At 50.2% G+C, this 57,671-nt stretch carries 41 protein-coding genes (1 of these 41 running past the window's edge); 15 read left to right on the forward strand and 26 right to left on the reverse strand.

What is annotated here, in order from left to right; all coding sequences use genetic code 11:
• The 6 genes from N3Z11_RS12175 to sbnA (N3Z11_RS12200) form a co-directional block, all read right to left on the reverse strand.
• Positions 1-1,400, reverse strand: a 1,400-nt coding sequence (locus tag N3Z11_RS12175) for a condensation domain-containing protein (RefSeq protein WP_260657456.1), incomplete at its 3' end; no start/stop codon positions are given.
• Between the two features lie 10 nt (positions 1,401-1,410).
• On the reverse strand, positions 1,411-3,093 hold the full coding sequence (locus N3Z11_RS12180; protein ID WP_260657457.1) for a cyclic peptide export ABC transporter: 1,683 nt from the start codon (positions 3,091-3,093) through the stop codon (positions 1,411-1,413).
• Positions 3,090-5,564: a penicillin acylase family protein gene (locus tag N3Z11_RS12185; protein ID WP_260657458.1), complete on the reverse strand. Its 2,475-nt coding sequence runs from the start codon at positions 5,562-5,564 to the stop codon at positions 3,090-3,092. The genes N3Z11_RS12180 and N3Z11_RS12185 overlap by 4 nt, the downstream gene beginning before the upstream one ends.
• Positions 5,558-7,783 carry an amino acid adenylation domain-containing protein gene (locus N3Z11_RS12190; RefSeq protein ID WP_260657459.1) on the reverse strand — a complete coding sequence of 742 codons (2,226 nt, stop codon included), beginning with the start codon at positions 7,781-7,783 and terminating at the stop codon, positions 5,558-5,560. The genes N3Z11_RS12185 and N3Z11_RS12190 overlap by 7 nt, the downstream gene beginning before the upstream one ends.
• The gene (gene sbnB / locus N3Z11_RS12195) at positions 7,777-8,793 is read right to left on the reverse strand and encodes a 2,3-diaminopropionate biosynthesis protein SbnB (RefSeq protein WP_260657460.1); all 1,017 of its coding nucleotides are present in this window, start codon (positions 8,791-8,793) and stop codon (positions 7,777-7,779) included. Before sbnB (N3Z11_RS12195) ends, N3Z11_RS12190 begins: the two co-directional genes overlap by 7 nt.
• A gap of 44 nt (positions 8,794-8,837) precedes the next feature.
• Complete coding sequence (gene sbnA / locus N3Z11_RS12200) at positions 8,838-9,836, reverse strand: 2,3-diaminopropionate biosynthesis protein SbnA (protein ID WP_260657461.1); 999 nt, start codon at positions 9,834-9,836, stop codon at positions 8,838-8,840.
• A 941-nt stretch (positions 9,837-10,777) separates the two neighbouring features.
• Between sbnA (N3Z11_RS12200) and N3Z11_RS12205 the strand changes: the two genes are divergently transcribed.
• The 9 genes from N3Z11_RS12205 to N3Z11_RS12245 all read left to right on the forward strand — a co-directional run bounded on the left by N3Z11_RS12205 (position 10,778) and on the right by N3Z11_RS12245 (position 21,631).
• A complete protein-coding gene (locus N3Z11_RS12205) occupies positions 10,778-13,120 on the forward strand; it encodes an efflux RND transporter permease subunit (protein WP_409566868.1) in 2,343 nt (780 codons plus the stop codon).
• A gap of 326 nt (positions 13,121-13,446) precedes the next feature.
• The gene (locus N3Z11_RS12210; protein ID WP_260657463.1) at positions 13,447-15,087 is read left to right on the forward strand and encodes an aldehyde dehydrogenase; all 1,641 of its coding nucleotides are present in this window, start codon (positions 13,447-13,449) and stop codon (positions 15,085-15,087) included.
• Positions 15,084-16,214: an acyl-CoA dehydrogenase family protein gene (locus N3Z11_RS12215; RefSeq protein ID WP_260657464.1), complete on the forward strand. Its 1,131-nt coding sequence runs from the start codon at positions 15,084-15,086 to the stop codon at positions 16,212-16,214. Before N3Z11_RS12210 ends, N3Z11_RS12215 begins: the two co-directional genes overlap by 4 nt.
• A gap of 14 nt (positions 16,215-16,228) precedes the next feature.
• Positions 16,229-17,518 (forward strand): aspartate aminotransferase family protein, encoded by a 1,290-nt coding sequence (locus tag N3Z11_RS12220; RefSeq protein ID WP_260657465.1) that lies wholly within the window; start codon positions 16,229-16,231, stop codon positions 17,516-17,518.
• A gap of 1 nt (position 17,519) precedes the next feature.
• On the forward strand, positions 17,520-18,002 hold the full coding sequence (locus N3Z11_RS12225) for a type II toxin-antitoxin system RatA family toxin (protein ID WP_260657466.1): 483 nt from the start codon (positions 17,520-17,522) through the stop codon (positions 18,000-18,002).
• 76 nt (positions 18,003-18,078) lie between these two features.
• Complete coding sequence (locus N3Z11_RS12230) at positions 18,079-18,978, forward strand: hypothetical protein (protein ID WP_260657467.1); 900 nt, start codon at positions 18,079-18,081, stop codon at positions 18,976-18,978.
• A 41-nt stretch (positions 18,979-19,019) separates the two neighbouring features.
• A complete protein-coding gene (locus N3Z11_RS12235; protein WP_260657468.1) occupies positions 19,020-20,237 on the forward strand; it encodes a hypothetical protein in 1,218 nt (405 codons plus the stop codon).
• A gap of 46 nt (positions 20,238-20,283) precedes the next feature.
• Positions 20,284-21,042 (forward strand): hypothetical protein, encoded by a 759-nt coding sequence (locus N3Z11_RS12240; RefSeq protein ID WP_260657469.1) that lies wholly within the window; start codon positions 20,284-20,286, stop codon positions 21,040-21,042.
• A gap of 55 nt (positions 21,043-21,097) precedes the next feature.
• Entirely contained in the window at positions 21,098-21,631 is a 534-nt protein-coding gene (locus N3Z11_RS12245; RefSeq protein WP_260657470.1) for a phosphatase PAP2 family protein, read from the forward strand.
• 394 nt (positions 21,632-22,025) lie between these two features.
• Here N3Z11_RS12245 and N3Z11_RS12250 read toward each other — a convergent pair whose 3' ends face one another.
• The 11 genes from N3Z11_RS12250 to N3Z11_RS12300 form a co-directional block, all read right to left on the reverse strand.
• Positions 22,026-22,790: a 4'-phosphopantetheinyl transferase gene (locus N3Z11_RS12250; RefSeq protein WP_260657471.1), complete on the reverse strand. Its 765-nt coding sequence runs from the start codon at positions 22,788-22,790 to the stop codon at positions 22,026-22,028.
• 1,086 nt (positions 22,791-23,876) lie between these two features.
• Positions 23,877-24,272 carry a ParB N-terminal domain-containing protein gene (locus N3Z11_RS12255; protein ID WP_260657472.1) on the reverse strand — a complete coding sequence of 132 codons (396 nt, stop codon included), beginning with the start codon at positions 24,270-24,272 and terminating at the stop codon, positions 23,877-23,879.
• Positions 24,262-25,479: a type III PLP-dependent enzyme gene (locus N3Z11_RS12260; protein WP_260657473.1), complete on the reverse strand. Its 1,218-nt coding sequence runs from the start codon at positions 25,477-25,479 to the stop codon at positions 24,262-24,264. Before N3Z11_RS12260 ends, N3Z11_RS12255 begins: the two co-directional genes overlap by 11 nt.
• Entirely contained in the window at positions 25,466-26,248 is a 783-nt protein-coding gene (locus tag N3Z11_RS12265) for an HpcH/HpaI aldolase family protein (RefSeq protein WP_260657474.1), read from the reverse strand. Before N3Z11_RS12265 ends, N3Z11_RS12260 begins: the two co-directional genes overlap by 14 nt.
• Positions 26,248-29,706: an IucA/IucC family siderophore biosynthesis protein gene (locus N3Z11_RS12270; protein WP_260657475.1), complete on the reverse strand. Its 3,459-nt coding sequence runs from the start codon at positions 29,704-29,706 to the stop codon at positions 26,248-26,250. Before N3Z11_RS12270 ends, N3Z11_RS12265 begins: the two co-directional genes overlap by 1 nt.
• On the reverse strand, positions 29,703-30,881 hold the full coding sequence (locus tag N3Z11_RS12275) for an MFS transporter (RefSeq protein ID WP_260657476.1): 1,179 nt from the start codon (positions 30,879-30,881) through the stop codon (positions 29,703-29,705). Before N3Z11_RS12275 ends, N3Z11_RS12270 begins: the two co-directional genes overlap by 4 nt.
• Positions 30,871-32,565, reverse strand: coding sequence for an IucA/IucC family protein (locus N3Z11_RS12280; RefSeq protein ID WP_260657477.1), 1,695 nt, complete (start codon positions 32,563-32,565; stop codon positions 30,871-30,873). The genes N3Z11_RS12275 and N3Z11_RS12280 overlap by 11 nt, the downstream gene beginning before the upstream one ends.
• A gap of 14 nt (positions 32,566-32,579) precedes the next feature.
• A complete protein-coding gene (sbnB, locus tag N3Z11_RS12285) occupies positions 32,580-33,593 on the reverse strand; it encodes a 2,3-diaminopropionate biosynthesis protein SbnB (RefSeq protein ID WP_260657478.1) in 1,014 nt (337 codons plus the stop codon).
• A gap of 34 nt (positions 33,594-33,627) precedes the next feature.
• On the reverse strand, positions 33,628-34,638 hold the full coding sequence (sbnA, locus tag N3Z11_RS12290) for a 2,3-diaminopropionate biosynthesis protein SbnA (protein ID WP_260657479.1): 1,011 nt from the start codon (positions 34,636-34,638) through the stop codon (positions 33,628-33,630).
• Between the two features lie 387 nt (positions 34,639-35,025).
• A complete protein-coding gene (locus tag N3Z11_RS12295; protein ID WP_260657480.1) occupies positions 35,026-35,358 on the reverse strand; it encodes a transporter substrate-binding domain-containing protein in 333 nt (110 codons plus the stop codon).
• Positions 35,342-35,755 carry a hypothetical protein gene (locus tag N3Z11_RS12300; protein ID WP_260657481.1) on the reverse strand — a complete coding sequence of 138 codons (414 nt, stop codon included), beginning with the start codon at positions 35,753-35,755 and terminating at the stop codon, positions 35,342-35,344. The genes N3Z11_RS12295 and N3Z11_RS12300 overlap by 17 nt, the downstream gene beginning before the upstream one ends.
• A gap of 356 nt (positions 35,756-36,111) precedes the next feature.
• Here N3Z11_RS12300 and N3Z11_RS12305 point away from each other — a divergent pair, with 356 nt between their 5' ends.
• On the forward strand, positions 36,112-38,226 hold the full coding sequence (locus tag N3Z11_RS12305) for a TonB-dependent receptor (protein ID WP_260657482.1): 2,115 nt from the start codon (positions 36,112-36,114) through the stop codon (positions 38,224-38,226).
• Complete coding sequence (locus N3Z11_RS12310) at positions 38,226-39,365, forward strand: PepSY-associated TM helix domain-containing protein (RefSeq protein WP_260657483.1); 1,140 nt, start codon at positions 38,226-38,228, stop codon at positions 39,363-39,365. Before N3Z11_RS12305 ends, N3Z11_RS12310 begins: the two co-directional genes overlap by 1 nt.
• A gap of 128 nt (positions 39,366-39,493) precedes the next feature.
• On the opposite strand, the gene N3Z11_RS12315 is transcribed toward N3Z11_RS12310, so the two are convergent.
• The 5 genes from N3Z11_RS12315 to N3Z11_RS12335 form a co-directional block, all read right to left on the reverse strand.
• A complete protein-coding gene (locus N3Z11_RS12315; protein WP_260657484.1) occupies positions 39,494-40,135 on the reverse strand; it encodes a hypothetical protein in 642 nt (213 codons plus the stop codon).
• Between the two features lie 187 nt (positions 40,136-40,322).
• Positions 40,323-41,708: an MFS transporter gene (locus N3Z11_RS12320; protein WP_260657485.1), complete on the reverse strand. Its 1,386-nt coding sequence runs from the start codon at positions 41,706-41,708 to the stop codon at positions 40,323-40,325.
• A 103-nt stretch (positions 41,709-41,811) separates the two neighbouring features.
• A complete protein-coding gene (locus N3Z11_RS12325; protein WP_260657486.1) occupies positions 41,812-42,936 on the reverse strand; it encodes a sensor domain-containing diguanylate cyclase in 1,125 nt (374 codons plus the stop codon).
• Between the two features lie 159 nt (positions 42,937-43,095).
• Positions 43,096-43,515 carry a MerR family DNA-binding protein gene (locus tag N3Z11_RS12330; protein ID WP_260657487.1) on the reverse strand — a complete coding sequence of 140 codons (420 nt, stop codon included), beginning with the start codon at positions 43,513-43,515 and terminating at the stop codon, positions 43,096-43,098.
• The gene (locus tag N3Z11_RS12335) at positions 43,512-45,998 is read right to left on the reverse strand and encodes a heavy metal translocating P-type ATPase (protein ID WP_260657488.1); all 2,487 of its coding nucleotides are present in this window, start codon (positions 45,996-45,998) and stop codon (positions 43,512-43,514) included. The genes N3Z11_RS12330 and N3Z11_RS12335 overlap by 4 nt, the downstream gene beginning before the upstream one ends.
• A gap of 349 nt (positions 45,999-46,347) precedes the next feature.
• Between N3Z11_RS12335 and N3Z11_RS12340 the strand changes: the two genes are divergently transcribed.
• The 4 genes from N3Z11_RS12340 (at position 46,348) to N3Z11_RS12355 (ending at position 52,643) form a co-directional block, all read left to right on the forward strand.
• A complete protein-coding gene (locus N3Z11_RS12340; RefSeq protein ID WP_260657489.1) occupies positions 46,348-46,545 on the forward strand; it encodes a heavy-metal-associated domain-containing protein in 198 nt (65 codons plus the stop codon).
• A gap of 241 nt (positions 46,546-46,786) precedes the next feature.
• Entirely contained in the window at positions 46,787-49,624 is a 2,838-nt protein-coding gene (gene uvrA / locus N3Z11_RS12345) for an excinuclease ABC subunit UvrA (protein ID WP_260657490.1), read from the forward strand.
• Between the two features lie 312 nt (positions 49,625-49,936).
• On the forward strand, positions 49,937-50,245 hold the full coding sequence (locus N3Z11_RS12350) for a hypothetical protein (protein WP_260657491.1): 309 nt from the start codon (positions 49,937-49,939) through the stop codon (positions 50,243-50,245).
• Between the two features lie 292 nt (positions 50,246-50,537).
• A complete protein-coding gene (locus N3Z11_RS12355) occupies positions 50,538-52,643 on the forward strand; it encodes a TonB-dependent receptor family protein (protein WP_260657492.1) in 2,106 nt (701 codons plus the stop codon).
• 96 nt (positions 52,644-52,739) lie between these two features.
• Here N3Z11_RS12355 and N3Z11_RS12360 read toward each other — a convergent pair whose 3' ends face one another.
• The 4 genes from N3Z11_RS12360 to N3Z11_RS12375 all read right to left on the reverse strand — a co-directional run.
• Positions 52,740-54,050: a sensor histidine kinase KdpD gene (locus N3Z11_RS12360; RefSeq protein WP_260657493.1), complete on the reverse strand. Its 1,311-nt coding sequence runs from the start codon at positions 54,048-54,050 to the stop codon at positions 52,740-52,742.
• A complete protein-coding gene (locus N3Z11_RS12365; RefSeq protein ID WP_260657494.1) occupies positions 54,047-54,757 on the reverse strand; it encodes a response regulator transcription factor in 711 nt (236 codons plus the stop codon). Before N3Z11_RS12365 ends, N3Z11_RS12360 begins: the two co-directional genes overlap by 4 nt.
• Positions 54,757-55,170 carry a DUF3019 domain-containing protein gene (locus N3Z11_RS12370; RefSeq protein WP_260657495.1) on the reverse strand — a complete coding sequence of 138 codons (414 nt, stop codon included), beginning with the start codon at positions 55,168-55,170 and terminating at the stop codon, positions 54,757-54,759. The genes N3Z11_RS12365 and N3Z11_RS12370 overlap by 1 nt, the downstream gene beginning before the upstream one ends.
• A 108-nt stretch (positions 55,171-55,278) precedes the next feature.
• Positions 55,279-57,671 carry the 3' portion of a TonB-dependent receptor gene (locus N3Z11_RS12375; RefSeq protein ID WP_260657496.1) on the reverse strand. 223 nt of this gene lie beyond the right edge of the window, so 2,393 of the gene's 2,616 nt are visible here — the last part of the coding sequence; its start codon lies beyond the right edge, outside the window; its stop codon occupies positions 55,279-55,281.

Below are 57,671 nucleotides of genomic sequence, written 5' to 3' on the forward strand. Positions count from 1 at the left end.
GGCTGCTGTCTGGCACACGCAAACACCAGACCCGGCACACTCTGCTGCTGCGGATAAGGCTGTGCTGTCTGGTTCCAGGCCGTCAATAGTGCCATTTCGGCTGCACTGACCAGCTGATAACGGCTCAACAATTGTTGGGGGAACGCCAGCACCTGCTGACATAAAGCCAGCACTCCGGCTATCAGCCTCTGACCTTCTTTTTCAGTAAAATAAGCCAGGTTGATATCAAGCAGAATATCCGCTTGCTGACTTCTCTTTTCAGTCCAGATATTCAGCAGCAGGGGCAACTGTTCGTAGCCATGCGATAAATACACCAGCTCCGCCGCCTGCCCGTTCAGGCTAAACTGACTGTCGAGCTCGAGAAAGTTGAAGGCGGCATCAAACAACTTTGGCTTATGGCCCGCTGTTGTTAAATGCTGCATCAGATGACTCAAAGGATATTTCTGATAACGAAAATTCTGCTTTAGTCCGGCCTGCAGCTGTAACACAAAACTCAAAAAGTCCTGCTGGCTGTCCAGCGCCACCGCAAACGGGCTCATGCTGGTAAAAACTCCCGGCATCAGTTTTTCGCTAAAACGGCTGCGGCCATGCACCGGGAGCCCCAATACCAATCGCGGCAAATCGTGGCTGAAACCAAGATAGGCAGCAAATACCGCCAGGTAAAAAGTCGCTGCCGACAATCCGTATTGGTCACAGAATTGTTGTACTTGCTGCTGCAGGCATAAAGGGAGTTGCTGCTGCAATCTCAGGCTTGGCTGGCTACCGGTCTGGCCCGGCTTTCTGTTAAATACATTATCCGGAGCTGCAGGAAACTGCTCCAGCCAGAACTGCTCGTCCTTCACAAAACGGCTGCTGTTTAAATACAGCTGCTCCAGCCCGACCACCTGCTGCCAGCTCACCATCTCCTGTTCAGGCGCCGGCTCGCCGTTATAAAGCCGCCCTAATTCTCTGGCCCAGTTTGCAAAACCCCAGCCGTCCATGATCAGATGATGAGCCATGCCGACATAATGCACTGAGTCTGCACTGACTTTTACAATATAAGCGCGGAACATTTCCTCATCATGCAGCGGGAATGGTTGCTGTATTTGTTGCTGATACCAAGACTGTAAAGCAGCGTCCGCATCGGGTAATTCACTAAAATCAATCACCTCCAGAGTCAGAGTCCGCTCTGCACTGATGTACTGCCTTGGGCCTTCTGCCGTGTTGATAATCCTGATCCCAAAGACATCCCAGCGCTGAATCAGGGCGGCATGTGCCGCACAAAGCTGTGCTATATCCAGCGCCGGCAACCGGATGTAGCCACCAACGTTGTAAAGAGGCAATGCAGAGTAATACAGCTGGTCAAAATAAATATCCGCCTGAGTACAAGTCAACGGAAAAAGCTGTGGAGAGATAGGCATAACAACCCCTTTATACCAGCCGCTGCATTGGCTGACGCGTAATATGTTTCACAGTACCGGCTTCGACATACATCACCCGGTCGGCAATTGGGAAATACTTTTCGTCATGACTAATCACAACCACGGCTTTATTTTGTTGTCTTAGTTCGGGCAAAAAGTAGGTATAAAAAATGTTTCTGAACTCAGGATCCTGGTCTGCCGCCCACTCATCAAACAGATAAAGCGCTTTGTCTTCCAGTAAGGCCACCAATAGCGCCAGCCTTTTTCTTTGCCCGTCAGACAGTGCAGTGGTGGAGAAACGCCCCGCATCGATCCGGACTTTGTCAGCAAGGCGCAGCTTGATTAATAAAGTCCGCGCCTTTGCTTCTAAGGCAGGATTAAGCTCGATCAGCAGTTGTTCAAACAGATAAAAATCTGAAAAAATCGCAAAGGTCTGACTTCGAAGTGCAGCAATATTCCTGTTATCTGATGGCACACCGTCCAGCAGAATCCCACCGCTGGCTGGCAAATAATGCTGGGTAATAAGCTTGCTGATTGTCGACTTGCCGCTGCCATTGCCGCCGACAATAAAGAGGATTTCCGCCTTGTTGATACTAAAATTCAGCGGCCCCACCTTAAAACCCGGATCACCGCCACTGGCCGGATAATGGTAGGTCATCTCAGTGAACACCAGATGCTGCCATTCACGTACCGGGCCTGTAAGCTGCCAGCACGCTTCCGGTGGCAGGCTATCGAGCAAAGACAGCACTTTGCGGTGTGATACCCGGGCCACAGACAGACTCGGCACCGAGTTCAGAATCATGCCGACTGGCCCTGAAATATACAATAACGCCATAATGGCACCAGCCATGGTTTGCGCATCTATGGCATGGTAATTCGCGAAAATAAACACCACTGCGCCAATAACAAAAAAACTCATTAAATCGCCTAATGCAACGGCGGCGCTCGTCATGGTCAGGCCTAACTTCTCAGAGGCTGCGAGCTGGTATTCATATTTCAGCAGAATGTCCTGCATGAATTTCTGACGCTTGCCAGCATCAAGTTTTAATTCTTTCTGACCATAAATCAGTGCCCGCACGGATTCCTGCACATTGTCATGCACAGCTCTGCTTTGCTCAAACACCCGGCGGCCAGCCGAAACCGGCACCTGATAAATGACCACACCTGCACAGATTGCTGCGATCACCAGATAAAAAATATTGCTGTTAATGCACAACAAAAACACCAGCATCCCAATGACAGTCACTGAGTTAATAAAAACCGCCGGCATAATTCTGGCACCGTTCACAATACGCGGCACATCAATATTGATTGCAGCAATCAGTTTGGCCGGGCCCAGCCGCTCTGCACTTTCAACCGCCGCAGCGCAAATGTGGCGATAGATCACCTCGCGGATATTGCGCGCAAAATCCACACCCAAACGGTAAAGCACAATTTCCGAACTGCTGCGCAACAGCAAAATCAACAAACAACAGCTGATGTAAAGGCCGGCCAGTTTCGGATTTGTCACTTCAAAGGAAAAGAAACGACTGTTTTGTTCTGCCAGTACCGGAAACTGCGGATCTGCAGTTTCAATGCTCAGCATAATCAACGGAATCATCAGGGCATAACAAAGACCTGCCAGACAGCCCATCAGGATCGAGAAAAAAACCCGGTTCGGCGCGTAACGACTGAGTAAAGACACAAAACTCATGGTGCGCTGCCCACCGCTGACAGGGGTAACAGGACAGTGTCCCTTGTCCTTCCCGACACCCCGAATGAAAGATAAGCATTATCCTGCAGCAATTTGTTTTGATCTGAATAATAAAGGCTGGCGATGTGGCCGGACTGCCCTGTTGAATTAATAAAATGATGCTTCACCTCTGTCGGGGACAGCTGAATTATTTGACGGAACCCGGCGCCGAAGTTTTTGCGGTAACCCTGACTGGCATCAAAGGCGCCTGCAGCAACATTCACGGTATGCACATTGCCGGCAGCAGGGAAACGGATCTCAAATAACTGATCTAACGGCTTTATCTGACTAAATGGCGTGTGCTGGTATTCAACCTGGTGTAACTTTCCCCAGGTCCAGTCATGCAAATCCGTCCCGGCAAGTTTTTCCAGTTCCTGCACTGTACTATCCAGCGACCGCAGCAGAGCGTCGGCACAAGTCTCGGCCTTTGCGGTGGTGACATCATCACACCAGACGCTGTTTTCGCGCAACAAGCCGGCAATCTGTGTATCAGTAAGCAAATCAGGCAATACTTTGAGTTGGGCCGCCTCCGCACTTTTATTCCAGTAACCCGCCAGTTCATCCTGAAACATCTGCTGACGGACATTGCGCGCCCAGCCGTAATAAATACTGGCACCCACACTGTCGGTGAAGGCCTGTTGATCCCAGGCCGCCAGCAGCTGAATCACCTTTTTCTGCCGTTCTGTGACACCAGGTACAGCGGCAAATACCGGCAATAACCCATCAACAGATAAGTCCATCACATCCGCCTGAATAGCGGCCATCGAAGCGATGCTCAGTTTAGCGCCGGTCTGCAACAGGGCTTTAATCCGGTTTGCACGGTCCGGCGGCGCAAAATGGTCTGAGATAAAATAAGGATAATCCCCGCTTACATTGGCGTTGTTTGCATTAAACAACATACCTGAGGCCGGATTAAATTCAGCGGGCATTTGGGCAAAAGGAATATATCCCTGCCAGTTCTGCGGATGCTGCTCCGCAGGCAGTGGCACCTGTCCTGTGCCGTGGCGCCTGACGGGGATTTGACCTATACCGCGAAAGCCGATGTTACCTTGAACATCGGCATAAAACAGATTTAGTGCCGGCGCTTTGTAGTCGGAAAAGGCTGCAGTGAAGGATTGCCAGTTGCGGGCAAAGTTCAGCCGGTAGAACGCCTCTATGCTCCGGTCAGCACCTTGCAGTGCCACCCACTGCAAGCTCAACACACCGGAGCTGCCCGGCATCAGGTCGCTGATCACGGGTCCACGTTCAGTGCTTCGAAGCATCACCCGAACCGGCTGCAATTCAGCTTTGACCATATCGGGAAATTCCGCCCTGACCTTAATCACAGTTTCCGCCGTATTAAAGTGTTGCCAGCGACCATGTTGCCAATACAGCCTGCCATCCAGCGGATTTACCTTTTCTACATATAAATCCTGAACATCAGCCATCATGCTGGTGCCCCCCCAGGCAATATGATCATTTTTCCCGAAGATGACAAAAGGCAATCCAACCAAAGACATACCACTGACAGTGAGGTCTGGAAACCGCTGTTCCAGCGCATACCATAAAGAAGGTTGTTGTAAACCCAGATGGGGATCGTTCGCCAAAATCGCGCCGCCTGAATCCGTGTGTTTCCCGGCAACCACCCATGCATTACTGCCAACATAACGCCCGCCAATGCCATGGTCCATTTTCAGCTGATCCAATGTATCGAGTAACAGGCTGGCCTGCGGCTGTACCTCGCTGAGCAGCTGACAGTGCGTTTTACACTCAGGTTTCGGATAAAACAAACGCAACTGATCATCAGACAAGTACTGTCTGGCAAGCACAAACTGCGCTTCATCACGGTAATTTCCTGACAAATTCAGCGCAAACATTTTGCTCCAGGCCACAGAATCAACTGCAGTCCATGGCTCAGGTTGAATATTGAGTAATGAAAATTCAACCGGCAATACCGGTGCTGTTGCCAGCCAGGCGTTGATCCCTGCGGCATAGGCATCCAATGCTTGCTTCACTGCCAGATCCAGCTGTTGGTAACTCAGGGCCGCAGCTTGCTGGATCCCCAGACTTCGGACATAAATATCACGCTGCAGCATAGATTTGCCAAACACTTCACTGAGTTTTCCCTGACTCAGCCGCCGTTGCAGCTCCAGTTGCCAGAGCCGGTCCTGGGCATGGGCGTATCCGGTGGCAAAGTACACATCCGCCATTTGCCCGCCCCGGATATAGACAGTTGCATGTTGATCCCTGCCAATGACGGTGCGGCCTGACAACTGCGGCAGCCTGACTTCACTATGCATCGGCGGGACGGCGTCAAGCACCAGCACCTTGGCCAGATAGCCGCCAGCAATAATCAGCGGCAATAAAATCAGCAGCACAAAACGGCTCAGCAGCGGCTTGCGGCGATCGTCTTGTTGCAGACTAAATCCTGAACCGTCTTCCCGGGTTAACACAGCTGCGCCTTATTTATTTTGCCATTCATGTTCACCGGCATTTTATCCAGCCGGTGAAATCTGGCAGGGATCAAATGGGCAGGTAACATCTGATCAATGTCTGCCCTGATGGCCTGAGCCGACCTGACCTTGTTGTCATCACTGGTGTAATAACACAACAACCTGTTATCACGACAGACCACGGCAACATCTTTAATCCAGTCCAATAAGGACAGCTGTTGCTCAATTTCTGTCAACTCAATGCGGATCCCCATGACTTTCACCTGCTCATCGCGCCGGCCATAATATTCCAGCCCCCCTTCCGGTAGCCAGCGGCCAAAATCACCGGTTCGGTATAGCCGGGTTGGCTGTCCTGAGATCGACACTGTGACAAAGGCGCGCGCTGTCGCTTCAGGTGCATTAATGTAACCACGGCCGACACAAGGCCCGGCGACACAAATTTCCCCGATACTGCCAAAGGGTAACAATGCCAATGATTCATCCAGGATATAAATGGCTGCGTTTGCGATTGGATAACCTATAGGAATACGCTCGGCCTGAAATTCACGATTGATTTTAAAATGCGTGATGTCGTCAGAAGCTTCGGTTGGGCCATAAGCATTAACAAGAGGTATCTGCGGATAATATTTAAACCAGCGGGCGGCCTGACCAACTGTCAGGCGCTCACCTGTAACCACCAGATATCGCAACGCCGAAAAGTAGCGTTGATCACTCAATTCATGGACATCAAACAACAGCTCAAGATACGAAGGAACAACCTCAAGGATAGTGACAGCATTGTCTGCCGCCATTTGCATCAGGCTCAGTAAATCCCAAATCATTTCTTCGCGGAAGATCACAGTTCTGGCCCCGCAATATAATCCGGCCAACACCTGCCAAATCGACACATCAAAGCACTGCGACGCGGTTTGTGCTATCACATCCTTGCTGCTCAGTTCCAGTTCTGTCATTTTTGCCAGCAAGTGATTCATCATACCAAGATGCTCAACCATAGCCCCTTTAGGGACGCCGGTTGTGCCTGATGTAAACTGAATATAAGCCACCTGCAGCGGCGAAAATTGTTGGCACAACTGCTTAGGATCTGCACCGGGTCCAGCAGCCAGTGCTGCGTATGAGACCACTCTAATATCCAGCGTCTCACAGCCTGGCACTGCGGTCAGATCTGCGGTATCACCAGCGGTCACCACAAGTCTGGCAGCAGAATGCAAAATCATCTGCGCGATGCGGGCTGGCGGGAAACGCAGATCAAGTGGCACATAAACAGCGCCTGTGATCATGCAGGTGAGTTGAATCACAACCCACTCAAGATCACGCTCGCAGTAGACGGCAACTCTGTCGCCGGCCATCACTCCTGCGGCCTGCAGTCCGCCGGCCAGCATGAATACCTGTTGGCTGCACTGCGCAAATGTCAGCTGAGTCTGCTCACACTGAAATGCGATGTCGCTGCCCCGGGTTTCGGCTTGCATTAACAGAATCTCAGGCAGAGACGGCATGGTATCCAGCGAAGCAGTATGGAACTGCCAGCCCAGCTCAAGCTGTTGCAAAATACGTGGTGGATGGAATTGTTCCGCAGCAATCAGGGCATGTGGATTTGCCGTCACAACAGCAACCAGATGTTGGAAAGTCTCTGCATAAGATTGCAGTTGCATCTGCGGTAACTGGCCGCGGAACAAACGGAATTCACAGACATAAGCAGCGCTGTCCGGGCTGGCAACACTGACCACATAGGCCGGTGTCTGCATCGCAGCACAGAGCTGCGGCACAAGGCCAGGTAAAGGCTTCCAAACAAAAACCGGCAGCGGCTGGCCATTTTGTCCGCTACTTGCTACCGGGTGTTCAACAGCATCAAGCCATGTGGTGCCGGCCCTTGTGACTTCGCGGATAAAATTCAGCCAGCAGATATCCGCCGGCCAATCCGATTGACTCCAGGCCAGCGGCTGAGCGGCCCCATCCCCCAGATGACAGAGGCTCTGGCTCACTGGCTGGTTGCAGATACGGGACAACATGGCCAGATGAATGCTAAAAAACAACATATCTGCCGGCACTTGTTGCTGCTGACAAAATAAACGAACCTGCTGACTCAGCCCGGCATCAAAGTGACATGAATAGATCTGGTCATCAGCTTGCGCCGGATCTTTCCGGCAGAAACCCGGTAAATTCATTGTTAAATCGGGAAAGCAGATAGGGTTGGCGGATAACACCGGATGAAAAACTACCATCTTGTCTGAACACCAAAAAAGTCGTCGATGACAGTGCCGAGGTTTAACCGGCAGGCTTCGTCATACACATAACGGCCAACAGCCACATCGAGCACACCTAAACCAAAAGGCGAAAAAATAGTGGGCCTATCCGGCTGAAGCTGAAGATTGCCCGACAGCAGATCACCAAAATGCCCATGAATAAAGTCATGATGACCAAGTTGCTGATAAGCCAGATGCAACGAAGTATTGGCTTTCAGACAATGCTGAATATCATCGGTGATGTTATTTGCCTGCGACATTAATTCAGCGGAGAAATCCCGCAGCGAAATGTTCAGAACTACAGGATTATGCTGCAATAATCCGGCATCGCTGATGTAAGGTTGTGCCGCTGTGGTTGTCGTTACTATGACGTCGGCGTTATCCATAGCTGCAGCCAGCGAGGTGACCACCTCAGCCTGTCCTTGCGCCCCTGCGTTCAGCACACTTTGTAAGGCAGTTGCATAACTGTGGTCGAGGTCATACAGCTTCAGCCGCCCCACAGTCCAGCCAAGCGCAAACAAACTGTCGGTCAGATGTTTAGCGATAAATCCACAGCCAATAATTGCAAGACAGTTGATATGCCGTGGTCCGGGTTTTAAATAACCCAGCGCTGCAACAGCACTGATCGTTGTCCTGACCGCACTAATCAGGCCAGCTTCGAGACAAGCAAAAGGAAAACCCGTGGCGCCATCGTTGAGGATCAGTGTTGCGGATGCCCGTTGCAGACCCAACCGGATATTGTCCGGGAAACTGGAAATCCATTTTATACCTGACACAGCCGGCGCCTCTGCCAGATGAGCAGGTAATGCAATAATTCTGTTTTGCGGCTGCTCGGGGAATCTCAGGAAATAACTGTCCGGATTAATAGTTTTACCCTGGTGATGCTGCCGGTAAAGGTCGCAAATAAGCTGCTCCAGGGCAGGATAGCTCTTTGTAATGATCTGTTGAATGTCCTGTCGGCCAAGAATGCGGAAACTGTTGCTAACCATGGATGGGGTAACCCTTTTGTTTATTCAGAATCTGTGCGGAACTATCACACCACAACGTGCCCGGCCGGGCTTTGCGCTGTTTGTTTTTCCTGCTGAGATTGGAGGCTTTTGGCCGTCACCATCCCGGCCCAATCATCGTTGTAGATGGTTTCCAGATAGTTTCCGCCATAATCCGCCGCCAGCATCACCACTTTACTGCCCGCAGCGATCTTCGCCTGATACTGCTGTATGCCCGCCAGCACAGTGCCGGTTGACCCACCAATTAACCAGCCACGTTGTTTTGCCTGCTGCCGGCACATCGCCAGGGTATCAGCCTCTGTGACAGTGACCGAATCAAAGGCCATATCGGGGTCAAGCAAGGCTGGCCGTACACTGCCGCCTATGCCAGGGACATATCTGGGCTTCGCCTGCGGGCCAAACAAAATTGACCCATCCGGATCCACGGCAATAATTTTCACGTCGGGTTTGTGCTGTGCAAAGTATTGTGCACATCCCATAAAGGTTCCGCTGCTCCCCAGACCCAAAAACAGATAATCGATGTCAGGGATGTTTTTATGAATGGAACTGGCAGTTGTCTGAAAGTGGATCTGCGCATTGTGTTTGTTGGAGTATTGATCTGTCCAAATCATTGCCGGATTGTGTGCCAGTAAAGCGGAAACAATCTTCAGCCGTTCTTTCACAAAGCCGCCACTACTGAATTGTTCGACCACAATAATGTCGGCACCATAGGCTCTCATGTGCGCAATATTTTTTGGTGAAGCGTTTGGATCGGTCACACAGGTAAACTTATAACCCCGTTCTGCACATACCATGGCCAGAGCCACCCCAAGATTGCCTGATGAAGATTCTACAATCTCGCCCCCGGGCATCAACCGGCCTTCAGCTTCCAGCGCGTCAATCATGGCCACTGCAGCTTTGAGCTTCACCGAACCAGCCAGATTGAGGTTTTCCAGTTTGACATAACACTGCGACCGCGGCAGAAAGTCGTGCAGCTGCAAAAAGATTTCATCACAATTCACTTCAGCCAGAGTATCGAAAATCATTCACTTACCTTTAACAAAGTTAGTTTCCAGATGGGGCACAGTGCTGAAGCGGCTTGTCATCCAGAGCCTGGTCACATCTATCCGGGTTTTTGGGCAGCATAGCTGACCTGTTTTACTGTGGTCGGGTGTTCTGTTTCAAATAGAGGTCTGAAATTACCGGCAATCCCCGGTCACAAGAAACCGGATAAAATCGTCTTTTCCGGCCAGCAGACCATGATTATGCGGTGGCAGACAACGATGCCGGGTGCTACTTCCTGCAGCCGTTAGCCCTAAGCTAAACCCATATTTTTGCATTTTTCGGATTAAACTGCGGCTAAACATTAACAAAAAATATCGTGATGTCACCAGCTTTTTTTACAACCCAGACTGGTCAGCCCAGTCATCTCAGGGACAGGCAATAGAGCGGCCCGTTAATATCAATACATATTCACTCTCTGGCCGGTTGCTGTTGAGTGGCTTGTCACCCTGCATGTTAACCAGACATCTGTGTCTGAGCTGACATATTCCCAAACCAGCTGCAGAAACTTGTTTTAAGCTGATACAGAAAAACCAATTCAACACTGCAAAGCCGCTTCCGGACCCTGCTTTGTTGCACCACCTGTGATTTGCGGCAATAACATAATCTTCAGGTTATTGGGCGGTCAACAGCAGGCTTCAGCTAAGACATTCAGGCAAAAAAAGATGATCTCACGTATGAGATATTTGCAATGACCCTCTGTTTACTGTGGCGGCACTTTGTGAGCTGTAAGTGGTCTGACCGTTTATAAAAAGTTAAATTTTATTTTTACATTAGTACTTTTTCAGTTATTTTAAAGTTTCGAAAGAAGACCTTCCGCCCGGAACCTGTTTATCTCTCGGATACAAGCTGGCTACTGCAGCAAATTCTTAAGTCAGACTTTAAGTTGAAGTCAAATTATTATAGGTTTTCGCACCTGATGGAAATGACGCGTTTTTATCGGCTTTTGACCCAGCATCGTTGGCTTGTCCTGATTCTGGCTCTCATCCTCGCAGGCTTAGTCAGTGCCGGTGCGGGTAAGCTGTATTTTCGTGGCGATTACCGGACATTTTTTAAGCCTGACAACCCGCAGCTTCTTACCTATGAAGCCATGCAAAAACAGTTTAATAAAAGTGATAATCTGCTGGTCGGCATAGCCCCGCGCGATGGCCAGGTATTCTCAGCAGACACCCTGGCACTGGTGCAGCAAATGACCGGAGAACTCTGGCAAACACCTTATTCGCTGCGGATAGATTCATTAACTAACTTTCAGCATTCTGCAGGACAACAGGATGATTTGGTTGTAGGTCCATTACTTGAATCCGGACAGCAGCTTACCCCTGATGTGATCAACAACATTCGCCAGATCAGCCTGCAGGAACCACTGCTGCTGCAACGACTTATTTCAAAGGATGGCACTGTCACTGCCATCAACATCAGCTTAAAGTTTCCTGACACTATCTCAGACGCCGATATCCGGCAAAGCTACCAGCACGTCAGCGCATTAATCGACAAGTACCAGCAAAAACATCCGCAAGTGGATTTTTACCTGACCGGTGTAGTGGCCCTGAATTATTCTTTTTCTATGGAGGCAGAGCAGGATTCCATCCGATTGATCCCACTGATGTTTATAGCCCTGGTGCTGATGCTGCTCTGGCTGCTCAATTCCGTTTATGCCACACTGGCAACCCTGGTCGTCATTCTGAGCTCTATTACCATGACCTTGGGTGTGGCCGGTTGGACTGGGTACTTTATCAGTGTGACCACGGTCAATGTTCCCATATTTATTATGACTTTAGCTGTGGCTGACAGCGTGCATCTTGTGTTGTCGATGCAAAGAGCGCAACGCCTGGGTATGGCAAAAGAACAAGCTGTCCAGTACGCCGTCAGCCATAATTTTGTTCCGGTAATTCTGACCAGTGTCACAACCGCCATCGGCTTCCTGACCTTCAACTTTTCCGAAGTTCCGATTTTAAGGGATTTGGGCAACCTGACCGCATTTGGTGTGATACTTGTCTGTGCCCTGAGTCTGACCCTGTTGCCCTCTCTTTTGGCCATTTTGCCGGCACCTGTGCAACCCGCCCGTTCAGACAAAAAAGCGATGAATCTGCTCGGCACTTTCTTGCTCAAATGGCACAAGCCCGTGTTCGCTGCCGGATTCATTGTCACAGTAATGTCTGGTTTTTCGTTAAGTTTGAATGTGGTGAATGACGAACCCCTGAAGTATTTTTCGCCTGAAACAACCTTTCGCCAGGCCAATGACTTTATGGAACAACGGCTGTCTCCGGGTATGACCATCGACATCATGTTGGAATCGGGCGAACCGGGTGGCATTAATACCCCTGAATTTCTGCAAAGGGTACAAGAATTAAAGGAATGGCTCAGCCTGCAACCGGAAATTGTGCATGTTGTCAGTGTGACTGACATCTACAAACGACTGAACAAAAACATGAACGGTGACCAGGCTGGCTATGATCAGTTGCCACAACAACGGGAATTAGCGGCGCAATATCTGCTTCTTTACGAAATGTCCCTACCAAAGGGACTTGATATGGGCAATCTGGTTGACATTGATAAAAGTGCCGTCAAATCCAGCGCCACCATCCGCAATCTGGGCAGTAAAGAGCTGATTGAACTGGAAAAACGCATCCAAAACTACCTGGAAACCAGAACAGATTACAACTACAGCCTGTCTGGTGCTGCCTTGATGTTTGCCCACATCAGTGAAAACAACATGAATTCGATGTTGTTGAGTTTACCCCTTGCAATAGCCCTGATTTCACTGTTGCTTGCAATAGTATTCCGCAGCTGGCAAATCGGTTGTCTGAGCCTGCTGGCCAATCTTATTCCCGGCATCATCGGATTTGGCATTTGGGGGATTTACCGTGGCGAAATTAATTTAGGTCTTTCTGTTGTTGCCAGTATGGCGCTGGGTTTAATTGTCGATGACACCATCCATTTTATCTGTAACTACCGGCGTGCGCGTAGTCAGGGCCACAATACCAGTGAAGCGGTGCAACTGACGCTGACGAATATTGGCTTTGCCATCTGGACAACTTCAGTCGTGCTGATCATCGGTTTTGGCATTCTGCTGTTCTCATCATTCCGGCTTAATGCAGACATGGGAATGCTGACGGCACTGATTATTCTGGTAGCTTTATTCACCTGCATGATTCTGTTTCCGGCATTTTTGCTCAGTTTCGATCGACGTACGGCACAGCAACGCTCCCTGACGCCATCGCTACAAAGCCCGGTCATCAGCAGTGCCGATTTGCGTCAGGAACCATAAGAAAAGAGTGTCAGAAAGGCCTGCGGGTGGATCAGGCAAGGGCAGTCCGCAACGGATAACGGATGCCTGAGTCAAAGAGGGTTAGCCATACCTTCACCTGTGCACCAGCGGATGAAGTGGCGTCATCTGGTACACCACAAATGGCAGGCAAGGTCTGCACAATCACAGCATTGAATCAGCGGCTGACCAGATTGTACAGACACAATGTAAAAGTGGTGTATTGCCACAGAATGAGGCTCGCCAATGGCGTTGCGACATGAACATCCCAGTGTTCATCAACAAAGTACTATTTCTTTCATCGGGAAAAGACAGAGATTGGAATATTTATGCGATCATACAACTCTTATATTGCAGGTACAGATCAACAATCAGAATCGTGGGTTTATTCAATCCGCGCTTCGGCAGTGCTTAACGATTTTGTCGCCAGCGTAAAACTGAAGCGTGGTTTAGAAAAAGGCTTGCGCGACGATGGTGCTCAACAACCAGATGTTGTCGCCCGCTGTTCCATCAGCACTCAGGAGCAACTGGATGCGGCGCTGGTGCAAGCCAAAGCAGCAACTGCACAGTGGGCTGCATTCCCATTAGAGAAAAGACTGGAGCTGGCTCGCCGTTTTCACCTCGAAGTGAAAAAAAGACAGCAGGAATTTATTGATGTCTTGATAGCCGAAGGTCACCCCCGCAAATTAGCCGAATGGGAAGTCGCCGGCATTCTGCAATGTTCATCATATGAATCGCTGGAACTGTGGGAACGTCAACTGCATGAAGAACGTAAAATTGGTCCACGCCGATTGCTGCTGGTCCGCAAACCTGATGGTGTTGTAGTCCTGAGTCCACCACAAAATGCCGCCGCCTCTAACTCAGTCGGAGGTCTTGCTGTGTTGGTTGCAGGTAATTGTCTGGTCGTCAAAGCACCGCGCAGCTGTGCTTATGGTGTGATGTATGTCTGGCGTGACATCGTGGCACCAATACTGGAAGATTTGGGGGCACCACCCGGAGTACTGAGCATTGTTTGTGGCAACTCAGGCAATATCCTGCAGCAGTGGCTGGATAGTCCGCTGGTCAATGACATTTTTTATTTTGGTAGCAGCGAGCGTGGTATTCAGCTTGGTATTGATGCAGTGTCACGCGGCAAAAAACCCATCCTGGAGCTTGCAGGCAAAGATGGCTGTGTCGTCTGGAAGGATGCGGACCTTGGCAAAGCCGCAGAAATGCTGACAGAGTGTTTTTTTGGTTCAGGTCAGATTTGTATGGTGCCTAAATATGCCATCCTGCACCCGGATATTGCCGAACCATTAATAGCGCTGTTGCTGCAGAAAGTGGCTGGCATCAGACCAGGCTACCCGGAAGACAGTAATGCTCTGCTCTCCCCGGTACTACGCACCGACGAATATTTCCGCTACCTGCAGGAAGCAACTGAAGCTGGCGCCCGTCTGCTTACAGGTGGTCATCGGGTCGAACTGGATGGTCAGCCATCACAAACCGGTCCTTTTATTGCACCGACGATTTTGCGCATCGACAGCCTGACAAAAGCCCGCAGCATGTCCAGCGTCTCGGAAGAAACTTTCTTCCCGCTTTTGCCTCTGGTGATTCCTGAAGTTGATCATGCTGACTTACTCGATGAAGTCATTCAGTTCATCAACGACAACCAATATGGTTTGCGCAACTCATTCTGGACCAGCAGTGAATCTGTTATCTCGCAGGTCGTCAGTAAAGTAAATAATGGTGGTTTGCTGAAAATTAACGATTCACATATCGGCTTTACGCCCTGGCTGGCAACACACGGCGGAACCGGTCTGACCGGAGGTCCATTTGGTGAGCTGAACTACCCGCTGCTGCGCTCCTCTCATTTACAGGGCATCAGTATTGCGGAGAACGTCCAACCCAGTCAGGCCGTTTTTGAATCAACATCATTTTCAGAAGAGAAGCACAGCAAAGTTGCGCTGGATGATTTTGCGAGGGTGATATGAGACTGCTGGCAAAAGAAAGGGAAACCCTGGAACAATTTTTACCCGGCCTGGATGCCAAACTGGCAGCGATACCGTTGCAGACGTTAGAGAGTCCGGGAAATCCGTCACTTTCGATGTACAAAAGTGCCGGTGGTGCGGGTCTGCTTATTCCCAAAATTCATGGTGGTAAAGGTGCTACGGCGGTACAGGCCGCCTTATTGACCAGAGCACTGGCATCACGCTCGCCTTCACTGGCACTGGCGACCACTATGCATCAGTTTTCTGTGGCCAGCCTGATCGCATTGGCTGAATCGAGTGATGGCCCGGAATGGATGCTACTGGATGGTATCGCCACCGAACAAAGGTTGATGTCATCTGCATTTGCCGAAGGTCATGCCGGCCAGAGTATTCTGGCCCCGACCATGAAAGCTGTCTGGGATGGCCGGAACTGGCGTGTCACAGGTAAAAAACAACCCTGCAGCCTGGCGCGTTCGATGGACCTGCTGACAACCAGCCTGCAGCTTGAACATCCTGAAAAAGGGGTATCGGTGGGTGTTGCGCTGATCCCGGCACAATCACCAGGCATTTCGGTGGAACCCTTCTGGAGCTCCTGGATTCTGGGAGGCGCTGAATCCGATGCGGTGATTCTGCAGGATGTGGAGGTTCATCCCGATTTGGTGTTTGAACTCGATGCCGAGTTACAGTCGCAGGACAACGATTTGCAGACGCTGGGTTATGTCTGGTTTGAAATGTTACTGACAGCCTGTTACCTCGGCGTTGCATCAGCGCTGGTGGAAAAAGTGATGGCAAGCGGCCGCGGCACTGTGCAGGACCGAACATCACTGTGTATTCAACTGGAAAGTTCAAACTTGCTGGTCGATGCGATCGCCCGGAATCTGGATCTCGGGGATTTTGGCAAAGATGCATTATCCCGGGCGCTGATCACAAGATTTGCCGCCGCAGATAACATTCAGGCAATAGTGGCAAAGTCTGTCGAACTGTTAGGGGGCATGGCGTTTATCCGGTCCTCTGATGTGTCCTATCTCGCCTCAGCCACCCACGCTATCGGTTTTCATCCGCCGTCGCGTAATAGTGCGATGCAATCGCTGCTCCACTGGTATGAAGGTCAACAGTGGGTGATGGTTTAAGTCAGGGAAAAATTATGTCAGCGAATCATATGAGAGACATCGAACAACTTAACAGCGCCAGAATAGCTGAATTATATCGGCGTCATTTGTCCAAAGGACGCGCAAAAGTCTCAGATGTGTTCGGCACAGAAACTGAAGTTGCCGCACAAGGGGCCTGGGTTGAAACTCTGGATGGCCAACGTTATCTGAATGCCGGTGGTTATGGCGTGTTATTACTGGGTGCGCGTCACCCTTATGTTGAAGCTGCGGTGATTAAGCAAATTCAGACCAATCCGATTGCTTCAAGAATATTGCTGGAGCCACAAGCAGCACTGGCGGCACAAGCCTTGTGCCGGGTCGTTCCGAAAGGGCTGGCACATGTCCATTTTGCAGGTTCAGGCACAGAGGCAACTGAAGCGGCAATTAAACTGGCCCGTACTCTTGGCAAAACACGGTTAATCACAACACAAAACGGCTACCACGGTAAAACCATTGGCGCTTTGTCGGTGACCGCAAATCCGCTTTATCAGAATCCGTTCCTGCCGCTGCTGGCCAACGTCAGCACTGTCCCTTTTGGTGACAGCAACGCTCTGGAAATGGAACTGAAAACAGGCCCGCAAGCCTGCGTCATTCTCGAACCGATTCAGGGTGAAGGCGGAGTCCGCATCCCACCGGCAGGATATCTGCAACAGGTCAAGGAACTTTGTCAGCGTTATGGCGCTTTATTAGTCTTTGATGAGATTCAAAGCGGCATGGGACGAACAGGTCGCTGGTGGGCGGCCGACCGGGAAGGCGTAACACCGGACATTATGCTGGTTGGCAAAGGCTTATCAGGTGGCATAGTGCCGGTGTCAGCGATGGTTGCCACGCCGGAGGCATTTGCTGCATTTAACAAAGATCCGTTTATTCACACCTCAACCTTCTCAGGAGCGCCCATTGCGATGGCGGCAGCCAGAGCAGCGGTCGAAGCGATAGAGGCAGAAGATCTGGTTTTCCGGTCCGCACAAATTGGCGAAGTGCTTTTAAGCCGCATGAAAGAAATAGTGCAAAAACACTGTGATTATCTGGTTGAAGAAGTGCGTGGAGCAGGACTGCTGATTGGTGTTGAAATGAAAGGTGCCGGTTTTGCCGGTGCGCTGCTGGCCGAAATGATTGAACGTCATGTCCTGGTCAATTATTCGCTGAATGCCGGTAAGGTACTCCGATTCACCCCTCCGGCAATTATGACTGATGAAGAAGTCAGTTTTTTACTTAATGCCTTTGATGGCGCTTGTGCAGCGCTGGCAAACCAATATACGACCGTCGAGTCTGTAGGAGCTTGTTAAAATGCGGCATGTTGAAATTCACTCTTTTATTCCGGGCGCTGATGCAAACCATGTGTTTGATACCTTAGCCGACTTCCGGCACTACGCGGATTTAGTGGATGTTGTGGTCTCAGTCGATGTTGAAAAAGATGACGAAGACAATGTGCGCAGCAGCTGGGTCGTCAAATTTCGCAACGGCTTGCTGCGCTGGACAGAACAGGACTGGTTCCGCCGTCATAAATTACGACTGGATTTTAATCAGATTGAAGGGGACTTTGATGAGTTCTTTGGCGGCTGGGTATTGGTTGCAGAGCCGGATGGTGTCAAAGCATCTCTGATTGTCGATTTTGATTTTGGCGTACCTTCGCTGGCGAATATTGTTGATCCGGTCGCTGAGCGGGTGTTAACCGATGTCACCAAAGAGATACTGCGCGGCCTGTTCGGTGAACAGGTTGTGTTTCTGGACCCGGCTGCCAGCAAGCAGCAGGAACTTACGACGGCTTAATGCCTAAGGTGAGTGCTGCCGGCAATATCCTTTTGCCGACGGCCATGTCAATCATTTGAACTTAATGGGGTTTATGATGAGTAATCAGGAAAGTCTGGCCAGTAATAAAAACAATTTTTCGCAACCTGCAAAGTCCACGGCAGCGCAGTTATATTTGCATCATGCTTCAGATGAGACCGTGCCTCAGGGCCGCCTCGCAACTGACGTAGGTTTGAAGCAATTGAGCCGCGCGTTTCGCATCATGTTTGCCAAACACAGCCTCCCGCGTAAGCTGCTGCCGATCAAACTGGATTTAACCGAGTTTAAAGCCGCTGGTTTTCAATACGATAAATCATCGACACAACAAGTTGCCGACAGGCTGAAGCCATTGCCCTTGTCCAGTGACGGCATGAAGTGGATTTATCATTATGACGGCGAACTTTGTGTGCAGTTTTACGGCGTTCGCTACGTCAATATCAATTATGACGAGTTGGTGAGCAAAGTAGATATCAGCCGGGTGGGTGATTGTTTCAGGGATGTTATCGGCATCAATACCGAAGTATTAAAACGCGACGACCAAGGCCGCCCTGTATTGCAAATTGAACGTATTGCCGCACTGGCACAACCGGACTATTCGGCATTTTTGGGCAAAGATGAACTGGATGTCTACAAGCTGGAGTTTCAGGAATACCACAATGATCATGTGGTCAACTGGATGAGAACTGTCTGTAGCCCAAATGCATCAACAGTCGCCGACGACAGCTACTTATCTTTGTCCCGCATGCCGGATGGCACGACAAAAATTGAATTTGTCGCCCTTCAGCAGTTTCCGCTTCCCCGCATCATGGTCCTGCTTGGTTTCAGCCGCTGGAAATGGTTGCGTGAGTTCTTAACAAGACGGGCATACAAGGCTTTTTGGTATACAACATCAGACAATATTCTCGCCCGCTTCTATGGCAAAGAATTTGAAATTGGCTGTGTAAAAACCAGAAAGTAAATCAGATCACTGGAATAAAGAAGATTAGGACGTTTGGGCACATGACATTTCCGTACGAGTTTCATATTGCTTTAGATGGTAACGGCCTCAATGGCCTGGAAGGCAGGGCGGGAGTCTGTGTGTTCCGCTACGACCCTCAGACGAATGAGCACAATTTTGATATCAAATTTTATGATGGCATGGCTGGCGGGCATGCGCTCAGTATCAGTCCGGATCGGAAAACTGGTTTTCTGGGGAGTACTGCTCAGCACCTGATGTTTTACGACACCGCCACATTGCAGGAGATCAGCAGGATCTCCACCCTGAGATTTGAGTCTACTGATTCGTCAATCAAAGGCAGTACACACGCGGTCTGGTTGAACAACACTGAAGTGATTGTGACCATCGGAGATGGCCTCTGGAAATTTGATCTGAATAATCCGGATCAGCCAGAACGCTTGTGTGATCACGGCTTGAAAGTGCCTCATGCGCTGAAAATGACGGCGTCTGGCCGTTATCTGGTTTATGGCGGCATGGACCACCCGGTGCAGGGAGAAGGTTGTGAAGTGGGTATCTACGATATGGAAACCCGAACCGTCAGAAGATTAGTACTGCCAACCACCTGCTGGCATGTGGTCTGCGACCCGGTAGAAGACCTGTTTTATGCCTTGTCTTTCCGGGTCCTGCCGCAGGATGGCGGCAACTATCATGAATGGGCAATTGCTCAGTTTAAAGAATATGCATATGAGATTGATGCTGTTGCAGGTACTGTGGTCAGGCATTGGGCGACGGGGCAGGATACCCATGCTCATGTCAATTCTGATGTCTGCCTGTCGGATCAGGAGCTCATTTATTGTAACGGAGCAAGTGGCACTATCATGATGATCGACAGAAAAAATCTGTCATCTTACCGGCTGCTGGACGCTAAACCCTGTCTGATTGCCCGTCTGGGAGCAACCCGGCAAAGACTGCGGACTATCCTCGACTCAATGTCCAGAGGCTCGCTTATCACCCATGGGCATCACCACCTGAGAGCCATTCTGGTATCGCGCGGCGCATTTTTAGACTCAGTCTATGGTTGTCAGTTATCAGAAGACCAGACCATGTTGTTTACCGCAAACCGCGGTCTGAATTCGATAACTATTTACAACTATCCGGAAAACACCGTGAAACTGACCGTCAAAATGCCTTCACTGCAAAAGTATGATAAGAGCTTGCACTGGTGGAGTGACCCAAGACTTGGTTTTCACCACAGCGTTTTGCTCAGTCCGAAAAATTAAAAAGTGTGTAAATTCCGGTGTGTTGCTTACAACAAGGTCAATATAAATGCGAGATATCATTCTGAACGTCGTTAAAGCGCCGCAAATCTTTTTTGCAAAACAAACGATTAAGCGCAAACGGCAACCCATGTCCATTGATATTCGTTCATATCAGAGCGAAGACTTCGGCTATATCATTCCGACCTTACGCAACATTGAACAGCAACTATTGGCACTGCCCGCCACCAAATCCGGCATGCGTTGGATACACCATCAGGACACCGTTTATTTTTACGGTGAACGTGAATTTGATGTTCCTTATGACGAATTTATCAGGAAGGTCAGTGTTTGCCATGCCGGAGAGTTCTACCGGGATTCGGTCAGTACTGATACCCATGTTGTCCGGACAGACCAACAGGGCCGGCCATTGCACCAGGTTGTGCGTATTGTCGCATTGCCCCAGCCGAATTACGCCGCCTTTATGGGAAAGGGCAATCTCGACGTCTACAAACTTGAGCAACTGGACTACAGCGAAAATGAACAGCGTGTCTGGATGTATACAGTGCATAGTCCGAACGGATCCGCTGTCTGCGACGATGGCTACTTAGCGTTCCGGCGTGTCGGTGATGGTTCCAAAACAAGCGTCAGTTTCCTCGCGTGTCAGAACTTTCCAATTCCGCCACTGATGGCGCTGCTGCGACTGGATAAATGGACCTGGCTGAAAACAAAACTGACCGAGCATGCCTATAAAGTGTTCTGCAATACCATGTTTAATAATATCCAGGATTGTTATCTGGGCATTAAGTTTCAGGTTGGAAGAGATTAGTCTTTTTTCTGAACACGCTTCAGGAACATGACCCCGATCCAGGAGACACAAGCTTGTGAGCTACGTATATCAAGAAAATGTGCTGGCGAAAACTGTGAAGGCCATCCATCGGCTGGACCTTCATTTGCTCGCGAAAATACAGCAGTTCAAAAGCCATAGCCTCATCACCAGGTATTGCCGGTATATATCTTTCTCAGCCGATGGATATTTTTATGTATTACTTGGCATTTACCTGTTGTATAGCAGTCAATATGAATTGTTTAATCTGGTTTCTCTGGCATTTATAATAGAGAGAATCATTTACTTTACATCAAAAAATTTATTTAAAAGAAACAGGCCAGCGGACTGTATTGATGGATTCTGCAGTAGCATTATTCCACAGGATAAATTTAGTTTCCCTTCCGGCCACACCTCAGCAGCATTTTTGATCGCCGGCACTATTGGTATCTGGTATCCATCATTGATGGCTATTTTATATCTTTGGGCAGTCTGGGTCGGGCTTTCAAGAATCATATTAGGTGTGCATTTTCCATCTGATACTGTTGCCGGAGCCGCGCTGGGCGCTTCAGTAGCAGCTATGGTGTTATGACTTCAAATTTGCACCAAACAAGAACGTAAGATATTGAAAATTAGATGAATACTTAATTTTCACAACAGATGCAAAGATGAACAAAAATTAATCACAAACAATATAGTTAACTATATTACATCTACAAAAACCATATAAATAAAAGCGAGAAAGAATCAAGCTCACAACATAAGAAACCAGCAAATTAATAATTGTTGATTTTCAGGGGAGTAAAAACAACCGCCACACATGCAAAATACACTCAAAAATATTTTTTATATTCAATTAAAGTGCAATCGAAGCATTTATTTTCGAATACTATTTCAGATTATTTCACACCCACAATACTATATGTATTTTCATGTCTGAAATATGTTTTATAACAATTACCATATTTACAATTCATGTATGCTTATCACTCAGATACATTGTTAAGGCCTGACATTGTTACCGGTGCAGCAACATCTGATAAACCGCGATTCAGCCACCTGGCTGTCAGAGCATCACTGCACACCAGCGTGAGCACATCCAGTTGACTACAACTAAACCAGCAGCGAAAAGTCCGTTGTGGTGATCTGGCAGCGACCCATTCGCTGGTTAACTGCAGTTCCAACCAGCCATCCTCTGTACTGCAGGAACCGACGGCGGCAAATTGCGAGCAAGCCTTTAGCTCAGCAGCATCAAAACCAAAATACTCACCAACAAAAGGACAAATGGCTTTAAACAGCGCTTCTTTAGCAGAAAAGAGCAGCGTTGTGGCCTGCGCTGCGGTAAAACCTGCACGCAACAGCATGTCCTGCTCGGCGGGGCTGTGTATCGATGTTGCAATGTCATGGGCCTGTTGTGGACTAAGCCAAAGCTCTGTATCAACGCCAATAAAATTATCAGCGGCCAGTGGCCTGGTCAGTAACACAGTACAGGCGTGACTCTGGTGATGTGTGATAGAGCCTGTCACTCCCAAAGGCCAGGCAGGTGCGCGCATCAGACTCACCCCAAGCTCTGGGGGTAAGGGTTGAAATAATCCACTTTGCTGCAACAGAAGCCGGCTCAGATAACGACCAGCAAGGTACTCAAGCTGTCTTTTTGGCACTGCAGCTGCAATGTCTGAAGGCAACTCTATCATCAGCCCGGCATAATCAGCTTGCCGGAAAGCGGCCGGCAAAAAACGACAGCGGGCCAACAACAGCTGCTGACTGTTGTCGCAGAACAATTGGATCTCGCTGAGGCAGGATACCTGAGCACCGCTTGCTGACAACTCAGACAAAAATCGAAATGGCGGGCATGGCATGACAGACAACTTTAATAAAATTTATCAATGATTTGTATTTACTGCACCAACCTTAATGTAGCTAAAAAGTAAAATCAATTTATAAACTACTGCTTTTTAACACCAGGACAGCTCGCGACAACATCAGTTGCCAAATTTTCAGGATATGACAAAACACTGCAAAACCAAGGCATAACCGCTATTCGCCTTAAACGTTATCCGGATATGTTTATTTGCAGGCATCGCTGAGCCAACCTTTAGATTGGATCTTGCTGTGTTTATAAAAATTGACTGCCTTTAAGGCACAGGAAAATGCAGCTTTTGACGTTTGAGAAGGGCGGATTAGCTTTCTACTCTTTACCAACAAAAAACGCAGGTAAGTATCTGAATTGATTACTTACCTGCGTTAATTTTTAAGCTTATACGTTATAGATTATAAAAGCTGGGGGTCAAAAGGGTAGTACAAACTTTTCCGAAGAATATAACGTTAGAAGCCTCGCCAGTACTGGGTTTCGGCCACTTTTCAGGCCTCACCCATTAAAAAGTATCACCTATCAGGGTTCAACACGGTTTTACGTTATAAATTACCTTAATGCATTGTAGCCGCACAACAAACACAACCTAAATCGATGATTTTAAACAACAACGGTATATGTTATTTTTTTGTTTAAACCAACTAATCCCTACCGTTTTATTATGTACAATAGCTTACGCTCACCAGAGCCACTCAACATAAGATTTTGAATTATATACCCTCATCTCCGGTACCATTTTACGCTCCAATCTCTGCTGAAAGGTCTGTCTAAAATAGACAAGAATTTTATTATGTTGCACTGGTTTACTGCAAAACTTCAGCTATCAGGATGGAAGGGTATAAATCAGTTCATCCCAACACTGTGGCCACCAAATATCCTAGCAGAGAGTGTGCGCTTAATAGCCGGAGCATTTCTTTTGCCTGCTTTTAAAACACAAGCTCAATTTTCTGCATGGCAATTATTGTTAGTATCGCAGCAATTTAAGGGACACGTTGCAATCCGGCAATGGCGTCTTAAATTGATGGCGGGTGCTTTTGGGTGGTAAACGTACGCCAGCATTCGCGAACTCCACCACCATTTGTGGTGTCAGCTCCAGATCAGGGTGAGTACTCCAGAACTCCACTTCCTCATAGGGCAGCAGCAAGCATGGGACTTTTTTCAGGCCCAACTGCATTGCCACTGTATAACGATGATGGCCATCCATAATCGACATACTGCGGCTGTCTACAGTAATGGGCACACGCCATAGCTGCTCGGCCTGAATTTTTTCAAGTAGCCAGACAGCGCGCTCGGGGATGATCTCCTCATTAGGCTTTAGTGTGTTTGGGCAGAGAAAGCTTAAAGTTTTATCAAGCGGCATAGGACACCTCGGTTGTGATGAATTGCTGTGCTTTGATGTACATGCGCTGCGGGTGTGGGTGGCTGAGAAAATCATGGTGAGAGATGTGCCAGCCATAGGCCCCCGCTTTGTTAAACACAATTACATCACCAGCACGCAACTGCGATACTGTGACCTGTTTGGCAAGCACGTCTTTTGGGGTACAGAGTTCCCCACATAAAGTGACTGTTTTGCCATTAATTTCGGGCCGAGGATAAGAATGCGGCCAGCTATCACGGGCAAAAATGGTAAAGGGATGATTATGTTGCCATGACGAAGGCAGACGGAAATGGTGGTTTCCCCCTCTTAAAATGGCGAAATACTCGCCATGGTTACATTTGATATCCGTCACTTCGGTGAGGTACACCCCACACTGTGCGGTTATGTAGCGGCCACATTCGGTCGCAATACGAAGTTGCGGATATTCGTGACAGAGCTGAGTCAGTTGCTGGCAATACCGGGCAAAGTCAAATTGTGGCTCAGCTTGATAAGCCACCCCAATACCACCACCAACATTCACAACACTGAGCTTTAGTGAAAACTGGCTGGCCCACTGGCTTGCTGCGGCCAGATAATGGCGAACCAACCCGGCATGAGTGCCAGCATCCAGATTATTGGACAAACAATGGAAGTGAAAACCGACAATCTCAAGCGCTGGATATTCGGCCAGCCGCGGCAGCAACTGCAGCAATTGCTGCTCGTCAATGCCAAACTGAGTGGCCTGTCCGGCCATTTGTAACGTTGCTTTTGGCAAGGCAAAATGCGGATTAACCCGCAGCAGGCAGCATACTGTCTTACCCAGCTCCATCGCTAAGTTGTTCAGACGGTCCAGTTGCAGCGCACTCTCAAGATGATAAAAAGTAACGTTGAGCTCAAGTGCACGGCGCAACTCACTCAGGGTTTTGCCGGGCCCGCCAAAAGCGACAGGAACGCTGTCGCTGATAGCCCGGACTTTTTCGATTTCGCCTATGGACGCAACCTCAAAACCATAAACATGCGGCAGCAGCGTTTGGAGGATAGCCGCATCGTTGTTGGCTTTAATGGCATAATAACAATCCACTTGTGCTGGCAACTGTTGCTGCAGCTGGCGAATATGCTGTTCAAGGTAATCTAAATCATAAATAAAAGCAGACAATTCATTGTTCTGCCGGTCAATGTAGTCGCGGATCAAAGCATTATTCACTGTCATACTGGAGCTCCGTTAAATGTTGTTGTAAATGCTGCTGATGTGCGCGGCGCATAATGCTGCGGTCGTCGCCGATAACAAAATGCACCACCTCGCGCTTGCGCCAGGCCTTGAGGTCACTGAGCTGTCTGGGAATGGCAATAAAACCACAACCCTGTTTGTGGCAAGCTGCTTGTAAATGCAGCAGTGCAGCTTTGACTTCTGGGTGTTGGGTTTGCCAGGGGAAACCAAAATCCTGAGCAAGATCAGCGGCGCCTTCCAATACAGCATCAATCCCTGTCACCGCCGAAATTGCGTCAGCATTGGCCAGTCCTTCAAGGCTTTCAATCATGGCGATAACGACAGTATGCTGATTAGCCGCCTGATTGCTGCTGGCCAGATCTGTGGTGGCGTAAGCGTTAAAACGGGTGCTGTTCAGGCCTCGACGACCGAGGGGGTGGTAATAACTGGCGGCCACAAGAGCCTGTGCCTGAGCAGCGGTTTTGACGTTAGCTGCAACTATGCCATTGGCACCCGCGTCCAAAAGCGGTGCTATCCAGTCATAACGTTGTGCAGCAATCCTTACCAATACCGCAAGGTTGGCGGCGCGTGCTGCCAACAGCAGATGCTCGAGTTCCCCAGAGCTTAACAGGGTATGTTCGGTGTCCAGAATGACATAATCATAACCAGCCAACGCCAGTTGCTCGAGGGCCACGGCATTGCCAATTGCACTGAAGAGTGCAAATGTCGGCGTCCCGCCGCGTAACTTGTGTTTCAGCGAGCTCTGTTCCATCAGCTGACATCCTGCGCGATACGCTGGTGGCTGGGTTTCAACACTATAAGGGCCTTTTTGGCAATATAGAGTGGGTTATCCACGGCCATAACACGTAAACGCTGCTCGGTTAAGAAGCGTCGGCTGGCCAGCTGCTCTACTGCAATTTGTGGGGCAAAAAAGTCAAACAAACTAAAGCGGGCAGCAAGCTCCGGATGGGCCTGCTGATAGTGCATCACCCGTTTTGCTACCAGCTGCCAGAATAGTTTACCGGCCAGACTAAACTGCTGCTCAAAAAACCAGCCAAGTTCGCCTAAATTGACAAAACACAGTGCATCCTGGGTAAAATCGCGCAGCTCATTGGCATCTGTAGTAACCAAAAACGAGTTTGGATTGACTGCGGCGTGTGTCGCAGGAGCATCGGTTAAATCCGGCAATAAATCCGGCTTTGCCAGCCAGGCCGGGTTGTAACGTACACCGTCATGAAAATCTTTGAGTGCAACCCCCACAGGTAAATCGTCTTCGAGGATCAGTACCATATTCTGGGCGTGCGACTCCATCGCCAAACCGTGGTGCCACAACATGTGCATTACAGGCAGATAAGCAACATCAATTAAATGCTCTAACCATTGGTACAGACCATGTTTGGCAACCCAGGGCGCGATGACGGCTTGACCATCATGGTCAGTTTGCATCAGGGCAGTCACTGGCACGGCGCGTTGTCCTGGCTGAAGATAATGCTCAACACTGTCGCGCCAGATACAGGCTAGAGCACCATATTGTGCAGCTAAACCGCTATCGCCTGGCACACTGAGTCCTGCGACTTCACGTAGCAACATTGGCTTTTTAACCAGTCGCCACGCTTTGTCGTCAGCTACACAGTCGCTCAGCCAACAGCTGATGGCACTGGCGTTGGCCACTGTATGGGGTGCCAGCACGCGGGACGTTGAGGTATTCGTAATACTGAGCGACAGTTTGACCGACAGTGCGGTGTGTTGCTCATGCTGGCTTAAAGTGCGTATTGATTGTTGCGGCAGATATTCGGGACCTTCAAACTGTAATGGATAAATCCCGGGCTGCGGAAAATACAAAAGGCCAATATGTTGCCATTGCCATGGATGCACCGGCAGCAGATAACAATGCTCCAAACTCAGACCAAGACTGCTGAGTTCGACCTGCAAGGCTGCCTGATGGGCCATTGAAAAACTGGCTGCAAGTAACCTCTCAGCGTTAAAAGGCGCCATAACATAAAAGTGCGCGACACTTTTATGCACGGCCAACCACTGTAAACAAAACGGCTTTGCCAGCTCAGGGCCATAACGCTGATTGTCTGCCAAGGTAAAGCCTAAGCGGGATTTAAAGCTTGGGTGGTACAAATGACCATTATTAATTCTGGCTTCCAATGCCGTGTACGACAATTCGCGTAATGGCACTTTTGGTTCGTTTTCAAGAACCTGAGCATGTTTCATCATGGTCTGCCACATTTCATCGCTAAAACGCTGCCAGGCCTCAGGTTTGGCCAGATTCAGCATATTAAGATCAGCAAGCAAAGTGAGCAGTGAAGCTTGTTCATAACGGCTATCACTGACCCGCAACAAGGTAGAGGCATCAATGCGCAGACGATTAAAATGGGCACTGTACTGCGCTTTAAACTGATAACTCAACTTAGCGTGGATAACCACATGAACAACACTGCCGTGCCAGTGCAGCGGCAACACATGCTCGTAACAGAGCGCTTCGAGTAGCTGCAATATGACCCGCTGTTCACTGCGATCGCGCGCAGCTGCTGTGTGCTTTTGCTCCGGAATTTTCCGGCCCGCCAAAGGATTTTTGATACTCACCCACACCGGAGACTCACCACATGCCTGTAAGGTGCTTAACAAATTGCCTTTTGCGGGCAGCGATAGGGCACTTTGCAATTGCTGGCAATAAGGGTGCAACTCAACATCTGAGTTACTTAACGCATCGCGGCATACCTGCCAAAGTGCGTCTTCGCTGACCGGAAAATGACGGGCAATTGCACTTAACACATGAGCCAGATGATTCACGACCACATAATACTGGAAGCGAAACCAGGCCTCAGCGTCGCTGTAACTGGCATGGCTTTCGGGGGCCAGCATAAAACCCGCATTGAGCTGAGGACGTGGAGCAATACTGGCTCCTTCCATGTCACGTACAACTAAAGTTTCAGGCCAGCCGCCGGCAAACAACATCAGGCTGTTTTGCAGATGAGCCTCGAGGCTAACGCCCGTTTTGGTAAACAACGTTAATGCCGGCAGTAAAGACGCATCAACATAGGTACGCCACCAGTCTTTCACAAAATGACTATTGGCAGTTGTGCCGTGGTTTTGAGCAGCCATGGCGATAAATTCTGCCAGTGGCAGCTTGCCGCTGAGTGGGCATTCTTCCACCAGACTTGCCACCACCCGGGTATCACGTGCCTGAACCGGAGTTAGTCCTTTGCGATATAACACTGCAAATGAGGCTTCGAGCCCATCTATGGTTAATGTCTGCGCACCAAGCTCAGGTAAAATTAATAAACCCCGGATGGCGTCACACAATTGATTTGAGGTTAAAAAGTCACTGGCGTCCATGGCTCTGGCAATGTGAGCGGGTGGGTTGTTGCGAATAAAATTGGTGATCCTTACATCCAGACTCAATTTTATAAAAAGCCCGGGATTAGGCATAAACACTGTACGAACCGATGAGGTTGGCCACACGGTTTCACCTAAAGGGCCCAATGACAGGATTTGCTCATGTTGCAGATACGGCTGAAGCTCAGCTTTGGCGAGCAGCATATTGGCTTGCCACGGGTGGCATGGCAGCAGCCTGTAGTGCTTAAACTCCTCAGGCAGCAATGTGTGTGCTGAGTGCAGCGCGTCTGAGTCCTGTGGCAGAGCGAAGCCGGGCAACAGCCGTTCCGACATTAACCCCGGCGCCACAGCAAAATAATGCAATTTAAATGCTGCACCAAGTTCAGGGCTGTAACGCTTAAGATCAGCCTCGCTAAAACCTTGTATAGCCTTCGAAGTTACGTGGAAGGGATGTCCCAACAGCAAACCCTGCTCGGCGGCAATAAAGTCATTGGCAATAGTGCGATCTGAAGGCATCGCCTGACGTGCCTGACAATAATAGTCACAGTGGCTGAGGCTATTATGGATATTATCAAGCAAATTCAGAGCCGCTTTGTCATCAGAGAGCGACGCCAGTGACTGACAAAGCACAGTCACCAGAGCACTGGCGTCGGCCAGTGGCTGATGTGACTGAGCCACAATCAACGTCAGCGGAAAATGATAACGGTGATATCCTGTGGTTGAAAAGTGGCTCAGACGGAACTGACATTGTGTCTCAGTGCCACGAAGCGGTACACAATAGAGCTGTTCACCCTGATGATAATCACTCAGGTCAATTTCCAGTTCGCGCAGGTAGGTATTGAGATATTGTTCAGCCAGCTTTTGCTGTAAAGGTGTCAGGATCATTTTGAAATCGCTTTAAAGTAGGTTGAATTTAAAAGGGTGGGACAAACAACACAAAACGCTGCCACCAGAAACCACAGCACTACAGGCCACAGCACGAAGGATGCGCCAAACTCGTCATAACAAAACGCCACAGACAAGGGCCCCAGTAGCTGTCCGGTCACCTGACTGCTGCGCGCCAATCCAAGCGCCGCGCCGCGCTCTGCGGCCGGACAGAGTTGTCCTACTTGTAAAAAGAGCGTCTGCGGTAAAGCAGAAAAGCAGGCACCTTGTAACAACCGGGCAGCCGCAAACCACCAGAGTTGGGTACTAAAAGGCATAACCAGCAGTGCAAAAGCACAGCCCAGGGCAGCAAGCGCATAATTGCGGCTAAGCCGTCCATGTTGGTTGTGTTGACCCCAAAAGCCTGCACACACAAAAGTGGCAAACCAGGCAGTGGCGTGTAGTCCGCCAATTAAAGTGGCCTTGTATTCCAGGTGTTGCCAAAGTGGCTGACAATAAAGTGCAAAAGCCACCACCAGTGCAAAAGCGCCAGCCTGCGCTGCGCTGCCAGCACAGAGCCAGCACAACAACGGCAATGACCATAAGGAGGAAGCTGGTGAAGATTCCGCCTGGTGCTGGAGTTGATGTACCTTGCCTGGCACTAACCAGCCAGAACAACACCAGATCAGCACACTGATGCAGGCGGTAAAAAACAACAGTTGTTGTATACCAAACTGATCCAGTGCATAACCCCCAAGCAAAGGACCCGACAAACACGCCAGTGCAATAGCGCGTTGTTGACTGGCCAGTTGCAGCGCTTCACTGCGAAAACCGGCATGACTGAAAAACACTGTCAAAACCAGCGAAATACCGGCAAAACCCAGTAGCAGTCTCGCGGCTAAAAAGCCGGGGACAGTGTCGGCTAAGGCCATAGCGAATAACGCCAGTACGAAGGTGCCCTGTGTGATCATCAGCATCAGTTTGTGACCCAAAAGGTCACAGCCTTTACCAATCAGCGGTGCACTGAGCAAGGCACCAACTGCCGGCACTGCAATAGCGGCTGCCGGCCAAAAGCCAGACAGCGCCACGCCCTGATTAAGTTGCTGTAGATAGAGTGGCATCGCCGGAATAAGCAACATCAACGCAAAAGTGGCGAGAAACTGCACAGTGCACAAAAGGTAAAAGCTACGACGCATACCGCGCCTCAGCCCTGGTTTGCTTTTGCCATGGATTAGCTATCTCTGTGATAGCACTTGGCATGCCCGTCACCTGTTCATCGGCGTTAAGTAATGGCGTTAAAATTGCTTTAAAAGGCCAGTGGCTGGCCGCAACTAATGCCTCATTAATCTCCAGGGCCGCAGCGTCAGGTAAAGCGCAACTGATGTCACTGATGACCTGATACAAATGTTGCCAGAACAAGGTTTCATTGCCGAATCCTGCCCGGCTGATTGCTAAAGCAATAGGGTAGAGATTGACCTGAATACCTAATGTGGTGAAATAACTTAGCAGCTTGGTTTGATCCGCCAGCACTAAGGTATTAGGGCTGTGCCAGTTGATTTGATAATCCGGCACCGGTAGCTGCTGGTGCTTTAACTGTGTGGGACAAATTCTTAAAGTGTCGTGGTCGCGCAGAATAAAACGCCACTGCTGATGTTCATCAAGCCAGATCTGAATATTCTGACCGTGGCATTCCGGCAATACCCCATAATGCCAGAGCCTCAACATCAGCTGGGTAAAAGCCGTACATAAGTCCAGCCATAATATATGAACCGCAAACCCCTGCGCATTCAACCATTGCCAGGCATCCGGGTGATTTAAAGCCGCCATGGTAAAGCGTGCTAAACTTGCACGCCCTGTATCGGGAAATACCCGTAGTTGAGCGGCAAGTTCCCCCTGGCAAGCAATGAGTTCTGTTGCTGCTCCACTGGCCCACCAGTTTCGTTCGTCACAGAGTTGCAGACTATCTCGCAACTTCACATCGTTATTTAATATTTGTTGCAATAACGCATAAGCGGCATCACCGTTGTGCAAATAACGTGGTGGCATAGTCCGTTTGGCACCAAGGGTAGCTTGGCTGGTGGCAAATTTGAGATGACGTTGCTCTGCATAATAAAAGCTGCGCAGTGAACTGGTGGCAGCTGGTACTGTTGATTGAAAATCAAGCTGGAGAAGCTGTTTTTGTGCTGCTAACACCGGGCGTTCGCTTTCCAGTGCCGGTAAAGCCAAATAAGCCTGTGGTTCAGCCCCTGGCACCAGGGCAAGCCGGGCTTCAAGCGCCGCCGTTAACTTTGCCTGTTCAGCTGGGGGCAATAACAAAGTTGCAGGTGCAGAAGATTGTTTGGTGAACACCAGCTCTGAAGGCACTGCCCACCAGTCCACCTGGCTGCTTTGTTGGGTGAATAACGGAAGAAGTTTACCTTTGGCATGAGCAAACGGATGATGCGGTCGATCAATTTGCATCGCCAGCCGTTCCATGCTGCATTCAGGCGTTGTTGCCGTTACTGTGGTTTTATTGCCAACCGTGAATGTTGCGACGGCCCTTCTGCCTTGAAGTGCATCTTGCCATAAACGCAGCGCCTTGGAGCGCGTGGCAACTGGCCACCAGTCGGCGCTGGTCAATACTGTCATAACGTCGCTCAGTGCGATCAAACTTGCGTCTTCCCCACCTTCCACGGTTAAGGTGGCAATGTCCGAGGTTATGTTTACCGGCTGCATGGCAGCTGCCTGCCAGGTGGCAGACAGGTGTATAGTGCGGGACGCATCCAGAGCAATCCGCAACTGATCGTCGCTAAAATGACAATAGCGTCGAAAATCGGCGAAGTTTTCCAGGTACAAAGCGGCTATCAGCGAGTGTAACTGATCGGTTTGCCAGCTGTGCATATCGTGCTCCTTGCTTAAAACAGCGGCAAACGGGTACCGACATTGTGCGTCAGTGCTGCCTGATAAAACCAACGCGCGCAAACGATATCGTCTATAGCCATACCCATCGGATTCAGCAGAATAATTTCGTCGTTGTTGTCACGACCGGTTATTGCGCCACTGACAATATCACCCAGCTCTGCATGCAATTGCTCGCGGCTGAACAGCCCTTCTTCAACTAATTGATTGATGACTTTTTTCTCACGGTTGCACTGCTCCCAGTCATCGACAATGACTTTGTCAGCTTTTAGGAACACATCTTTGTGAATGTCCATAATGGAAATATTCGAGACAAAACAACCGCGTTTTAACCAGGCAAAAGGAATGTATGGCGCATCTGAGACTGTGCAGGTTACAAGTACATCGGCAAGCCGCACCAAAGTTTCGGCATCGGGCTGAATGGTAAACTGAACCTCAGGATACTGTGGCGTAAACTGACTGATTAGCTTATCGGCAGCGGCGGGAAATAAATCATAGAGGTGCACATGAGATATCTGTGAATACTGCTCTAACAGCGTTTGCACTTGCATTTGTGCAATAGGACCGCAGCCTATAATGCCTATCTCACGAAAATCTGACCTGGCCAGATAACGGGTGGCAATACCAGTAATGGCCGCAGTGCGCATTGCGCTGATCAAACTTGCTTCGAGCACAGCCACCGGATAATTGGTTTCGGCGTCATTCAGTACAATAACGGCACTGGCGCGCGGAAGTTGATGTTTGCCTGGGTTATGCTGGCGTGAACCAATCCATTTGATGCCTGCAATCGGATTCTCACCACCCAAATAACAGGGCATAGCGATGATCCGGTCTGCAATATGTGACGCTTCCTGCCACCTCAGATAAGGTTTCAGCGGCTGGACGAATTGACGTTTAGCATGCAGTTGCAGCCCCTCTTCAATAGCACTCATAAAAGCAGCGCTGTGATCACCACCCAGTTGTTTAATGTCGGATTGACTCAGGTAGCGAAGTTCAGCTGTGATAGTCATAGTTATTCCTTGAAATGTTTTTTACTGCGCAGGATCAGGCAATTTTTTCGATAAACTGCGTTTGTTCGGCTTGTACCCGGGCTTCATGGCGGGCTTTGACCATGTCTAACCAGGTCTGGTCGTAGACCAGGTCGAGATAACGGTCACCGCGGTCGGCAAAAAGAGTGAGCACTGTGCTTTGAGGCGGAATTCTGGGTAGCAGCTTGTTGATGGCAGCAATAGCGGACCCACTGGAACCGCCGGCAAAAATACTTTCCTGTTTAACCAGTTGATGACACGCCAATGCGGATTCGTAATCATCAACATAAATAACTTCATCGACTTCGTCGGCATTCAGTAACTCAGGTACCCGGCTTGCACCAATTCCCGGTAGCTCACGCGGCGCAGAATGGCCACCAAACAACACTGAACCAAGGATATCGACGGCTATAACTTTAAGCGCAGGGTGGGCTTCTTTTAAACGCCGCGAAATGCCCATTAAGGTGCCAGAGGTGCTTGCACCAATCACCAGATAGTCAATTTTGCCTGGGACCTGCTGAAGAATTTCTTCAGCTTCGCCATGATAATGGCTGCGCCAATTATCTGGGTTCGCATATTGATTCACCCACACCGCATTTGGCACTGACTTGAGCAGCGCATTCACAGTGTTGATACGGGTCAGCAAGTAGCCGTTATTGCAGTCTTTTTCCGTGACCTGAACGATTTCAGCACCAAAGATTTCCAGCAGTTTCAAGTTGGTTGGTGAAATTTTCGGGTCAACCACAGCAGTAAAAGACAATCCCAGCTGTAAACAGCTCATTGCCAGCGCAATGGCGAGGTTACCCGACGAACTCTCAATAATGTGGCTATCGGCTTGAATACGGCCACTCGCCATGCCCTGCTCAAGCATAAAACGCGCCGGGCGGTCTTTAACACTGCCACCTGGATTCAGCATCTCCAGCTTCGTTAACACGGTTTGAGGGTGATCCGCAAAGAGTCGATTAAGTCGCACTATGGGGGTGTTGCCGATACACGACAAAATACTCGAATGAATTGCAGCCAACATACTAAATATCCTTTTCGGTTAAATCCTTGAGTGATCCTACACCAAATGCAAATGAGATCAATTATTATTTGCATTTATTTGTGATAATTTCCCTCTCGTTGTTAACATTCGAAACCCGTTAAGCTCTCAACAAAAGACGATAAATTTGTAATAAATTGAATTTAAAGAAAAAATAAATTTCGATTACCGTAAAAGCCAATATGCTGTTTTAGCCGATTCTTGCAGTAGAAGGTCGAATGATAGTTGCAGAACTTTTAATCGGAATAAGATAATTGAGTTTCCGTGAGGTCACGGTCTTACATTAAGGAGAAAGGTCAGGTTTTATCGACAGTACTTCACTCATTTCTTGTTGCGGCTTGCGGGCGCAATATGAACAGAAGCGGATATTTAACCAGCATCAGGCATTGCCCTATACCTCGCATAAATCTGCTCGATTTCACCATCTTTCATCATTTGCTGCAGCGCCTGGTTAATAACTGGTAAATAATCTGCTTTATCCGGATGCAAACGCATCATCACGTCTTGTTCGTCCACGACATCCCCTATTTCCAAGACTTTGTATTCAGAGCGTATTTTTTGCAGATACAACAGGGTGTCGTAGCCTATAAAAATCTGATTTAGCCGCCCGACCAGCAGCTGCTCCAATAGTAAATCACTTGATAAATTATCCAGCCGGATGATCAGGCCTGCGCTCATAGCAGCGTCATACTTGGGATACACAAACCCCCTGACAACGCCCACCATATCCCCAAACAGGTCTGAGGGAACCTTCACGGGCTTTTTTTTCCCCTGGCGCAAACACGACCACTTCAGTGGATTTGGCATAACTGATACTGTAAATCCCGGGGACACGCATATGCGCGCGCCAATCAGGATTTACCCCAGGTTCAATATCAATACGTCCGGCATCAAACTCAGCTAAACCCCTGGCAACAGGGCGGCTGACTAACTCAAACTGCACTTTGGAGATTTCCTGAATACGGTGGAAAATATCGGTAAAGAGCCCTTTATGCTTGTCAGCCTCGAGTAGGGTATAAGGCGGATTGCCCGGTTGATATAACAGTACTTTTAGCGGTGGCTCTGCCAGAACAGGCCCACAAGCCGTTATCAATAGCATGACCGTTAACCAGGTCATCATAAGCGAAGAAGTTAGCCTGACCATAAAACAAGTCTTCTGAAGTTATGATTGCCTTAAGTATAAAGACTTTCCTGCTATTCGCTTTAATATAACAAACACAACTAACACATTGATTATAAATAAATTATATTTTATGTGAGCTCAAATCTATGCCCACTATTCAACAACATCGCTGAGTGTTTTTACCAACCAGATACCCCTATAAGTTGATGGAAATACCTCAAACGTCACACCAATCACAAATGATAACAATTGTTATTTGTATGAGCGATAACTATAATGCCGCTGGTTTTAATGTTGCACCTTTGGAGTAAATAATGCCCGGCACTCACAACATGATGTATTTAGCAGTTTTGTTGGCGCTTATCCCAGCGTCCGCTCAGGCTGACGATGACAAAGATATGAAGAGCATCGAGCGGATTACCGTCACCGGAAGCCGTATTGTCGAAAGTCTGGACGAGGTTCCGGCAAGCATTACTCTTATTGACCAGCAACAACTACAGGAAAATCTTAAGGTCAGTTCCGAACTGCAAAACCTGCTGGCGCTTGCTGTGCCTGGCATGGCACCAGGTACCGGCAGTACCAGTAATTTTGGTCAAACCTTACGCGGCCGTAATGTGTTGGTGATGATTGATGGGGTGCCGCAGGACACACCACTACGAAATGGTGGTTTAGGCATTCGTACCTTAGATGCCGCCAGTATTGAACGTATCGAAGTGGTCAATGGCGCCACGTCAATTTGGGGCAACGGCGCTGCCGGTGGTGTTATTAACTACATCACCAAAAAACCAACCGAAAATGCTGCCAATGTCATGTTGTCACAGTCCGTGCGTAGCAGTCTGGTGAAGACCAAAGATAGCCTGGGTTACCGCACTGTCGTTTCGGTGGATGGCACTGAGGGTAAGTTGGGCTATGTCACTAAACTATCGCAGGAGAAGTATGGTGTGCAGCGTGACGCCGACGGAGACATTCTGGGCTTGCAATATGGCCTGTCTGACAGTCAGCAACGAGATGCTTTTCTGAAGTTTGTCTACAGTCTGGACGACAGCCGTTCTATGCAGCTCAGTTACAACTATTATGATTCTGCTCAGGATGCCAATTACCGTGATGTGCCCGGCAATATTGATTTGGGCGGCAAAACCTACGCTGTACCTCTGACGCAAGGCGAAAGTGCACCGGGCGCACCGCAAGGGCCGGAAGGCAATTACAACCTGATGGCAAAATACCAGGATAATGAACTGTTTAGTCACACTGCTTTGGTTGTGGATGCTTACAGCCAAAAAATCGACAACGTATTTTTCTGGTCGCCCACATTGGCCAATCCCGAGCAAGGTTTTAATGGCGGTCAGTCGGCAATACTGTCGGAAAAAGACGGCCTGAGAGCGGTGCTGACCAGCAGTGTCGCTTTGGGACAGCTGGATGCCACCTTTGTCTATGGGCTGGATATGCTTCAGGATGTGACATCACAACCGCTATTGGACCAGCGTATCTGGGTGCCGGAAATGGACATGGGCTCTCACGCATTGTTTGTACAAAGCAAGTGGGAGTTGGGTGACGACTGGACTTTAAAAGCCGGTGCCCGAAACGAGTCGGTCAGTGTCGAAGTGGCAGACTATACCACCTTAAAATTGTGCACTAATGCCCAAACCTGCTCTACACCATTTGCAGTTTCTGGTGGAGAAATAGATTACGACGCAACAACTTACAATGCTGGTATCCGCTACAGATTGTCCAACGCCTTTTCACCTTTTGTCAGCTACTCAGAAGGTTTTGAAGTGCCGGATCTGGGCTTACTGCTGCGAACTGCAACCGTTAAAGATATCAGTTTGATCCAAAGTGAAGCGTCGGTGGTGAAAAACTATGAAGCCGGATTTAGCAGCGAGCTGGACGCCCTGTATCTGAATATTGCTGTCTATCGCAGTGAGTCCGAACTCGGCACAGGTAGTCAGTTGGATAAAACCACAGGTATTTACATACCGGTAAGGGCACCCCAAAAAATATGGGGTTATGAAGCATCCGCAGAATACCGTTTGTCCGATGCCTGGCAGTTCAGTGCAGCTTATGGCTATACCGAAGGCAAAGACACTAAAAATGATATTTACCTTGGCGCCCGGCAAATCAGTGCGCCTAAATTAACCAGCTCAGTGCGTTATCTGCCAACTGCCGATCTCAGCTTTAGTATGTATTGGTTGCATGTGTTTAATCGTGACCGTTTTATGCCAAACACCCAGGGTTTTTATACAGGCGATCAGGGACCGGTTCATAGTTACGATGTGCTGAACCTGTCAGCCAACTACCAGTTCAATAACTGGCAATTGTTTGGCGGTATTGAAAACGTGCTGAATGAAGATTATTTCCCGGCGCGTTCCCAATCATTCAGGTACGGTAGCGGCTATAGCGTAAAAGGCATAGGAGCTACTGTTAATCTCGGCGTCAGCTACACATTTTGATGGTGCAGTTAGCTGAAAAATGGTCGGCCATAATCAGGCGTAACAAACCCTGGTACGTCAGTGTGGGGCGTGGCCGGTTCTGGCACCGGCTGCTAGGGTTCTGGCTTGGCGCAGTGTTACTGCTGGTCTGTTTGACCGGCAGCATTCTGCTGTTTAAAAACCCGTTGCTGCAATGGTTATATCCGCAGCTGAATATCAGCCTGGTGGACGACCCTCAGTTACAGGGCCTTGCTCTGGACAGTCTTGATCAGAGGCAATATGCTTTTGTCCGGCTACCAAACACCACAAGGCCCTGGCTGGAATTGTCACGGCTGGACGGCACCCTGGAGTACTGGTCTGTGCCGGTTTCCGCAGTCGAAACACCTCGCTTACTGCTTAGCCGTGCGCCTTATAGTGATCTGCTGGATTGGTGTTATCAGCTGCATTTGTATCTGTTTGTGAAACCCTGGAAACATCAGCTGCTTGGTGTGGTTGGATTGGCAGCATTGTTATTGCTGGCGACTGGGGTTAAAACACAATGGCCGCGCAACTGGCGTATGCTGAAATTGCCACTGCACGCCCGCACCTTGCCGGCCATACAGCGTCACCGGCAATGGCATTATGTTATCGCCGTGCTGAGCCTGCCCTTGTTACTGTTGGTGGTCAGTACAGGTACTGCTATAGCGTACAACACACAAACCCAACAATTGTTCAGCTGGGTGCTGCAAGACCCCCCTGAGCCCGCAATAAAAGCAGAGCCTGTGTTACCTGCTGTGGCGTTGACGACTTCAGATTGGCCGCTATGGTTGACCACAGCCCGGCAGTTGGTGCCAGATGCGCAGCTCCGGCTTGCCAGCTTTCGCAAAACTGCAACTGATGTGGTGCAAATGCGTGTGCAGCTCCCCGAAGAGTGGCACCCAAACGGCCGTTCGGTGATCCGCCTGGCGCCAGATGGCACTGTGCTGTCGCTGCAACGAGCCACAGAATCAGCACCGGGGCGCCAGCTCAGCCAGTTGATCTACCCACTGCACGTCGCTGCGGTTGGTGGCACCTGGTACTTATGGTTGCTGTTCGGCAGTGGCTGGCTGCCACTTACACTCTGGTGGCTCGGAGCTCACTGGCGAAGAGGCCGGCTTCAAAAAGAAAAGCATAGGGGCTAATTCTGTCAGGGTGCTGACACAAACTTAACTGGAGATAGTCAAAAACCACTTGATCATTCAAGCGTCAAAAGCCCCGCTAACGAGGGGCTTCAAGGGTTTTTAATTAACTTTATTTAAAAACGTACTTGCTAGAACGGAATATCATCATCAAAGTCGATGCTTGGTTCCATTGGCGCGCGGTTTTGCTGACCAAAGCCACCTTGTTGTGGCTGGTTGTAAGCCTGTTGTGGTGGCGCCTGGTTATAAGCTGGCTGAGCTGGCGCCTGGTTGTAGGCCGGTTGAGCCGGAGCCTGATTGTATGCGGGCTGCTGTGGCGCCTGGTTGTAGGCTTGTGGTGCCGGAGCCTGATTATAAGCTGGCTGGGCCGGGGCTTGATTATAAGCCTGTGGTGCCGGCGCCTGATTATAGGCAGGTTGCGCCGCTTGTTGTGGCCGACCCTGACTCATGCCTGGTGTAGGTGAAAACACAAAACCCAGTTTGGCATCGAGAATTTCAATCGACAGGTTTAAGCCATTGGCTCCCTGGAACTGACGGATACGCTGTTTGTCGCCGCTGACTTCAATAATGGCGCCTTCCACCAGCGCTTGCTGGTAAAACTGAATTTGTGCCGGCGCTTTGGCAAACACCACGGCTTCGTAGTTACACCACTGTTCCATTTTGGTTTCACGGTCGTAGTACTTCACGCCCAAGCGCAGGCCAAAACCTGTTGATTCACCGGCCTGAAACTGAGTGGCGGCTTTATTTAACTTGCCTGTAATAGTTGTTGCCATGATTACTTTACCTTCTGATTAATAGTCTGAAGAACTGCTGCCGGGTATTGTTGCCCCTGTGCAGCACCGGCTGTACCGGCCAGAGTTTTTCAGTGTGATCCTTGTGCTGACTTCAATCGGGCGCCACTGCTTAACCAAGCGCCCCTGAAATCCAATTTTTGGCGGTCAAGCCACCTTATCCCGCTTTTTATACTGTTGCCGTCCCGGCTTGACCCTGCGCTGAGCCCAACAAAGCCTGTGCCTGTTGCAGATCAAAATCGCCCGGCGCCACCTTTAAATAACAACGTTGCTCGGCCAGCACCACTGTGGCTTCCTGCACACCGGCAAGCTTGCTTAACTGCGCCACATAAAAATTTGCCGTCCTTTCATCGGGCACGACCAGCGCAAAGGTCAGTCGTTGTGCCCGGGCAGGCACCACCAGCGAACGGGCAATAAGCAGCCATAGTAAACCAATTCCGGCGGCAACCGCAAACACAGCCGACAGGCCAAAATTACCTGAAACAGCACCGCCGATCAGCCCACCAAGGAAAGCCCCAAAAAACTGCGCACTGGCATAAATCCCCATGGCGGTGCCTTTTTGGCCAGCAGGCGCAATACGTGATACCAGTGCCGGCATACTGGCTTCCAAATAGTTAAAAGCAACAAAAAACAGCAGCAGCGCACTGACACTCAGCCACAACTGCTGACCACTAAACATTAACAATAAACTAACAATCAGCAAGCCGATCGCCAGTAAAAAATAACCTTTTTCCTGTTGTTTGCGCATAGCCAGGATCATCATCGGCACCATCAACACAAAAGCGCCGAGCAGCACCGGCAAATACACCTGCCAATGTTGTTCAGAAGCCAGCTGCTGACTTAATAACTGTTGTGGCACCACCACAAAAACAGCGGTCAGCATCAGATGCAAAATCAGCACGCCTGTGGTGAGCTGCCATAACTGCGGATGTTTAAATAAATCCAGAATAAAACCGGGTTTGGCCAGAGCTTCACTGTCGCTGGCCTGTTGCACTGCTTTAGGCACTAAAAAACTGACAATCAGCACACCACAAAGCGCCAGGCCTGCGGTAAACCAAAATATGCCACTTAAACCGGCAACTGCGGCGATGAAAGGCCCGGCTATCATCGCTACCGCAAAAGAAAGACCAATAGTGGCGCCAATCACCGCCATCACTTTGGGTCTTTGCTCTTCACGGGTTAAATCAGCCGCCAGCGCCAATACAGCGCCGGAAATAGCGCCCATACCTTGCAGCACCCGGCCAAAAGTCACCATATAAACCGAGTCGGCCAAAGCTGAAACCACTGAACCTACCGCAAATAAACTCAGACCGAGCAACATCACCTGATGCCGGCCCCAACGGTCGGATAACCAACCCATCGGAATTTGCAAAACGGCCTGGGTTAAACCATAAGCGCCAATAGCAAGGCCAATCCACAAGGGTGAAAAGCCAATCAAATCTTTGCCATAAATGGCAAACACCGGGATCAGCATAAATAAGCCTAACATCCGAAAAGCAAACACCAACGCCAGCGAGATGGCGGTGCGCCGTTCCAGTGCGGTTAACTGTTGCATGAATCTTTAATCTCGTGCTGGACACCGGCGAACGGAAGGCAGCCGGTACAAAAGGGCGGCATTGTAACACAACACTGCTGGCTGCGGGTATGGCATCAACAAATCAGCGACTGGCAAGTTCCACTCTGCTGCGGCCATTTTGTTTAGCCTGATACATCGCCAGATCGGCGTTTTTCAGCTGACGCGACAAATCATAATCCGGGCCAAAGCGCGCAATACCAATGCTCAGCGACAAGGGGGCTCTGCCAGATGGCAACTGCGGCAAGTTGAGTTCAGCCACAGCGGCCAGCATCTGCGCCGCGGTGAGCTGCGCCCCGGCCAGGTCGGTATCAGGCAAAAACACTAAAAACTCTTCACCGCCAAAACGGGCCAATAGCTGCGGTGTTTTGAGTTGTTGTTGCAGGCAGTTGGCCACTGCAATCAAGACTTCATCACCCACATCATGGCCAAACTCATCATTCACTTGCTTAAAATAATCCAGATCCATCAGCAGCAGCGCTGCAGGCTGCTGTTTTGCCGCCAGCCGCACCAACTGTAAATTCACCGCTTCAAAAAAACCGCGGCGGTTTAACAAAGCCGTCAGCGGGTCGTGAGTCGCTTCACCTTTCAGCTGCTGCTGATTTTCTTCCAGATAACCAGTCAGCGCAAAAATAGCATAAGCCGCCATAACACCGGGCCAGATGGCCTGAGTAACCAGCTGGCTAGACAACAACCAATGTGGCGCCAGCAGCAATAGCACAGAACGTACCAGCACCACCAGCACCCACACCACCAGTGTCAGCGCAAACCAAAAATCTGAGCGGGTACGTTGTGGTTTATGCCATAACATCAGTCGGATCACCGGCAATAACACCAGCAAAGATGCCACCGTCTGCCCATGCCAGACAAAATGCTGATATTGCAGCACAGCAAAATAGCTGTACCAAGATGCATGCAACACAAAACCGGCACACAACCAGAATACAGGCAGCGGAACAGCGGCGCGGCGCATGGCAAAAGCCGCCAGCAACCATAAATTGGCACAGGAAAACAGATTAGAAATCACCACAGCAGCCGGCCATTCAGGCCATAGATAAAACAACCAGCTGATGGCATCCGCTAAAAAGGCCAGCTGTAAAAAGCCCAGACTGCCCACAGTTTGAGGTTGGCCACGCAGCCGATAACAGGCCAGAAAAAACACCAGCGCCAGCTGCATCATCCCCAGAATATAAATTTGTTCAGCAGTCATAGTGGCGGGAAGTTGAACTCACAGCATTCATGCTTCGAGGTTAGTCGCAGCCGTCTCACAATGCAATGCAGCGGCTGTCAGCTTGCAGCAAAAAGCCGGACTGCAAAATCACAACCAAAGAAGCAGCTCCGACGCCGCCTGTCAGTCATGACACAACCGCTAAAACGCTGTGTTGTTGGGCTGCAACAAGGCATCCAAAATGGCACAGTCCGGCGTTTCGTCACCACAACAGGCATCCGACAATTGCTGCAGAATCTGCTGCATTTGCTGCAATTGACTGATTTTGACAGCTATTTCAGCCAGATGTTGGCTCGCCAGCTGTTTGACTTCACGGCTGGGCCTGGTTGGGTTTTGCCAGAGCAACATCAGCTCTTTGATCCTGTGACTGGAAAACCCCAAATCCCGTGCCTTACGGATAAAAGCCAGCTGCTGTAACTGCTGCGGGTTATACAGGCGGTAACCTGCAGCAGTGCGTGTGGTTTTTACCAGCCCCAATTCTTCATAATGGCGGATCATTTTGGCAGACACACCACTTTGGACAGCAGCCTGACCTATGGTGAATAAGTTTGTGTTGCTCATAAGGCCTCCTGCACTTGCTGTGGCAGAGTTTTTGGCCGCCAGCGTTGTAATAACAGCGCATTACTCACCACCAGCAAACTGCTGCTGGCCATGGCCGCACCGGCAATCACCGGACTCAGGTAACCCAAAGCTGCCAGTGGAATGCCAAGGCTGTTAAAGATAAAAGCCCAGAATAAATTTTGCTGAATTTTGCGGTAACTTTGCCGTGAAATTTCCAGCGCCGCGCTGACCAGGCCAGGGTCGCCCCGCATCAGCGTAATAGCGGCAGCGCTCACTGCCACTTCAGTGCCTGTGGCCATGGCGATCCCCAAATCGGCCTGGGCCAGCGCCGGCGCGTCGTTAATACCGTCCCCTACCATAGCCACCAGCTCTCCCCGCTGCTGATACTGCTGCACCACTTTGGCTTTATCACCGGGCAACATCTCAGCGCTAAACTCGGTAATACCCAGCTGAGCTGCGGTATAACGGGCGCTGGCCTGGCTGTCGCCGGTCAACATAGCCACTGTCACGCCCTGATGTTGTAAAGCGGCCACCGCTGCTTTGGCTTCTGCTTTGGCCTGGTCGACAAAACAATACAGCGCCAGCAACTGGTAATGCTCACCTTGCTGCTGCGCCAGCCAGGACACTGAAGCCCCTTCCACTGCAATTAACTCCAGCGGCAAACTCAGACCCAGCTCAGTCAACCAGCCACCACTGCCCATCAGCAAACTGCGCCCGGCCACTTCACCGCGAATGCCACGGCCAGCCACCACCTGCACCTGAGTCACCGGCAATAACTGCAGCTGTTGTTGACGGCTATGTTCCAGCACAGCACGCGCCAGCGGATGTTCACTGTGTTGCTGCAAAGAGGCGGCCCACAGTGCGGCTTCTGCTTCAGTACAGGCAAAGGCCTGCAGTTGTTGCACCACAGGTTTGCCCGCTGTCAGGGTACCAGTTTTATCAAACACCACCAGGGTGATGGCTTTGGCCTGCTCCAGTGCCACCGCGTTTTTAATTAAAATACCAAAACGGGCGGCGGTGCCGGTACCGGCCATAATAGCGGCTGGAGTGGCCAGACCCAAAGCACAGGGACAGGCGATCACCAGCACAGCCACTGCATTTAAAATGCCCTGCACCCAGTCACCGGCCAGCCAGCCAAACCCCAGCAGCGTCACCAGCGCAATCAACACCACGGCAGGCACAAACACAGCACTGACTTTATCCACCAACGCCTGCACCGGCGCTTTGGCTCCTTGCGCCTGCTCTACCATGCTGATAATGCGCGACAAGGTCGATTCCGCCCCCACTGCAGTGGCCCTGATTTGCAACACGCCGTCCAGATTGACCGAACCGCCTGTGACCTTGCTACCGGCATTTTTGCCAAGCGGCACACTTTCACCACTGATCAGCGCTTCATCAACATGGCTGCTGCCACTTTCAACCACCCCATCCACCGGCACTCTGTCACCGGGTTTGACCAGTACTAAATCGCCTTTTTTCACAGCTCCAGCGGCCATCACCACCCAGTTGTCTTGTGCATCCGCGCCGGCCTGCCAGACCATGGCTTGTGCCGGCTGCAAATTTGCCAATGCACGCAGCGCATCTGTGGTGTGTTTTTTCGCGCGGTGTTCTAAATATTTCCCGAGCAGCACCAGAGTTAATACAGCGGCGCTGCTTTCAAAATACAAATGTGGCATCACCATCCCATGCGCCTGATGGCCACTTTGGGTCAAGCCCCAGCCAGAGTAAGAGTCCCACCATAAATACAAACTTAAAAAATAAGCGGCGCTGGTGCCAATCGACACCAATAAATCCATATTGCCGGTTTTAGCTTTTAAGGCGCCCCATGCGGCGCGGTAAAAACGGGCGCCAAAATAAAACTGCACCGGGGTCGCCAGCACAAATTGCCAGAAGGGCGGGAGCATCCATTGTTCTGCTGCCTTTGCGCCCAGCCAGGGTGTGAATAACAGTGCCAGCATCGGCAGCACCAAAGGCAGGGTGAGCACTGCGCTGCCAAGCACTGGCCAACTGTCTTGTTGCCAGAAAGGCTTCCGCTGCCCTTGTGCTGTATCAGCAGCGGCGGCGTCACCGCTTGCTGTGGCCGACAGTGGGAACTGCGCCTGATAACCGGCTTTTTGTAGCACAGCAGCAAGTGCAGCGTCGTCCACTGCAGATATCAGCGTCAGCTGCGCCTGCTCTGTTGCCAGATTCACACTGACACTAAGCACCTCCGGTAAAGCCGCCAGCGCTTTTTCCACCCGGCCAACACAAGAAGCACAGCTCATCCCGACCACCGCCAGTTGCTGCTCTGTCAGCTCCAGCTGATATCCGGCTTGTTGCACAGCTTGCGCCAGCGCAACAGCACTGAGTTGGTCGCCACTGACACTGGCGGTTTCACTGGCCAGATTGACCGACACAGCGTTCACACCAGGCACTGCAGCCAGCGCTTTTTCCACCCGACCCACACAAGACATACAACTCATGCCTTTGATTTGTAACCGCATCATTTTGTCTCCTTTGTGCCAGCCGGAACCGGCTTTCGCCACACCAAGTTTTGCAACTGTCAGGTGAGGCTAAAGCTTGCCATCATGGTAAGGTCAAGCCCTTTATTGCAAGTATCCGGCAACACAGCAAACCAACTGTTCCCCCCGCAATAACGCCAGCTTAAGCTATTGACGCTAAAATATAAAAAATGACAACAACGGCCTTGACCTTGCCCCGGGGGCAAACCGCAGACTGCCAACCGGCCAAAGCTATAAACAAGCAGCACAGAGGCCTGTCGTTTGCAGCAACCAGTCACAGTGACCGCTTTGTGATTGTTGCCTGCTGCACTAACCAACAGAGGAACACCTGATGTTTACATTAAAAATTGAAAGCATGACCTGCAACCATTGTGTCAGTCTGATCAACAAAGCGCTGAATCAGCTGCAGGCCGATTTAGCTTTTGACATCGACCTGCCAGCCCAGACTTTACAGGTGCACAGCGATATTGATGTGTCAGATGTGATTGCCGCGCTGGAAGAAGCAGGTTATCCGGCCGTACTACAATAAAGCCCACAATAACCAGGCTTATCAAGCAATGTGATGCCGGCTTGCCAAAAAATCTGTATTTATATACAGTGTCTTGCTGTATGGGTTGAACTTCAGTGTGCTGCTACCGGACTGATCCGAACGCTGCGTCCTGACATACTTTATGCTTCAACCTGTTGGCTTTAGGCTGTAACTACAGATGGCAGGCTGGCTCAGGCCAGCCCTGACGCCCCCAGCAACCCGCCGCTGAACCGGAACTGTGATGGACAAAATTGATATCCGGGGTGCCCGCACCCACAACTTAAAAAACATTTCGCTGCAAATTCCCCGCGATAAACTGATAGTGATCACAGGTTTATCCGGCTCCGGCAAATCGTCTCTGGCTTTTGATACGCTATATGCAGAAGGCCAGCGCCGTTATGTTGAGTCGTTGTCAGCCTATGCCCGGCAGTTTTTAAGTCTGATGGAAAAACCCGACGTTGATCATATCGAAGGTTTGTCGCCGGCTATTTCGATAGAACAAAAGTCCACTTCGCATAACCCACGTTCTACTGTGGGCACCATTACCGAAATTTACGATTATCTGCGGTTGTTATTTGCCAGGGTGGGCGAGCCACGTTGCCCAACCCACGATTTACCCTTAGCCGCCCAAACCATCAGCGAAATGGTGGACAAAGTGGTGGCTTTCCCGGAAGGCACCAAGCTGATGGTGCTGGCGCCTGTAGTACAGGAGCGTAAAGGTGAACACGTCAAAACCCTGGAAACTTTAGCTGCCCAGGGTTATATCCGTGCCCGCATTAATGGCGAAATTTGTGATTTGTCTGACCCGCCAAAACTCGATTTACATAAAAAACACACCATCGAAGTTGTCATCGACCGCATTAAAGTGCGCGACGATATTAAACAGCGGCTGGCGGAAAGTTTTGAAACAGCGCTGGAGCTGAGCGGTGGTATTGCCAAAGTTGCGCCTATGGATGTGGAGCCCGGCCAAAGCAGCGAAGAGCTGATTTTTTCCGCCAACTTTGCCTGTCCGACTTGTGGTTATTCCATGGCCGAATTAGAGCCGCGGTTATTTTCATTTAATAACCCGGCCGGTGCCTGTCAGGCCTGTGACGGCCTTGGTGTTAAACAATATTTTGATGCTAATAAAGTGATTGTAAGTTCGGAACTGAGCCTGGCCGGTGGGGCTATTCGCGGCTGGGATAAACGCAATTTTTATTATTTTCAGATGTTAAAATCCCTGGCTGAGCATTATGGCTTTGACGTGGACGCGCCTTTTCAAAGCCTGACAAAAGATCAGCAAAACGCCATTTTAAACGGCAGTGGCCGCAAAGACATTGAGTTTAAATACCTGAACGATCGCGGCGACATTGTGCTGCGCAAACATCCTTTTGAAGGCATTTTGCCGAATATGGAGCGGCGCTACCGCGAAACTGAGTCCAATGCGGTGCGCGAAGAGCTGGCAAAATATCTGGCCAGCCAGTGCTGCCCTGTTTGTGAAGGTTCCCGCCTGCGCGAAGAGGCGCGCCATGTGTTTATTGGCAACACCACCTTGCCACACATAGTTGAGCTGTCGATTGGTGATTGTTACCAGTATTTTCAGGCACTGACGCTGACCGGGCAAAAAGCCCAAATTGCCGAAAAAGTATTAAAAGAAATTCAGGACCGGCTGATGTTTCTGGTCAACGTTGGCCTGAACTACCTCAACCTTTCCAGAAGCGCCGAAACTTTATCCGGCGGTGAAGCGCAGCGTATCCGTCTGGCGAGCCAGATTGGCGCCGGTTTAGTGGGCGTGATGTATGTGCTGGACGAACCTTCCATTGGCCTGCACCAGCGTGACAACGACCGTTTACTCGGCACCCTGACTCATCTGCGCAACCTCGGCAACACAGTGATAGTGGTAGAACACGACGAAGATGCTGTGCGTTTAGCAGACCATATTATTGACATTGGCCCGGGCGCCGGTGTGCATGGCGGTGAAGTGGTCGCGCAGGGCACTTTGGCTGATATTGAAGCCTCTGAAGCCTCTTTGACCGGCCAGTATTTATCGGGTAAACGCAAAATTGCCGTGCCAGATAAACGCCATGTTGGTAAAAAAGGCAAAGAACTAAAAGTGTTAGGCGCCACCGGCAACAACCTGAAAAACGTGGATTTAACCATTCCTTTTGGTGTGATGACCTGTATTACCGGCGTTTCAGGCTCGGGCAAATCCACCCTCATTAACGACACGCTGTTTCGGGTGGCGCACAAGGTGCTGAACAAAGGCGAGGGCGACGACCCGGCACCCCACCGTGCTATTGAAGGCCTGGAGCATTTTGATAAATGTGTCGATATCGACCAGAGCCCAATAGGCCGCACACCCCGTTCAAATCCGGCCACTTACACCGGTATTTTTACCGCAGTACGCGATTTATTTGCCGGCACCCAGGAAGCACGTTCACGCGGTTATCAGGTGGGACGCTTTAGCTTTAACGTCAAAGGCGGGCGCTGTGAAGCTTGTCAGGGCGACGGTGTGATTAAAGTGGAAATGCACTTTTTACCCGACGTGTACGTGCCTTGTGATGTCTGTAAAGGCAAACGCTACAACCGTGAAACGCTGGAAGTAAAATACAAAGGCAAAAACATCCACGAAGTGCTGGAAATGACAGTGGAAGACGCGCGGGAATTTTTTGATGCTATTCCTGCTGTGTCGCGCAAATTACAAACCCTGATGGATGTGGGTTTAACTTATATCCGCCTCGGCCAGTCGGCCACCACACTTTCCGGTGGTGAAGCGCAAAGGGTGAAACTGGCGCGCGAGCTCAGTAAACGCGACACCGGCAAAACCCTGTATATTCTGGATGAACCCACCACAGGCCTGCATTTTTACGATATTCAGCAGCTTTTGAATGTACTGCATAAACTGCGTGATCACGGCAATACCATAGTGGTGATCGAGCATAATTTAGACGTAGTCAAAACCGCTGACTGGGTGGTGGATTTAGGCCCTGAAGGCGGCAATGGTGGTGGTGAAATTTTAATTGCCGGCACACCGGAGCAAGTGGCGGCCTGCGAAAAATCTTATACCGGTCAATATTTAAAGCCTTTGCTGGCAAAATAAACCGGCGCTGAGTTCATCATCACAACAAAAACGGGCAAACAACAGTTGCCCGTTTTTTTATGCTAGTTGTTGGATGCTGATCAGTTGGATGCTGATCTGCTGGGTTCTGTGGCTAAAGCTTCGATCAGACACTTAAACGTAAGGCTGAGTGCTATTGTTATGCGCTGTGGTGATGTGGTTATTCACTGCAGCTTGAGCAAAAGCCTTGCGGCGCTCAACTCCTTGCTGCGCTAAATCCCTTGCTGCGCAATGTTTTGGCTTTTATTATCTGCCCATCTTTTTGCGCGGCACTGCCGCAACCCGGTGATGTCGATGAAAAAACTCTCAGCCGTACAACTCAAACAACAAAAAGCCGTGTTAACTGCCGTCGAAGCGCTGGAACAACAAGCAACTGCTGAACTGCCGGGTTTTGTGCAAGGTTGGTTTAGTCTGGAATATGAAGCTTTTCCGGCGTCATTATTGGTGCGGCTGCAGCTGGTATCGGATGAAGCTGTGGCGCTGGCGCAGCCCCAGTTATTGTTATGGCAAAAACGCCTGAGCGCTTTAATGCTTAAACGGGGCGTAATTTTAAAAGATATGCGTAAACATCTGGTGTTCACCAGCCAAAGCCCGGAAGACTAAAACCGGCGCTCACTTTGGGTAGCGCCGGTGCTGCGCCCCCCAACCAACGCACTCAAAACCTCAGCCCGTCCATTCGAACCAAGTCGGCCAAAACAAAGAGGTACTCACCTCAGCTGCCTTGTCTGCCGACCGGGGTAACCAGCTCAGTATTGATGTGCTCTGGCGGCATGCTGGTGTTATTTTTCGCGTATAAAAACACGGCGATATCCAGAGCTGATCACAAATAAAAATTGAGTTAATGCGAACTATTTGTGTTAGTATCAGCGCGTTTCTTATCAGGAGAGTATTTTAGATGTCTGCCAACACCTTGCGTTATTCCCGACTGGCAAAAGCCGTAGCTCTGTTTTGTGTTGCATCACCCCTCTATGCCGCTGATGCCGCTAATGCCACTCTTGATGAAGTGTCAGTGATTGAAAAAAAGGCTGAAAAGAAAAAAGCCACCCCCACTTTAGAAGTGATCAAAATTACCGCCAGCAGCGCTGATGCGCATTATCTGGAAACGGGCACAGTCAATCTGGTGAGCCTGGAACAAATTGAACAAGTGCAGCCGCTGTCAACCGAAGACGTGCTGCGCCGTATTCCTGGTGTGAATATCAAAACCGAAGATGAAACTGCGGTAGTGGCTAACTTTGGTATCCGCGGCCTGTCGGCCAGTGAGTCTAAATCTCTGATGCTGGAAGATGGTGTACCTGTTGCGCCTGGTTTATTTATCGGCAACGAACGTTATTTTAATCCGCGTATTCAACGGGTTGCCACTGTTGAAGTGCTCAAGGGTTCAGCCTCTTTACGCTATGGCCCTTCCACTATCGGCGGTGTGGTGAATTACCAGACCAAAACGCCGGATGATGGTGTTGAACTCTCAGGTCGCCTTGGTTCTTTTAACACCCGCGAGCTGAGCGTAGAAGCAGGTAACCGCAATGCGTCCGGCGACGCTTATGCCGGCGTGATTGTCAGCCACGCCAAAAGCGACGGTTTTATGGACAAAGGTTATGACATGACAGACATCCTGGCCAAAGCCGGTGTTGAGTTTGCCAATAACCAGAAACTTGGCATCAAGGTGTCACGTCATGAAAACGACGCCAATATTTCTTACCGTGGTTTGCTGCTGGGTGAATATCTGGCCGATGTAAAAACCAATCCGGCACCGGACGACTTTTTATTAATTGACCGTACCGCCTTTGACATTAACCACGAGTGGCAAATTAACAACGATATGACGTTAAACACTGTGGCTTATTACAGCGATATGGCGCGTGACTACTGGCGTTATGGCGTGAACAGCGCCGCTTCTAACGCTGCGGGCCGCTGGGTGTACACCAATAACCTGAACGGTAACAACCGTGCTTTTGAACGTGTGGGCATTGAATCACGTCTGAGTGTAGAACATCAGCTGGCCGGCCTTAACAGCAGCTCTGAATTTGGTCTGCGCCTGATGAGCGAAGAGTCGGACGACCAGCGGATTGCCGCCACCCGCGCTGCTGATCGCAGCGGTACTCTGGCTGCCCACCTGCAGGATTCCGCCGACAGCGTGGCTGCTTATGCACAAAGCCGTATTCAGCTGACTGAACAACTGGCGATGACACCTGGTGTTCGTATTGAATCCTACGAGCAAAAAAGGCTGAACCTGCTGCAAAACAACAACGAAGCCAAAACCACCAATACGGAAGTGTTGCCTGGTGTTGGTTTTACCTACAGCCTGGACAACAACCAGCTGTACGGTGGTTTGTACCGTGCTTTTTCGCCAGCCGCCAATAACGTGGCGCTGGATGGCTTGAAAGATCAGCAGCTGGACGGCGAACGTTCGGTCAACTACGAAATGGGTATTCGCGGCACCACAGACAAAACCCGTTATGACGTAGCGGCTTTTATGATGGATTTCAGCAATCAGGTGGTGACAGGCAACAGCGATCCAAACCTGTCGCGTTCAAACGCCGGTGAAACCCGCCACTATGGTATGGAATTCAGCCTGGGTTACAGCCTGGCCACGAACCTGATGCTGGATTCAAACCTGACCTGGGTACCTGAATCTGAATTCAGAACCGGCAGCACCGCAGGCAACCGCATTCCTTATGCGCCTAAAGTGATTGCTAACCTGGGTCTGAGCTACGACCTGTCTCAGTGGAATTTTGCGCTGAACCTGCACCACCGTGGTGAGCAGTTTGGTGACCCAAGCAACAGAATTGATATTCCGGCCAACGCCGCCAGCGGGATCTGGGGCGGTTTATTACCAGCCTACACAGTGCTGGACCTGTTAGCGCAATACGATGTCAGCAGCCAGTTTAACCTCTTTGCGTCAGTGAAAAACCTGGCCGACAAACGTTATATCACCGGCCTGCGTGAAGGTATTTATGTCGGTCCTGAGCGTTCATTTGAGCTGGGTGCCCGCTACCGCTTCTAATGCCTTGTGGCTGTCAAAAAACCACCTCCCTGAGGTGGTTTTTTATTTGCGCAGCAATCGAAGCAGTAGCGCTTAGCGGTTTTGCGCAAGCTTGCTTTAATCTGAAAGATGAAGCTTGTCCGCTGCTGTTGCTGCCGCGTTTGTGGTTTCAGAACCCAGCGGCAGACGTAATCTGGCAATAGCCCCCCCACCTGGCCTGTCCAGCCGGATAAAGTCGCCGCCATGCTGATGGGCCACCCGCGACACTATCGCCAAACCTATACCATGCTGCGGCACAGCGTCGGGTCTGGCTTGTGCTGTGCTACCATTGCTGCTGTTGTGATTGGCCCGGCTTGCAGCAGCGGCGCCAGCGGCTGACTGCTGTTGTTGCCAGCCGCTGCCGTCGTCACAAATATCAATCAGGCAGTCACTGCCCTGCACTTTAAGCTCAATCCAGACTTTGCTCTGGCAATAGCGCAGCGCATTGCTGAGTAAATTCGACAGCGCTCTTTTTAATAGCTTTTCGTCGGCCTGAATGGTTAAAGCCGGGCCTGGCAACAAGGTCAATTCATGCTCAGAATTGGCAGCAAATTTATCAATCAGCTCCTGCACCAGCAGCGGTAAATTCAGCTGGCTCAGCTCTAAATCAGCACGAAAATCCTGCTGCGCTAAGCGCAGGTAATCATACACATTGTCTTCAATTTCCTGCAGATTGCGGCAGACCTGAGCATAATGCGCCGGACTGAGTTGTGATTCGATACTCAGCATAATAAAACGCAGCCGCGCCAGCGGCGTTTTAATGTCGTGGCACACAGTGTCGGCCATTTCCCGCTGCAGTGAATTTAAATCTGTGATGCGCTGATTCATCCGGCTTAACGATTGCGCCAGCGGTTGCAGATAAGATTTGGCACTGAGGCGAAACGCCGGCAAATGGCCGCGTTTTATTTCCTGCAAAGCGCTGAGCCTTAAAATTTCCACATCACGGAACACATTGCGGCTGAGCCAGAACATACAAAGCAGCAACAGCAGAATAAACACATGGGCTAAATCAATACTAAAATCGGTGCCGTCCGGCAGATTCAGTTTACTTAAACACAACAGCTCACCGGCGCCCACTTCACTGCACAAAGACGCATTGCCACTGTTATCGCGCATCACTTCAATAGCGTAATAAAAACCGGGTTGCGGCTGCCACATGCCGGCCGGGTAAGTCACAAACAAAGCGTCGGTGCAATCGTCGGTATCTGACAGCCGGCAACTGAGTTTTTCCCGGATGTTGTATTCGTTGACATGCAACAACAAACTTTGTGCAGCGTCTGCGATATCGTCGCGTTGATAGGCCCAGCTATACAACTGATTCAGACTGAAAAACAGCAGCAATACCACCAGCACTATGCCAAGGTAAAAACGCCACAAGGCCGATCTCATGTGCTGTGCTCCGTGCTGTCTGCCGTTGTGGCTTCTGCATAACTGATGCAATAACCCTGGCCCCAAACCACCCGGATATTCCAGTGTGGATCAACGGCTTGTAGTTTACGCCTCAGCCTGGAAGCACGACCGTCCATGGTGCGGTCTTCCCCGTCATATTCCCGGCCCAGTTGTTCCCGGAATAATCGCTCACGGCTGATGGCCACACCATAATTGTCCAGCAGCGCCAGCAATAACTGCAATTCGGCATTGGTCAGACAAATGTCCTGGCCTGCCACACTGGTGTGGCCGCTGACTCTGTCCACCGTTAAATTGTGGTTTTGCAGCACAGTGACAGTGGGCGTTTGCGCCGCTGCGCTTAAAAACACTTTAATTTTTGCCAGCAAAATGCGCGGATCTAAGGGTTTGAGCAGATAATCCTGTGCACCCAGCTCCAGCCCTTCCAGCTGTGCGCCCACAGACGTTTGCGCCGTCATAAATAAAATCGGCCCTTTAAATTGCTGACGGATTTGCCGCACTAAATCAAAACCGCTGCTGCCAGGCAGCATCACATCACAGACGATTAAGTCAAACTTATGCGCCAACAGCAGTCTTTTTGCTTTTTGCGTATTGCCACAACTGGTGATCTGATATCCCTGCGCCTGCAAAAAATCGCTGACTAACCGCGCCAGTTCTACATCGTCTTCAATCAGCAATAAATGATGCATCAGGGTGTGCCCCAGCTGGCCCGGCTGCGTTTAAGCAGCTGATCACCGGCATTTAAATCAACCTGCAGCACCCGAACCAGCCGGCTATCGAGCAAAGCGCCACTTTGTTGGGCGCGCAGTTCAAGCCGGGTATGGCTGGTCAGCATGAGTTTTAACTGTTGTTCGGCGCCATTGCCGCATAACAAAGGTTCGGTCGCGGATTTTTGATACAAACAAGCCGGCACCTGCTGTTGCCAGCTGACTTTGACTTGCAGTTCACAGGGTTGTTGTGGATGCTGTTGTGGATACTGTTGTGGATCATGCAGACACAATCTGGGGTGTAACTTAAATTCGGCTGCTGCCAGCGGCTGGCTGAAACAAACAAGCGCCAATACCAGGCCAGCTGAAAGCGTCATCAACAAGCTGCCAATCATGCTGTGCTCCTGTGTTCAGTAGCCCGGCTTCACACCGGGCTTTGCCTCAAACAGATACTGCCGTGTTCCTTGTCAGAGGTAAAGCACGGCAAAGCATCGCTGTTTTTGTCAGAACTGATAACGGACTTCAGCACCATAAGTACGGGGCGGGTTTAACGACGTAATAGGGGTGCCCAGCACATCTGCCGCCCAACCACCAATACCGCCGGTGGTGGCACTGTCGGTCAGGTTTTTACCCCACAGCGCCAGCTCCCATTGTTGATCGGCGCTGCTCCAGCTCAGTCTGGCATTCAGGCTTTTACTGTCGGCAAAATAAGCCGGAATGGTTTTTGCCACTTCCAGCAAATCCGGGTCATCAGCGCGGGTATTTTCTTCAAACACATAATCCAGATGCAGTTTAATATCACCGGCCAGCCATTGTTGGCCAGGGGTCCAATCAGCGCTCAAGGTATAAGAGTCGGCGGTGGACGATTTTTCCACATCTGTGACCAGTTTGCCTTCGGCATTGTAAAACTGCTGCCACTTCGATTCAGTGCTGCGATATTCGGTGACCAGCCCCAGTTTTAACGTATCTGTTGCCTGATAATCCAGAATGGCTTCAACCCCATTGATGTCCTGATCGCCGTTGATCACCACAGGCACGGCCACACCAGCGCCCGGCTCTTTGCTGTTGACCGAACGCTGACGGTTGGTTAAATCCATCTGAAAGCCCACCAGCTGCAACCGCAGTTTGCCCCATAAGTCGGCTTTATAACCCAGCTCTAAGTTGCCCACTTCTTCAGGCGCAAAAGGCGTGATGGCGGAACGTGGATCTAAAGAGTCATAACCACCTGATTTATAACCAGTTGAATAAGAAAGATAAACCATGCTGTCCGGGTTCAGCTGATAACGGGTGACTGCCCGACCTGTTAATTTACTCCAGCTGTGTGAAGCATCGAGCCTTGGCATCACAGGGAATAAAAAGTCGGTGAGACCTGGCATCGCAGCGCCAAAAGAGCGTTCTTTAATTTCCCAGCTGAAATCTTTGTCGTCGCGGCTATAGCGTAAACCTGCGGTAAAACCCCACTGCTCATTGAGCTGGTAATCCACATCGGAATAGATGCCATAAGAGTTAAATTTGCCGCTGTTGATAATATCTTCAGACCAGAGTTTACCGGCATTAGAAGGGCCAAAAATTTCGTTAATGCCAAGACCGGCGCTAACGGCCTGATAAGTTAAATCGCCGGTAGCGGCAATAGCACCCGCCAGCTCAGGGCTAAAAGGCGCTGCACCTAACATTTGTAATAATTGCTCTGCGCCCGGGTCGACCATCGCCATCACACTTAAAATGCTGGCCCAGTCCTGCGGGTTCCACAGATGATCGGCAGGTAAACCCATTTGCGCAATCATCTCTGCCGGCAAACCGGCACCTTGTAAAGCGCCAATCAGCATGCCGTTCAAATTCGCAGTGGTCAGTCTTGCCACAGTGTCGGCCATAATATTCAGGCTGGTTTTTTGATAAACGTTTTCAGTGCTGTAAGTGACACCGCCAACATAACTCAAAGCGTCTTTCTGATAGTTAATTTGCAGCTCGTTATAAAAAATATCGGAATCTTCAAAGTTGATGGTATCGAGGTAACGGGTTTTGTCGGCTGTGCCGTCTGAGTCATCACGGCCCGACACTTGCCATTGCCTTTTGCTGCTAATCAGTTTTCCCGACCAGTCATCGTTAAAGTCATGGGTAATTTTTAACGACAAAGCGTCCATATCCCGGCGTTCATGGCCGTCAATCACGTCGTTTTCTATGGTTCTGTCCAGCGGGTTCATGCTGTAGGCATAAGGGCTGACGCCAATAGAGGGCGCATAACCCTGATTCACGTCATCCCAGTCGTAACTCAATTGCACCTTAGTGTTGGCGCCCGGTTGCCATAAAGCCGCCAGCCGCGCCGCCTGATGATCGGTGTTGCCAAGCTCCTCACCCTGATAAGCTGAATACACATTATCTAAAAATGAATCCCGCTGATTGCTCATCAGATTAAGCCGCAGCGCAAACTCGTCATTCAGCGCTGTATTGGCCATGGCCTCATAACGCTGCAGTGCATAGTTGCCCAAAGTGGCTTTTAAAAAGGCTTCGTTGTCCTGCGAAGGGGCATTGGGGATCATATTCACCACACCGGCGGCGGCGTTTTTACCAAACAGCGTGCCCTGCGGGCCCTTCAGAATTTCAATGCGCTGCATATCGGAAAACATCACACTTTGCGCGGCGCGTGGCAGGTAAAAATCATCAAAAAATATCGCCACCGATGGGTCGCCGCCCGTGCTGATATTGCTGCTGGAAATACCCCGCATGGTGGCAGAAGCCTGCACTACGGCGTCTTTACTGAATTTAAAACCCGGGGTGTAATCGGCAATGTCCCCCAGCAGCACTGAGTTGGTTTCTTTTAAATCTGTGGCAGAAATACTGTCGATGGCCACAGGCACATCCATCACATTCTGCTGCCGCTTTTGCGCTGTGACTGTAA

Source organism: Rheinheimera sp. 4Y26 (genome assembly GCF_025245835.1).
In the GTDB taxonomy this organism is placed as follows: domain Bacteria; phylum Pseudomonadota; class Gammaproteobacteria; order Enterobacterales; family Alteromonadaceae; genus Pararheinheimera.

Excerpts from the sequence above, each read along its gene's own strand:
- N3Z11_RS12180 (WP_260657457.1), bottom strand. The coding sequence starts at position 3,093 with ATGAGTTTTGTGTCTTTACTCAGTCGTTACGCGCCGAACCGGGTTTTT.
- N3Z11_RS12190 (WP_260657459.1), bottom strand. The coding sequence starts at position 7,783 with ATGGTAGTTTTTCATCCGGTGTTATCCGCCAACCCTATCTGCTTTCCC.
- sbnB (WP_260657460.1), bottom strand. The coding sequence starts at position 8,793 with ATGGTTAGCAACAGTTTCCGCATTCTTGGCCGACAGGACATTCAACAG.
- sbnA (WP_260657461.1), bottom strand. The coding sequence starts at position 9,836 with ATGATTTTCGATACTCTGGCTGAAGTGAATTGTGATGAAATCTTTTTG.
- N3Z11_RS12205 (WP_409566868.1), top strand. The coding sequence starts at position 10,778 with ATGACGCGTTTTTATCGGCTTTTGACCCAGCATCGTTGGCTTGTCCTG.
- N3Z11_RS12210 (WP_260657463.1), top strand. The coding sequence starts at position 13,447 with ATGCGATCATACAACTCTTATATTGCAGGTACAGATCAACAATCAGAA.
- N3Z11_RS12215 (WP_260657464.1), top strand. The coding sequence starts at position 15,084 with ATGAGACTGCTGGCAAAAGAAAGGGAAACCCTGGAACAATTTTTACCC.
- N3Z11_RS12220 (WP_260657465.1), top strand. The coding sequence starts at position 16,229 with ATGTCAGCGAATCATATGAGAGACATCGAACAACTTAACAGCGCCAGA.
- N3Z11_RS12225 (WP_260657466.1), top strand. The coding sequence starts at position 17,520 with ATGCGGCATGTTGAAATTCACTCTTTTATTCCGGGCGCTGATGCAAAC.
- N3Z11_RS12230 (WP_260657467.1), top strand. The coding sequence starts at position 18,079 with ATGAGTAATCAGGAAAGTCTGGCCAGTAATAAAAACAATTTTTCGCAA.
- N3Z11_RS12235 (WP_260657468.1), top strand. The coding sequence starts at position 19,020 with ATGACATTTCCGTACGAGTTTCATATTGCTTTAGATGGTAACGGCCTC.
- N3Z11_RS12240 (WP_260657469.1), top strand. The coding sequence starts at position 20,284 with ATGCGAGATATCATTCTGAACGTCGTTAAAGCGCCGCAAATCTTTTTT.
- N3Z11_RS12255 (WP_260657472.1), bottom strand. The coding sequence starts at position 24,272 with ATGCCGCTTGATAAAACTTTAAGCTTTCTCTGCCCAAACACACTAAAG.
- N3Z11_RS12260 (WP_260657473.1), bottom strand. The coding sequence starts at position 25,479 with ATGACAGTGAATAATGCTTTGATCCGCGACTACATTGACCGGCAGAAC.
- N3Z11_RS12265 (WP_260657474.1), bottom strand. The coding sequence starts at position 26,248 with ATGGAACAGAGCTCGCTGAAACACAAGTTACGCGGCGGGACGCCGACA.
- N3Z11_RS12270 (WP_260657475.1), bottom strand. The coding sequence starts at position 29,706 with ATGATCCTGACACCTTTACAGCAAAAGCTGGCTGAACAATATCTCAAT.
- N3Z11_RS12275 (WP_260657476.1), bottom strand. The coding sequence starts at position 30,881 with ATGCGTCGTAGCTTTTACCTTTTGTGCACTGTGCAGTTTCTCGCCACT.
- N3Z11_RS12280 (WP_260657477.1), bottom strand. The coding sequence starts at position 32,565 with ATGCACAGCTGGCAAACCGATCAGTTACACTCGCTGATAGCCGCTTTG.
- sbnB (WP_260657478.1), bottom strand. The coding sequence starts at position 33,593 with ATGACTATCACAGCTGAACTTCGCTACCTGAGTCAATCCGACATTAAA.
- sbnA (WP_260657479.1), bottom strand. The coding sequence starts at position 34,638 with ATGTTGGCTGCAATTCATTCGAGTATTTTGTCGTGTATCGGCAACACC.
- N3Z11_RS12300 (WP_260657481.1), bottom strand. The coding sequence starts at position 35,755 with ATGCTATTGATAACGGCTTGTGGGCCTGTTCTGGCAGAGCCACCGCTA.
- N3Z11_RS12305 (WP_260657482.1), top strand. The coding sequence starts at position 36,112 with ATGATGTATTTAGCAGTTTTGTTGGCGCTTATCCCAGCGTCCGCTCAG.
- N3Z11_RS12310 (WP_260657483.1), top strand. The coding sequence starts at position 38,226 with ATGGTGCAGTTAGCTGAAAAATGGTCGGCCATAATCAGGCGTAACAAA.
- N3Z11_RS12315 (WP_260657484.1), bottom strand. The coding sequence starts at position 40,135 with ATGGCAACAACTATTACAGGCAAGTTAAATAAAGCCGCCACTCAGTTT.
- N3Z11_RS12320 (WP_260657485.1), bottom strand. The coding sequence starts at position 41,708 with ATGCAACAGTTAACCGCACTGGAACGGCGCACCGCCATCTCGCTGGCG.
- N3Z11_RS12325 (WP_260657486.1), bottom strand. The coding sequence starts at position 42,936 with ATGACTGCTGAACAAATTTATATTCTGGGGATGATGCAGCTGGCGCTG.
- N3Z11_RS12330 (WP_260657487.1), bottom strand. The coding sequence starts at position 43,515 with ATGAGCAACACAAACTTATTCACCATAGGTCAGGCTGCTGTCCAAAGT.
- N3Z11_RS12335 (WP_260657488.1), bottom strand. The coding sequence starts at position 45,998 with ATGCGGTTACAAATCAAAGGCATGAGTTGTATGTCTTGTGTGGGTCGG.
- N3Z11_RS12340 (WP_260657489.1), top strand. The coding sequence starts at position 46,348 with ATGTTTACATTAAAAATTGAAAGCATGACCTGCAACCATTGTGTCAGT.
- uvrA (WP_260657490.1), top strand. The coding sequence starts at position 46,787 with ATGGACAAAATTGATATCCGGGGTGCCCGCACCCACAACTTAAAAAAC.
- N3Z11_RS12350 (WP_260657491.1), top strand. The coding sequence starts at position 49,937 with ATGAAAAAACTCTCAGCCGTACAACTCAAACAACAAAAAGCCGTGTTA.
- N3Z11_RS12355 (WP_260657492.1), top strand. The coding sequence starts at position 50,538 with ATGTCTGCCAACACCTTGCGTTATTCCCGACTGGCAAAAGCCGTAGCT.
- N3Z11_RS12360 (WP_260657493.1), bottom strand. The coding sequence starts at position 54,050 with ATGAGATCGGCCTTGTGGCGTTTTTACCTTGGCATAGTGCTGGTGGTA.
- N3Z11_RS12365 (WP_260657494.1), bottom strand. The coding sequence starts at position 54,757 with ATGCATCATTTATTGCTGATTGAAGACGATGTAGAACTGGCGCGGTTA.
- N3Z11_RS12370 (WP_260657495.1), bottom strand. The coding sequence starts at position 55,170 with ATGATTGGCAGCTTGTTGATGACGCTTTCAGCTGGCCTGGTATTGGCG.